This window comes from Shewanella sp. 10N.286.52.A9, from assembly GCF_041468985.1.
In the GTDB taxonomy this organism is placed as follows: domain Bacteria; phylum Pseudomonadota; class Gammaproteobacteria; order Enterobacterales; family Shewanellaceae; genus Shewanella; species Shewanella japonica.
Map to the genome: position 1 here is coordinate 57,672 of NZ_JBFRJQ010000028.1, position 46,116 is coordinate 103,787.

A 46,116-nucleotide genomic window follows, 5' to 3' on the forward strand; every position below is an offset into this window, starting at 1 on the left:
AAGTCGGTTTCGTTTAGTGATGTTTGGTTGTTATTATGCGTTAACTGTTTGATACTAATTTTATTTATCTTATCTTTATCTATTCCTAGTACAGACACATCGACCATTTTGTGCGTTTTTTCAAGACTGTTAATTATTAAAAAAGCATTATTGCCATCAACATAAGCATCTAATTGGAAATCACTGTCGTTTGAGTAACTGTCGACCCTAGTGCCATTCACTTCTGACCAAAGTTGATAAAACTTAACCATGTCGGTATAAACATATTCATCGCCACTTTGACCTTCAATCTCCTTCTTTTGTCGCATTAAACGTGTGTAATAGGGAACAGTTTCGCTTTCTCGTCCCCATTCAGCTTTTACTGGAATGAAGGGAATGGCCATTTCAATTTTATCTGCACGTTCTAAAAATGACATTAATTGGCTGTTGATGGCTCTTAAATGATACCAATCCCGTTCAGCTAACCATGGTTGATTAAATAGCCCATGTACTTGAGCACCATATTCTGAAACTAAAAATGGTTTTACTTCTCCTAATGTCAGGTACATGTAATGTTCAAGCATATCAAACGTCGCTTCAATGTTACTTCCAGAGCGTAATTCTTCACGATTTTGAAATGAAGGGAAGTCATAAAGATGAAGCGATATAAAATCCATATCGTCACCAGCCAAATCTATAAACGCTTTATCTCGTTGCTCCCAGCGAGCAAAATCTTGTTTATCAAAATCAGGAAAGGCAACGGTATATCCGCCTACGAGTACGTCACTATTAACTTGTTCATTGTCTATCTTTATTGACTTTATGGCTTTGGCAATGTTGATATGAAATTGAAATATCTGCGCAATATCACCGGGTTGTTCTGCTATATCCACTAATTCAAATAGAGGCTCATTCATAACTTCTACATATTTTGGCTTGGGTTGACCGTAGATATCTACGCCATCATTTTTATTAAAATACTTAGCAATATATTGGCCCATGTAATCACCTGTTGCCGTGCCAAAAGTCTCATCAGGTGTATCTTGTTGAGAAAATGCCCAGCCTTGACCTGTATCTTTTCCATCAGGCCAATAAGGGTGTTGTTGTGCCGCAATCACCATATTTTGATTACGGTGCTCGTGCTGTCTTTGGCTTTGTGCCCTTGCATCTAACGCCGTTTTATAACTCCAACGAATATTACCGCCAATATCAGTCATCGTATTTGCATTAGCATAACCAGATTGAACTGCCGATTCGTTAAGTAAACTTAATTGATAGCGCATACCGCCAGTATCTCGTCCAAAATAGACGTCATAACCCTCAATAAATTCGCTAATTAGGTCGCTTGATTCATTTACCCCAACGTTGTACCAATCGTTTTCTGTATGAGATGCATGGATAGTAATAAATTTTTCACGTTGAAACTGGCTAACATTATTAATGCTATGGATTGTATCTAAGTTAAACATGAGCTTTGTCGCTGAAGCCATTACGCTAGGCGTCGTCGTTACTGCAAATTCAGTAGTAAAGTCACCAACAGTGATTTGAGCTGTGAGAGTTGTATCGACTGTGTTGGCTGCAATCAACTGAACAGCAATTGAATCACCATCTGATACACTTTGGGTGGATTGAGTAAAGTCCTCATCATTGATTGAAATGAAGCCACCAATGACATCGACATCTACCGAGGTATTTATTCCTGAAATTTGGATAACCTCAGAAGCATTCTTGCTCGCTAATGGCGCATTTGTTATTGGCGTAAAATGAAATGGATCTGGAGTGCTGTCAGGAACAATGACATTGTTAATTATGGGATCATTTACTTCATTGTTATCTGAAGTTGAAGAACCGCAACCTAACAAAGTTATAAGTATAGCAATGATAATAATAGCGTTGAGACGTTGTTTATCGCCTAGATTATTCGAGGTCATATATGTTCACTTTTATTTATTTAACATAACAGGACACAATAACTTCGTAGACAACAAGGTGACGATTTACGGATCACCTTCAAACATATCTATCCTTAATTAAGATATCGCTAACCTAACATTGTTTAATGAATATTGTTAACAAAAATTATTAAGGTTAATTTTTACTATATGAGGCGTTGAATTAAATTGCTAGTGTAAGCAACTGTATTTTAATGCTAAAAATAGCAATTGATAACCAATTGGTTTATAAATGCAATTTAATTCACGGGTAAATACTGTAAAGAATCCCTAATCAATATAAAAACAAGCATCAAGATAGAGTTATTCATGTGATTCGATGTATTGTCAATAACTTATCTAAGTAAAAAATTGAAATTAATAACGTCTGATCTAAAGGTTCGAAAAGGCGAATATCAAGACTATTTTGAATTAACCATTGAGTTAATTAATGAGCTTGAAGCCAAAGTTTTGGAGTGTTTGTTGTTCAAGGGATTCGAATTCACCTAGGGAACAAGGATTAATCCTTGTTAGTTAATCGATGCTAGTTAATTGTTGGCTGTTAAGTTTAATGGTTGAGCGTTTCACGAAAAAACATTCATTTTAAAAAACATTCAATTTTAAAAAGGCAAAAGGGCAGTGAAAACTGCCCTTGATAATAGATAAGAAAAACTTGCTGATTTATTTAATATTAGCTTTTATTGCTTTAGATGCTCGACTAATGTCACCTTCACGTAAAGCCTGTAATATTCCTCTGTGCTCTTCAACACACTCAGAACTTGATGTAATACGTTTATAATTTAAACGCATACGCATTACATATGGATACCAAATATTCACCAAATCTTCGCCACCGGCTTTATAAATTAGGTAATTATGGAAGGAAATATCAACCTTAGTGACTTCTGTGAAATCTTCTCTATCAAACGCCGCCTGTAGTTCGTCTAGAATCGACTCTAATTGAACAACATCATCATCTGTTAATGGGTTTTGCTTGAGATTTTCAATCGCATAAACCTCTATATTTTGACGAAGATTTATCATTAATTTTTGCAGCTTAGGTTCTAATATACTGTTAACTGAAGCGCCGCAATTGTTCTTAGAAATTAACAAGCCTTCTTTGGTTAGCTGCAGGATAACATCACGGATTGGCCCACGAGAAAGCCCAAATCTTTTAGCAAGTTCTTGTTCATTTAATTTGGTATTCGGGGCCAAATCTCCCGAGATAATATCTGAACGTAATTGATCAGCAATTTGGTCTTTTACCGATAAGATTTTGGTAGGTTTAGCTGCAGCCATGATATATCCAATTTATTCATATTATTTAACATTCTAGACATTGAGCTATTTTTTTACAATTGTCAAATGTCATATTGTTAAAAATATACACTTTATTTTTTTATAAGTATCTGAATTTAAAGTGCAAGATTTATATCCTACTTTTAAAAAAGCAAAAAAATGCCCATTTACCATTATATTGTTAACAAATTACATGGCTAACTGACGGTAAAATGGGCAATCTGAAGACCTGTTCAGATGACAAACAACCTTACTAGGTTGGAGCAAAATGAAGTACTCACTGGGGAGAGAAATACTTCTATAAATTGAATCTGTTTATTTTTCCTTAAAACGTCGTTGATACATTGCTTTGTTGATTGCTTTTGCAGCTTCCACCATATAGGGATAAGGCGTATCAGTTACCGAAACGAAACCCACATTGTAGTTTTCGCCATCATAGGCACGTCCGGTAATAGGTGAGTCAATATATTGGAACCAATGAGCACCGACAAAATAAGGATTATCAATGACAGACTTCATGTAGTCTTTGTACATAACAGCTCTGTCTTGTTGGTCTGATGCGAGAATAAGCCCAGGATGATATAAACCTGAATCTTTAGCACCAATATGGAATTCACCAATTATGCTCGGCATATCAATTTCTTGTAAAAATGCCCAAGACTTTTTGGTTAAGCCTTCTTTATATGAGTTAAAGCTTATAACATCTACATGCTTAGCGGATGCATTAACGACTTCTCGTGGCATTCCCCAATCTGGAAAACGAGAGCCTAAATACAGATGATTTGGCATGTAATGCTTTACTGCTTTATTAACAGTGCTGAAATATTTGTCAGCATAGGCTGTTAGCAATAATCCATAATCATTGATTTGTTCAGAGTTGTTTATACTCGAATCAATACCACTATCAAATTCTGCCCAATCAGTAATCGATTTGTTCCAAGCCTGATTTAACTTTTTTATATCCACATACTTTTGTTTCATCAGACGAGTAAATTCAGCTTTGGTTGGTACTTCAGCACCGTTTTTAGTTAATGTATTGACAACAATGCCATAGCGGCTTTCTGTACTATCCGAACGGCCAAAGCTTTTTTCATTATCAACGAAAATACCAACGCACCATGGGTTGCCTTTTACTTCATCGTTTATGACCTTAGCGGTAGCATAGGCACGTTTTTCAAATTCAGGGTCAAATACATCTGGCATTGGCGCCCAAAAATCATCACCGCTAGAAACCGTTTTATAACTTCCAATGATCCAACCATTAGCAAAATAGGGGATTTTGTTGTTATCGTAATACCTAGGGTCGGTCCAATTCCCTAAGGACGTAAAGCCCCAATCTAGCATTCGATTTACTGTGGTATCTTCCCATGCCTGCATATAGCCTTCAGCTTGTTGACCGTATTTACGTTCTAAGTTTGCCGAATAAAAACTGAACGTTTCTCCATGCTTTAATGGACCAGAATGTGCGCTGCGACGATAACCAAAATGTTTACCTAAAGGGGCATCGTAGTCGGGCAACCAACTGAACATGTTTGTGCGTGTGTCAGATGCGATAAATCGACTCGCTATTGCCTCATCAGATACGCGGTTTAATTTTTGAGAATCCTCTGGTGTAACATTATCTTTAGGTGGTTGGACAATATACGCTTGCTTAAAGTCATATCCGGTTAATGTTGAGGAATTAGATAAACGGATAATATCAATGCCGGTGGCCAAATATAGATATCCATCAGGGTCAACTAATGACCATTTACCGTTCACTTTTTCTGTTCTAAAAAAGCCTGTCGCCGTTAACTTAGGACCTGATAACCATCCACCATAACGACTTCTATCTTCTGCGACTTTACCGGTAAATGTTTTAGCCTCGTCGACACGTTGTTGTTCTAACTCTAGATCATTATGAACTTTCCCAATAAAGTCCTGTTTTTTATTTTGTCCGTATTGATCAACGATATCAGTTAGAAAGAGGGGATCAAATTTTGGATTTTGCCTAATTTGTACTCGACTAATATCGATAGATTTGTCGTGCAGGTTGCTTTGAACACTTAAACTGATTTTGGCGATGCCAGCCGTATTGAGGTTCTTTTTCCCCCACATAGAGGTAAATTGATGTTCATTACTTTGCCAAGTATCAGGATTTGAACGTAAACCTGAGGTGAAGTTGAGTTCTACTTTATGATCGCTATCCATCACACCTAAGTCATGGCCAGCCATTTTTGCGTAATAGGTTTGAATGTTATCTCCAACAGGGACATTTACCGTTCGTGTATAAGTAAACCCATCAATATCACTGATATCAAGATACAACTGCACACTATGATTACTGGTATTAACGATATCAAAAGCTAAGTTAAAGTCATTCAAGTCACTCCAGTCCCATGCTTTTTCTGGAACAAAACTGACACCGCTATAATTATTATCTTTTGAGTTAAAAGCGACACGTAATTTGCCATCAGAGATACTCGTCTGAGCGGCAACAGGTTTAATTATGTTGTTACTTTGGATATTAAAGTTAATCAAATCCATCGCTTGTTTGCTGTTAACTACCAATGGCACACTTTCGGTTGGTGTCGTGTTTTGGCCTATATTTTGTGTGTCATGTTGACAAGCGATAGTGGACAAAATTGTTGTCGCTATGAAGCTATACCTAAGCGCATTTCGAGTATCTAGTTTTATATTCATCTTTTTCCCAAAGCATTTTGACTTAGCTAAACAGTTAATAATTATTGTTAACAATCTACATTGTTAATTTTTTATTAGCAATACGTTAATGCTGAAACAAGGTAAAAATCTAAAAATTTTGAATGTTGAATTAAGCAGGACTGTTATGGACTAACACTCTGTAGATTCTTAAGTAATTATAAAATATGACCTTTTAAGGTTATGGGGTAATTTGTTTACTTTGTTTTAGCAGAATAACTAAATTGATTTTGGTAAATTGTTAACAATAGTTGCTATCTATTTATTGTTAGTGCTAATGTAATGTTAATTGCATTGTTGGTCGCGAGATGAAGTTAAAGTCTGAAGAGCCAATAAGTGTGCTGTTAAATCATACCAAACATTTGGGTTACATTGCTCAGCACAAATATAAGTAGATAATTAAATAGATAGTGGATGTTAATATGATTATTAAAAGTCACAGTGTTTTATATTGTGCGCTGGTTGTGGCATTGGGCGGTTTTATTTTTGGCTTAGATGCAGCGTTGATATCTGGCACAGTGCGTTTTGTCACTACGGAATTTGATTTAACGGATCTTCAAATTGGAACTGTTGTCAGTGCACCAGGCTTCGGAGTCATATTTGCTTTGATGGTCACAGGGTTTATATGCGACAAGATAGGACGTAAAAAAACCTTAGTTATTATCTCATTTATCTACATTATTTCAGCGGTGCTATCAGTCATAGCCACCAGCTTTGAATCATTGGTTGTCGCTAGGTTTATTGGCGGGCTCGCATTTACCTCTTTATCCGTAGCTGCAATGTATATTGGTGAAATCGCACCATCGCATTTACGCGGTAAGTTAGTCTCTATAATTCAAATCAACATCGTAGTGGGTTTATCCATTGCTTACTTTGCAAACTTTGCCATATTAGAAATATCAGAAAGTGCTTACCCTTGGGTTTCATCATTGCATATCGACACCCATACATGGCGTTGGATGTTAGGTATCGAAATTTTACCCGCTATAGTGTGGTTTTTATTACTACTTAACATCCCGCAAAGTCCACGCTGGTTAATCATGAAGCGAAAAGAAGACAAAGCTAAATTGATCATTAATCAATTTAACAATACGACTCAGTGCGAAGATGAAGTCGCCCAGATCAAACAAAGCCTTAAAAGTCACAATGAAAAAGAATCTTTTTGGGTACTCTTTAAAAGTCTTTTTGATAGTAAAGTCCGGGGCGTGGTGATTCTTGGATTAACCATAGGTATTGTGCAACAAATCACTGGGATCAATGCGATTATGTTTTACGCACCCACAGTATTTGAACAGCTCGGAATAGGCACTGATGCTGCATTTTTTCAAGCTGTTGTAGTCGGACTCGTTAGTATTATCTTTACTGTGGTCGCTATTTTATTAATCGATAAGCTTGGTCGAAGACCCTTAGTTATTTGGGGACTTGCTACAGCCACCATAAGTTTATTTGCTTGTTACTGGGGCTTTAGTCAGGCTACTTATTCATTAACTGAACAATCATTAGTGTCTCTAGCAGATCAAGTGAACATTGAGCCTTTAACATCTATGTTAAACGTTGTTTTTCAAAGTGACGTTGAATTTAAGACAGCCTTGATTAGTGTGCTAGGTGAGTCGGATGCTAAGCAATATGAAAGTGTGCTGCTGCAAAGTGCTGCAACCATCAATGCTAACTTAATTATCGCGGGTATTATTGGCTTCATTGCAGCTTTTCATTTTTCAATTGGCCCAATAATGTGGGTGTTATTTTCTGAAATATTCCCAACACATATTCGCGGTGTTGCGATTCCTGTTTTTGCGTTTATCACAAGCTTCGTAAGTTATTTAGTGCAGCAGTTTTTCCCTTGGCAATTAAGTGTGTTTGGTGCTGATGAAATATTCTTGTTTTATGCTATTTGTGGTGCAATTGGATTTATTTTGTTGTTCAAAATCATGCCAGAGACGAAAAACAAAAGTATTGAAGAAATAGAAATTTTGCTTTCAGGCAAACACACTGGTAACAAAGATAATAGTATCCCACTCGCTAAAAGAGAGGCATGAACATGAAGTCTATGTTAGCCATTGGCGAGTGCATGATGGAACTATCTGAATATTCTACGTCATTGTTACACCGTGCTTTTGCTGGTGACACATACAATGCTTTGGTCTACGCCAAACAATATGAGCCAAAAATTGACTGTCAATTCTTTACTGTAATTGGTCATGATCAACCTAGTAAAGCAATGAGAGCTGCGTGGGATAAAAACGGTATTAACAGTCAATCGGCGTTAAGTATTGAGCAAGCAACAATTGGTATTTATGCCATCGCTACTGATAATCAAGGTGAACGCAGTTTCAGCTATTGGCGTAATCAGTCTGCAGCCACTCAGATGATGAAAGTGCTAACGACGGATAAATTATTAAACCGTATTGGTAAAGTTGATCTCGTGTTTTTTAGTGGTATTTCGTTAGGGATTCTCACTGATGAAGATAAACATTTACTGCTTAATCTCATACAGAAATTTCGCCAACACGGTGCATTAATTGCCTTTGATCCTAATTACCGCATCGCAATGTGGCAGTCTGTGGAACATGCAAAAACGTGGTTTGATTTAGCTTACCAGCACTGTGATATAGCCTTACCTGGTGTAGAAGAACATCAGGTTATTTATAACCATAACACCGCTACCGAAGTCGCTCTGTATTGCCAATCCTTAGCGGTATCAGAGATTATAGTAAAGAGTGGCCTTGATGGTACTTATATTTATGGCTCTAGTTCGTTAATAGACCATCAAGCATTTAATCCAGCCCCTCAACAAGTTGATTCAACAGCTGCAGGTGACTCATTTGCTGGTACGTATCTCTCCAGTAGATTAGCTGGCAACAGTATTTCTCTCGCACTTGCAGACGCTTGTTTTGTTGCTCGTGAAGTTGTGCAGCACAAAGGCGCTTTACTCCCTGGTGATGTTTATCAACAAATGATGACATCTAAAATCAATAATAATTGTGCATAAACGTTATTAGTGAATACGACTTTAAAAATTAATAGCCGCATTAACTAGAAAAACAAAAAGATATTTTAGGAACACGAATGAACCCTAATAAACCGTTGAGTCTTGCTAGTAAACGATCAATTGAAAGAGGATATGACCAAACAACGTCTGATTGGTTAGTTGAGTTTGATGTAACGCCTTTGAAAGGTGATTTTGCCTATGAAGAAGGTGTAATTAGACGGGATCCTTCATCTGTGATTAGTGTCGATGGAGTCTTGCATTGCTGGTATACCAAAGGTACCGGTGAAACGGTCGGTTTTGGTTCTGATAACGAAGACGACAAAGTGTTTCCTTGGGATTTAACGGAAGTCTGGCATGCAACGTCGACAGATGGTGAAACATGGAAAGAGCAAGGTGTAGCGATTGAACGAGGTCAAAGGGGCCAATATGATGATCGCGCTATTTTTACACCTGAAGTATTAGCTCACCAAGGTCGTTATTACCTTGTCTATCAAACTGTGACGACACCTTACACCAACAGACAATATGAAGAAATTGCATTGGCCAGTTCAGATAGCCCTTATGGCCCTTGGCATAAATCAGCTTCTCCTATCTTAAGTCCAAGTAAAGATGGGCAATGGCGAGGAGATGAAGATAATCGCTTTCATGTTACCAGCAAAGGGAGTTTTGACAGCCATAAAGTACATGATCCGTGTTTACTGTTTTTCGATAACAAGTTCTACCTTTATTACAAAGGTGAAACTATGGGTGAAGAAATGAATTTTGGCGGACGTGAAATTAAGCATGGTGTGGCAGTTGCAAACAATATTCAAGGACCGTATATCAAATCTGAGTTAAACCCAATTTCAAACAGTGGACACGAAGTGGTGGTTTGGAATTTTGAAGGTGGTATAGCGTCATTATTAACAACAGACGGACCAGAAAAAAATACCATACAGTTTGCCAAAGATGGCCAAAATTTTGAAATCAAAGCTCATATTAAAGGCGCACCTGAAGCTATTGGCTTGTATCGTGGCGGCTCTGAAACAGCTAAACCAGGTTTAGATTGGGGCTTATGTCATAAGTATGATCCAAGCTGGAATTGGAATTATATTTGTCGCTTTAGCATAAAACGACAAATCCTTGATGCAGGCACATTTCAAAACAGTAACTAAACACTATTTAATTACTAGGCCTAATTGTTGAAGGTTTAACTATCTAAGTCATTTCAGTGACAAATTAAAAATGAGGCGCTTATGGATAGGCGAAGTTTTATAAAGCTGTCAGCGTTAGCTGCAGGAAGCATGCTGTTTCCGACACAAGCAGCAAGAGCTGCTGCTAGTAGACGCTCATTAACAAAAACAACCCCCGTTGAATTATTGCCAAGCAATGTTCAACGCCCTTGGCTTGGAAAAGCGTTTTGGGGTAATCGTTTGCAAGATTGGCGCTTGAATGCGGGTAAAATTGAATGTATTCGCGGTGAGCGTGGTTTTGAAATGCGCACAGTGTCTATTTTAACTCGCCAACTCAACAACGCACCAAAGCCAGCACGTATCAAAGCTAAAGTCAGTAACTTAACGCCGACTAAAGCGGGTTTTTGTGGTTTTTTATTAGCGGCAGGTGCAGACCAACTTGATTACCGTGCTAGTGCGTTAATTCAACGCGCATCGGGTAAAAATGGCGGCTTTATGGCGGTCATTAATGACAAAGGTGAGCTAAGTTTTAGGGATTTTTCTGACACCAATAAGCCGCTCACTTTCGAAAAAGTGGTTAGAACTAATACAGTTAATATCGGCCAACTTCATGACCGTGAAATCATTTTAGATTGCCATATTGACCCAGTATCAAATAATAACTTTGATGTGCGTTTGATCGCCATAGACAGTAAAACCAACAAAGAATTAGGCTTTATTGTTCGTACTGGTGTACCTAGTTCTGAATTACTTGGCGGCGTGATGTTGTTGTCATCAATGCCATCTAAACAAAGCGGCGCTAGATGGGCGTTTGAAGATATTCAGTCCGGTGGTGACAAACTGTCTCAATTTGATGATAGAGGATTAGGGCCAGTTATTGGCTGTATGCATAGCCTGAATAAATCAGTATTAAAGCTAAGTGCACAATTTATGCCTGTTGCTGATAATGAATATCGCAAGGTTACACTTGAATATCGTCAATCATCAAACACCGAATGGCAATCTACTACTTCGCAAATTGAACCCGGTTATGTCATTCAATTTAGAGTAGACGGGTGGGATAATACACAAGAATATGATTACCGGGTTGTTAGTCATGATAAAGGTATCGCAGAGGTACTTTACCAAGGTCAAATATTAAAAGATCCTGGTCAGTCTAAGACGTTGTCGATTGCATTATATTCTTGTTTAGTTCCAACCAACTTGTCACTAGATATTGAACACTACAAAACGCGCTTGAAACAAGAAAAGCTATTAGGTCGTTTTGGTCCTGAAAACATTTTATTTCCGCATACTGAGTTAGTCGGTAATTGTGATAGTCATGAACCCGATATGTATGTGTTTTGTGGTGATCAATATTATGAAGCAACGCCCACGCAAGTATGGCGGGGAAGACCTGATTCTCATTTAGATATGTTGTATCGCTGGTACTTATGGTATTGGACATTTAGAGATTCAATACGAAATAAACCGTCGATATTGCTAGCCGATGACCATGATGTATTACAAGGCAATTTGTGGGGAGTCGGCGGTAGGGATCCTGTGGTACTAGAAGGAGACAAACGCACTGAAGAAGATGGCGGCTATATGGAAACCAAAGCACTGGTTAAAATGGTTTACCGTATGCAGCATGGTCATAATCCGGATGCGTTTGATCCTACGCCAATAGATCACGATATTCCGGTAACTTATGGTGCCTTTGTTTATGGTGGCGTGAGTTTTGCGCTGGTTGAAGATAGAAAGTTTAAATCAAGGCGTAATATTAATATCAATCCAGTACACACTCAGGGAGAGTTGTTAGGTCATCGTCAAGAGCAGTTTTTGCGTGCATGGGCCGATATGGACAAAGGCTTACCTAAAGTGTGTATTGCCTCCTCTATTTGGGGATCACCTCAAACTAAAAGCAACTTAGAGCCGCTTTTAGATTATGACTCAAACGGCTATCCACCTGATGGTAGAACCCGTGCAGTTAAGCTGATTAAAGACGCCGGTGCCGTGGTGATTTGTGGCGACCAACACTTACCAATGATGGCCAAACAAGGACTTGATACTTTTGATGATGGACCGCTATTTTTCGCCGGCCCTGCAGCAGCCGCATTCTGGCAGCGTTGGTTTGAAGGTTTCGGCAAACTTGATAACCCGATCAATAATGATCCTAATACAGGCAATTTTACCGACATATTTGGTAATAAAATGCGCGTATTGGCCGTGGCCAACCCGAAAGTAACTTATGATGACTTTAAGCAACAAACCAAAAATTCATGGAGTAACTTTTTGGCTGACCGATCATTGAAGAGCGAAGGCTATGGTATTGTGAAGGTTGACCACAAAGCCCAACAATTTGAATTTGAATGTTGGGAATGGAATACCGATCCAAACAAAGGCAAGCAATTTACTGGTTGGCCTTTTTTGCACAAATGGTCTTAAGCCATTTTCAAGCGACAATTCATAAAATGATATATGCCGGCTAAAGCCAAACACTAAGATTTACCGGCATATTTTTATCAAAAAATTAACATTTCACACCTATCAACTCATAAAATCACTCTTTTATCTTCCGTAGTTTGAACAAACATTCAATAACAAATACTGCATTTTTGTGGCGTATTTATCTAGATATTGACTCAATACAGTAGATAATGCTGTTGCGCTTTATTTCAAAATTATGACTATACCGCTAATTATTATTAGATAGATATTATCAATAAAATCAGCGACTAATAGATCAGTGTCAGTAATTTATTTCTCACGCAATACACGTTAATATATTGTAAAAAAACCGTTTAATATAAAATAAACCTTAATTATAAATGGCATTGTTTAGGAATATGATTAATTGAAGATTGTTAACAAAATTATGTTGACAGTTATTTTGTTGATCAGTAATGTCTATAAACAGAGTTGCAACATAATTTTAACTTTTGCGGCTCGATCAGGCAGAAACATAAACGCTCTTGGGGGAGTAGACATGCCATTTAAAAACAAAACTTATAAATACAGCTCAGTGTATCTGGCCTTGCTAACTGCGATGTCATTACAGGTATCAGCAGAAGAAGGGAATACTGACTCCACAGATGAAATGGAAGTAATCCAAGTAAAAGGATTAAAAGGGAGTTTAAAAAAATCCATTAACGATAAACGCTTTGCGGAAAATTTAACTGACTCAATCAATGCAGAAGATATTGGTAAATCAACGGATCAAAATATTGCTGATGCATTATCTCGTGTTACCGGTGTGACTGTTCAATCAGTTGATGGCGAAGGGTCGAGAATTACTGTTCGTGGTGCAAATTCACAACAAAATAATATTAGCTTAAATGGGGTACAGTTAGGTTCAACAGACTTTAGCCAAAGTGTCGATTTATCGCAGTATTCATCAGATATTTTATCGAAAATCGAGGTAGTAAAAACACCGAGTGCTGATCATGAAGAAGGCGCTTTAGGTGCAAACATTAATTTAATAACGAATAAGCCGTTAGATTTAAATTATGAAATCCGCAATTTGACTGTTGAAGGACGTTATAACGATTTACTGGAAGATGAAAATTATCGTTTATCTGGGACGATTTCAGAAAAATTCTTAGATGACACGTTTGGTCTTATATTTACCGCGGTATCCGAAACAAATTCATATCGTAAAGATCAGTATACTGCTGATAATTGGGTGTCTGAGTTTTCACACTTAGCAACCGATACCGACGGTAATCAAGTACAAGACGTTTGGGGTCTTACTAATAAAAATACCCGTTATGAGTTGTATAACAATGATGTAGACCGTATGAACTTTAACTTAGGTTTACAGTGGGCACCAACAAGCTCTACAGAATTTAATTTAAATACTAACTATACAAAGCAGGCTTTTGAAAGTTCAATGCATGGTGTACAGGTACGCAGCGGCCAGCAAGGTAACATGATAGAAGGGGTTGACCCAGGTTTAGGTGGCGGTCCGTCACAATGGACTGACCCGCAAGAAAATTGGCATACTATTGATACTAAAACCAATACATTCACTAAATACTTAAACCGCTTTGGTGATGGTGGCTTAAGCCAGTCTGAAAACAAGTATGAAGAAGAAAACAGTGTAGTCTCATTTGATGTGCGCCATGACATTACAGATAACTTCATTATGGAAGCCGGCTTAGGATATTCGAAATCAGAGCGTATTCCAGAAAACCAAGTTTATATTGCCTTACAAAACTACAGTAATATTAACCGTTGGTTAATTAAGAATGTACCTGCAACAGACATCGAGCCAGTAGGTTACGACTGTACTAACGGACCTTGTACTATTGTTGATGGCAATGGCTTAATTGACTTTGGTGCTAACAATGAATTTGGTGACCCATTAAATGTTTGGGATAATTACTCAACAACAGGCTTTAATGCGGATGAATTAAATGCCCAGCATTTAACCTTCTTGAATCGTTCTGTTATTGCAGTTGAAGACACCCAAAAATCAGCATTTGTTGATTTTGACTGGGTGTTAGATGCTGGGCCTATCACCAGCGTTGAATTTGGCGCTAAATATACAGAACGCGAAAAATATGTTGATGATCAACAAAATGCATTTAACAGTGTTGGTGAAGGTGTCGTAATTAACAACCCTTATACAGGCGCAACAGTCGTATTAAATGATGGTTTAAACTCACTGAGTGGTGACTTGTTTGCTACAGATGACGGTTTCCCTGTTGACGACTTTATGTCAAGTAATGGATACGCCCGTGACTCTGTGACAGATGGTTGGTCAACATTTTCAGCGTTTAAAGCATTTGATTTAGCCTTAGGCTCTCCTTTAATCGGTTTTACACCAGATGATTCAAATACTCGCTCAGCTGAACTTGAAAATTTTGCTACCTATTTAAAAGCAAACTTTGACTTATTTGAAGGCCGATTGTCAGGTGATCTTGGTGTACGTTATGTAAAAACAGAAGTATCAACAGCAGGCTCGTCAGGGGTACAGTTTGCTTTTGACCCCGGTAACGCTGGTCGCTTAATGGATCCTTTTAAATTAGCAGAGCTACGTGACTCTAGTTTACCTGAATGTAGTGGCATCCCATTTTATGGTACAGACTGGAATGCTGAAGCGCGTTGGGGACGAGTTGATGGACAAGGTTATGATACCGTTGGAACAAATGATCTAACAGATGATGTTTTAATTGCTGATCAAGGCCCATGTTTCGACCCAAATACTGTGCGTGGCAATCCTAACGAGACTGATTGGTGGTTGTGGCGTCACAGTGATGTCTCTACTGAAAAATTCTATGTATATGGTGATCGTCAGTTTGATGAGAATGGTCAATTAGTTGCTACAGAAGATCGAAGTCGTCGAACTTTTGATGTTACTGGTACTCATGACTATGACGTGTTTTTACCGAGTTTAAATCTAAATTACATGCTTTTAGACGATACGATTTTACGTTTTGCAGCATCTAAAACTATGTCTAGACCACAAATAGACTCATTACGTCCTGGTTTTAAAGTGAGTGAAACACAATGGGGTGGTTACAACCGTAATAATACAATCACATTAACCTCACCAAAGCTTGATCCACTTGAGTCAGTCAACTTAGATTTATCATATGAATGGTATTTCAATGAAACCAGTATGCTTTCAGCAGGATTATTCTACAAAGATATGACTAACTTTGAAGAATCAGAAACCGTTGTTACCTACATGGATGATTTACGTGATGTTGGTTTAACTGAAGGTGAGTCATATAATCCTGATGATCTTGTGTTAGTTGCAGGACAAGACAGTCTTGAACAATGTATGCCTAAGCGCTTCCAAGGCAGTGATGAATTCCGTGAAGACTGGATGTACTCTGGTGATTTAGAACAAATGTGTGCGCAATTTAAAACCACACGAATTAAAAATGGTAAAGGTGCGACGATTAAAGGCGTTGAATTACAATATATTCAAACCTTTGACATGCTGCCTGGTTGGTTATCTGGTTTAGGTGTTCAAACAAATTATACATACCAAGATAGTGAATATGACCAAGAGGTGTCATCGATTGATGATTCAGTGAAATTACCTGCTTTACAAGTCGCCTACACACCAGAGCACAGTTATAATGTCACCGCATTTTGGGAAAAGAATGGTCATCAACTTAGGTTGTCATACCGAGGTAATAGTGATCAATTAGCTAAACGTTCTTGGGAATCAGGTTCTTTATGGGAAGAAGGGCGTCAAACCCTAGATTTCTCAGCAAGTTATAAACTAAATGATTTTGTTACCTTTTCATTCCAAGCAGTGAATTTAACTGATGAAGGCATTCGCCAATACTATACAAGCCGATTCTTAAATGTGAATGGCAATGTGTTAGATGAGGGAAGCCCAATTAGTGGAGATGCAACAGATTCGCGTACCGTTTATCAATATCAAACGGGTCGTACATTCCGTTTAAATGCCCGAATGAATTTTTAATCGAATTCTTTATTCGAAAAAAGCCGCCTTTGGCGGCTTTTTTGTTTCTAAAATAGCACTTATCCGTTTAAACGAATAAGCAAAGCATAACATTCATCAGATACAAGGACTTATACTTTTGGTTAGCTACCCGTTTTTAATATTCCTGACTATACTCATATTTAAGAAAGGGATATTCGCATAACGGAGGGACGGTGACGAAGGAAATACGCTCTGTATTAATAGTTGATGACCAAGCTGTCATCCGAAAAATTTTCTCGAAAAGTCTTGGCCTATTAGGTCAATACACTATTGCAGAAGCTGCCGATGGATTAGAGGCCTTCGAATTAATAAAAGCAAATGATTTCGACCTGATATTTTGTGATTTAAATATGCCAGTGAAAGATGGCTTATACCTTTTACAAAGACTTATTGAGTTACAGTATGCTACCCCAATAGTATTATTTAGTGGAGAAGATCAAAGCTTACTTAACTCTGCTAAAGTGCTCGCAACCCATTATCACCTTAATATTCTAGGTATTGTCCCTAAACCAATCACCTCCGAAATGCTTCAGTCGTTTATTAAGCAAGCAGCATCAATAAACATGAAGCAGTACCAAACTCCATTGCCAGATATTACCGAGCATGATCTCAAGGATTATATTGTTAATGGACATGTAAAAGCGTTTTTTCAACCACAATATAATCTATTGACCAATGAAATATGTGGTTTTGAAGCATTAGCAAGAATTGTAGACAATGGTCAAATTATCTTGCCTTCACAGTTTATTAATAAAGCCGAAGAAACTGATTTAATCATGCCGTTGACTAAAGCCGTTATCAATGATGCGTTTCAGTATTTTTCAATGTTAAAACCTGAATATAAAAAACTAAACTTATCGATTAATTTATCTGGCAAGTTGTTAGATGATGAGACTATTCCACATTGGCTTGAAGAAACAGCGGCAACTCACGGCATAAACAATGACTCAATAACCTGCGAATTAACTGAAACAGCAATTCCTTCAAATCCGTCAGTGATGATTGTTGCCTTACTGCGCCTTAGAATGATGAAATTTAAATTATCTATAGATGATTTTGGTACTGGGTTCGCTTCACTTGAACAACTGCACATGTTGCCTTTTAACGAACTTAAAATTGATCGTTGCTTCGTTGCTGACATACTAAACAACGATAAATCTAAAGCCTTGTTTAGACGCAGTATTTCATTAGCAAAAGATTTGGATCTGTTAGCCGTGGCAGAGGGGGTTGAAGATTTTGAAACCAAGCAATTAATCATAAAGCTCGGATGTAAAGTTGCACAAGGTTTCTATTTTAGTCAACCGCTGGCCGCTCATGACATTGTTAATGAGATAAATGAAAGCGGTTTGAGCTTTGGGGTAAACTCGTTAGAGGAATCAAAACTTTGAAACTTTCTAAGCCTATTCCAACGATATTTTTTATATCTATATGCATCTTGTTTGTGGGTGTACTGGTCTTTTCAATTTCGATAAATAATTTGTTAAAAGAGCAGACTATTTCCTTCTATGAACGTGAAGCAAAATTACTGACAAGCTTAATAGAAAAGAGTCTTTATCAAAGTTATCTAGATGCTGAGTTTTTGCCATTATTCTTAGGTGAGATTGATCAAACGAGTTTCAATGCAAAGGTAACATCTGAACTGTTCCAACAAGAATTAAATAATCTAGCTAAAAGTCGCAATACATTGTCTAAAATTGCTGTACTTGATCTACAGGGTAAAATTCTTGTCGAAAACACAGAGAATTACAATTCAATTTCTATACCGCCAGCTAATTTAGACCAAGTCACCATCGCAAATTCCCAATGGTTTAAAGCCATTAAAAATCATAAAAATAATAGAAGTAATCAAGTTTATTTATTCGGTCCACAACGAAGCTTTATTGATAAGTATGAAAATAGATTTGATCTACTTATCGGCACACCTTTACTGAGCACTGAAGGAGAATTGATAGGCATTTGGGTCAATATCATCGACTTTTATGTGGTCGAAGAAGTATTTAAAAGTATCTATAACCAGCTTGCAGAAAAAGATCTTCATCACGTAGAACTGTCCTTAATTGATGCCAAAGGTGTATTGATAGTTGAATATGATCCAATTGGTTTTAAACAATCAAAATATGTACGTAACTTTGACCGTATCAGCAACATTAACCTTGTTAAAGAGGGTGTTATTGGTGCAGATAGAGCAATAGCCGGTTTTTCTGGTACTGAAATATCATCCCATGATCAAAGCGATGAGCAGCAAATAACAATTTATAATCACTTTGAGGGTTACAATGAATTACAAGGAATAGGTTGGTCCACACTCGTCAGAATTGATCATGATGAGGCCTTTTCCGCATCGGTTGTGATGATACAAAATGCCAGTATCTTTTTATTTTTCTTATTTATTGTCTTTTTCATACTAATGTATTCGGTATTTAAGAACTTATTGAATCCTTTGAACGAACTTTCTAATTTTGTCAGTGATTTAGCTACAGACTCTTCAACTAGTATTGATAGTAAATATATTTCAGCAGATTTACATGTCGCATTAAAAGAGCTTGAAAGTAAATTTATAGAAAGAACAAAGCTAATTAATAAAAATGTAGAACAACGAGAGTTACTCGAGTTACAACGTAGTGCGATTAATTCTACGTCAACAGGTATTGTCGTTACAGATGTTCGTTTACCCGATCAACCTATCATCTTTATTAATCGAGCTTTTACCCAAATTACTGGCTATAGACCCGAAGAGGTTTTAGGTAAAAACTGCCGTTTTTTACAAGGGGCTAAAACAGAAAAAGACAAAGTTAAACATCTGGCTCATGCTATTAATAAAGGAGTCTCATGCAATGTGGTTATTACTAATTACACCAAAACAGGTGAAACCTTTATTAATAATTTGTCTATAGGTCCTGTATACAATAAAAACAAAGAGTTAACTCATTTTATTGGCGTACAAAATGACATTACCGAAGACAAAAGAAAAGAAGAAGAAACAATGACAGAAATGTCATTAATACTAGAAGAGCGAACTAAAGAGTCGAAAGATTCAGCTGAAAGATTAAGAGCCGTTTTTGATGCGGCGCTAGACGGTACAATCGTATTAAATCAGAACGGTATCATTCAAGATGCTAATCGCTCTTTAGAATTAATATTCGGCCGAAACCGTAATGACTTACTCGATAAAAACATTAATATTCTATTAGCAGGTTTACAGCCAACACAATTAGAACAGGCAAACAATATTCCATTCAACTCATGGATAAAAGATTACATTGGCGAACCTAAAAAACTGTTTGGACTCCATAAAGCTGGGCACCAGATACCAATTGAAATGTCAGTTGGCGAAACAACATTAGATGCTAAAGCTATGTATGTCGCCATAATCAGAGATATTTCATTCCAAGAACAAATTAAGCAAAGAGAATTAGCATTACAAACAAAATTGTATGAACAAGAATTGATTTATAGAACGGCATTTAACCAAGCAGCCGTTGGTATCGGTCGTATTGGTGTAGATACTAAGTTTGTCGAAGTTAATACTAAAATGTGCGAAATATTAGGTTATGACGAAGATACACTGCTTACTAAAAGTATCAAAGATGTGACTTACAAAGATGATTTAGAGCAATCTTATCAATACATTAAGCAGTTATTAGCAGATGAAATAACGTATTTTAATACCGACAAACGCTATATAAGAAATGATGGTTCTTTTTTCTGGGCTAATTTATCTGTGTCATTAGTAAGAGATGCAGACAGTAACGAACCTAAATTCTTTATTGCTGTGGTGGAAGATATTACTGAGCGTCAACAGTCTGCAGAAGAGCTACATCGTGCTAATTCTGAACGTGATAAGTTATTGAGCGGTTTAAATTTAGCATCAGAGGCTGGCGGCGTTTGTAATTGGTCATTTGATATAAAAACAGGTCAGTTAAATTGGGATTCAAGAATGTACCGCTTATACGGAGTTGAAGACGGTAAGAGTATTGAATACAACGATTGGCGAGATAATGTGCACCCTGATGACGTAGAACAGGCTGAACAAGAAGTCAGCGATGCTATTTCTAACATAACATCATTAAAGACCGAATTTAGAATCATAAATCGGAAAGATAAAACCATTCATTGGCTGCAGTGTGCTGCAAACCTATCACTGGATGAAAATAATTTACCTGTGACGATGTACGGAATTAATGTCGATCTGACCCATGAAAAACAAGTTCAACAAAAATTAGAAAAAGAAACAGAGTCAGCGCGTCAGGCGAGTAAAGCTAAATCTCGTTTCTTAGCGACCATGAGCCACGAAATTAGAACACCGATGAATGGTGTTATTGGTATGATTGATCTGCTCAAAAATACGCCATTAAATGCAGACCAAAAACGAATGGCCACGACTATTCGTGATTCGTCTTTTTCACTGTTAGATATTATTAATGATATTTTGGATTTTTCTAAAATTGAATCGGGACAAATAGAGTTAGATATAAACCCATGTAACGTACTGTCTATTATAGAAAAAACTATCGATAGCCTTTGGATTAATGCTTCAAACAATAATGTAGAAATTTATATTTACCCGGATTTAACAATACCGAAAGAATTGTTATTTGACTCAGTTAGGTTGAGACAAATTATTTTAAATCTAACGGGCAACGCAGTTAAGTTTTCGAAAAGCCTTAATTCAAAAGGTGTAGTGGTTATCAGGACTCAATTAACTAATGAGAATCTTATTTTAGAAGTCATAGATAACGGTGTTGGAATATCACAGTCCCAACAAGAAACCTTATTTGTTCCATTCACACAGGCTGATACCTCAACGACGCGTAAATTTGGCGGAACGGGTTTGGGCCTAAGTATTACTAAGTCATTTACTGAACTAATGAATGGAAACATTGAAATTGATAGTGAAGTAGGTAAGGGAAGTAACTTTAAGGTCACTTTGCCCTTAATAGAAAAGCCAACGCAACTTGATAACGGCGCTTTTTCACAATTTGATTTTAAAAAGTTCAATGTTTTAGTATCGATAAGTAATGAAGAACGTAAACATGCGTGTTTGATAATTCTAAATCAATTGTGTTGTAGTCAAGTTTCAAGTGTTGAGTTCGATGAACTTGAAAGTCTAGCTCAGGATACCTCTAATGCTTTATTGATTACCGATAACATTAATGTATCTTTTACTGAAATAAGTCAGTCAATTAAAACGCTTATACTTAATGATGATCCTATTGCAACGAAGGGACATTTAGATCCTTATACTTATGTTTGTGCCGCTCATCCTTACAAACCTACAGAGTTTATATTCGGAATGGCGGTATTGTGCGGCCTTGAAAGCCCTGAATTAGATTGGTCAACTGAAAACCGTCAATCGTTTGAGAAAGTCATTACGCAAACGATTGAAGAAGCAGAACAAAGTAATAGCTTAATATTGGTTGCGGAAGATCAGCCTACAAATCGCCTCGTACTAGGTAAACAATTAGAAAGCCTGGGTTATGCATATGAAATGTCAAATGATGGTATTGAAGCTCTTGAAAAATGGCAGTCTGGTCGATTCAATTTATTGCTTACTGATTGTCATATGCCAAATATGGACGGCCTTGAATTGACTAGAACCATTAGAGAGCAAGAATTAAAACAAAATTGCTCGCCAATAACCATCATTGCAGTAACAGCAAACGCAATGGTGGGCGAATCTGAAAACTGTTTAGAAGCAGGTATGGATGACTATTTAGCTAAACCGATAGAAATAGAACTTCTTCAAGAAAAGCTAGCTCAATATTTACCGCTTACTGATATTCACCAACAGCCAGAAAGTATTTCACAATCAATGACAAATGGTGTTGAGACACACAATAATGCAATTGATTTTGAAAAATTAAAAGCGGTCATTGGAACGGATGATGAAAGTATCACTAATGAAATTTTAGCCATGTTTTGGACTAGCGTGAATGAAGACTATGAAGCACTGAAACAACATTGCGCCGAAAGAAATTCAGAAGTCATTCGAAGTAAAAGTCATGCAGCGAAAGGCGCATCAGTTTCTAGTGGCGCGATTGAGTTGAGTGATTTTTTTAAATGGATAGAAAAAAATAACACTGACTTTGATGGTATTGAAAGTAAGTATCCTGAAATAGATAAAGAACTCAGCGCAATTAATCAAATATTAAAACAAAGAAAAGTTGTATAACTGTGCCTTGTGTTAAACGATATGGTCGATAACTCATATAAGAAGGACAACCTATGGACAATTTGGTAAATGTCGTTGTGTTTTATCAATCTATAGAGATAAAAAAAGTGATACAAGAAATACTTAGGAATAAGTATCAAAAGATATTGTATTGCGAAATAAACACAAACCAAGACCAATTTATAAAATTTACCGAAGATAAGACCCGACCTTTACTGTTTATTTATGCATTTGAAGAGCCGAAAGAGGCGGTAGAATTTAATGAAATCATAGAAAAACTGAACGATTCAAAAAATTTATTCAATAAGGAGCATTTGTCTTTGTTAATTTGCTGTCGAGAGCATCGTGAAGCAGCATATTTTGAGTGTTCAAAAGGGCGGTTCTACAGTTACGAAACGTTTAAACCAATATATGATATGAACCGAATTCGACTTTCAATAGCCCAGATGTGCGATTTGCTTACAAGTCAGGATAAAGTGCACTTATACGAAGAAGACAAAAAAACGATTATTAATAAATTACAAAACGTCTCTATACAATTGCATGAAGTTGAAACTTCAATCAGCGATGAGAAGGGGATTCAACATGAATTGTTAAATGAGCTCATCGCTGAGATAGATAACCTCTGTAGTCTTGAACCTACTGATTCAATTGAAACAATGAATGGCCATGTATCAAAAATAAAACCTAAAGTTGAAAATTTCAAGGCACATAACCAAAGCTATTTCAAAGAGATAGGCAGCAAAGTGAAGGGCGCTACACCGAGTTTTAAAAAGAAAATGCCGTTAGTTCTTGTGGTTGATGATCAGAATGTGATGTTAAAAATCATTACCACGATTTTAAAACCAAAAGGGTTTGATGTAGAAGTCGCCACTAATGGAGCTGAGGCCATCAATAAACTAAAAAACTGCAAACCTGAACTAGTATTGCTCGATATCGACATGCCGGTTCTAAATGGCATAGATACCTTAAAAACGATGAACAAAATGAACATACTCGATAAACTGCCAGTTATTATGCTGACAAGTAATTCAGATAAAGAAAGTTTTATTGAATGCAGAGAACTTGGCGCTATAGATTACATTGTGAAACCAACTAATGCGGAAACCTTGTTGAAAAAAGTACTCGCTGTAATCTAATCATCATTTAATTTCAGGTATTTTAATGCCGATAAATAACGTTATCGGCATTAATCATTTGGGAATAAAGTTTTTATAATCAACGCCTTATTGAGTTTATATTGCAGATGAACTATGTCGCAAGAATTTCCCCCTGTATATCCGTTGTTTGATAAATCTGAATTTATATTAACTGGAAATAGTTATGTTAATCAGTATATTACTCAGGTTTCCTTAACCAAAGTTCCTGATGCTGGTTTAATTATTGAGCACTGTTCAGATTGGTTGTTTGAACAAAGACAATCAGAAAATAACTATAAAACCTATCGTAGCGAACTCACTACATTTCTACACTGGTGTTTTGATGTAGCCTCATTATCACCAATTCAACTCACTAGAAAAGATATCAGTCGTTATATTAGTTATTGTGAGAAACCACCTGAGCAGCTTATTGGCTACTTCAATGTTGCCCAATTTAAGCAAGATAAAGCATTGGATGAACGAGTGCCAAATGCGCAATGGCGCCCATTTGTAGGCAAAAAACAGTACGGTGAAAAACAACCTTATGTATTGAGTGACAATGCACTTAAAACAAAAATCGCTATTCTTTCTTCATTTTATGGATATTTAAATAGTGAAGAATACACAGAAAGAAACCCAGCTCAACTATGGCTTAAGCATAGCCGTTTTGCGATTAACCATAAATATGTAAAGAATGAAGATGATAACAATCATGCATTCACAAAGTTACAATGGTCTTATGTTGTCAGTACCGTGAACAATATGGCTGAGCACGAACCAGAAAAACATCAACGTAGCTTGTTTCTCATAAATCTGATGTATTGCTGTTATTTACGTATATCAGAAATTAGTGCCAGAGCAGGTTTTTCACCAATGATGTCGCAATTTAGACAAGACAGTCATACTAAGACTTGGTACTTCCATGTGCCTTTTTCTAAAAGTGGCAAAGCCAGAAATATTGCCGTCTCAAAAAGTTTATTAAAAAGTTTAACTCACTACCGAGCTTACTTAGGGTTAACAGACTTACCAAGTATCACTGAACAACATCCATTGTTTATTAGGCATAAAGCGGCAGCACATGGTCGAGAAGCTGGACAAATTGGCGCGAACCTAGGCATAAGACAAGTTCGAGACGAGCTGGATAAAATCATTGGCCTGGCTGCAGATAAAGCACTTGAAGATGGATTTGAACAAGATAGCTTATTAATGAGAAAACTAACTGCGCATAATATCCGCCATACTGGGATAACACATGATATTAATATAAACCAAAGGCCATTGTCGCACGTTCAAGCTGATGCGGGTCATGAAAGCATTGATACCACATCACAGTATTTACACACCACACAAATAGAAAGACACCAAAGTGCAGCAAACAAACCGTTAGATCACATCTAATTTTAACGCGTCGCTACGTAAAATCTGAAAAAGTTATCAAGGGCAATACCCATAGAATTTACACAGCGACGCGTGATATTTCATCAATTTTACAAAAATGGGTAAGGATACGCTCTATAAAGGTAGTGGGTTCGGTTACGTGATTGAGTATGTATATTGATAATTATCCTATTTAACATAATATACATTGTGCGAAGTTTCGTGTAAGTGATTGCTGATTGAGAATTTGTGTGGTCTTAAATGTGTATATCTTTAGATTAACTTGCCTATGACAGATATCGAATTTATCACCCAGTTGTTTTCCAAAGACACTCAGTTGTTTTCCAAAGACAATGATTCGTTCTTGAAACAATCATTGGTCTTGTTAGAACTTCGTCAGATTGTGACTTTAATTGAGACTTTATAAATAATGACTTTAAACAATACTCGTGAGATGTAAAAGTGATCTCATGAAGCATCTCATTGGAGACATTCATGCTTGATTGTTTTAGCTAAATCAGCGCGTATATTCAATGGCTGTTGTCTTGAACACAGTTATGCCACCTTCAGATATTTTATGGCCAGTATTCATATTTGCAGAATAGCCTGCAGATTAAAAGACAACTCAGAAGTCAAAGCTATTGCCAGGTATGCATAGCTAATAAAATGAAAGTTATAAGCAAGATATACTTATCAATTACAGAGTTATTGCTAATCTATTGTTAGGAGATTTCTTGATACCAACCTGAACAACGAAACTAAGTAACCTATTGAATAAACGAATCCTTTAAGCTTAATTAGCTCTAACACGCTTAAACTCAAGTAAGGTCGGCTATGTCAATCCTGTCAGTTTCAAGCTGACTTTCTTGTTCAATCAGATCCATAAATTGACTGGCGTTAGTACAATTAACCCTTTTTTTGCATGATAATAAACACAGTTGCCATAGCTTTTGTTTTGTTTGTTGATCCAAACTTTTAAAGTCTGCTACACATAAATGTCCGCTTTGAATAAGTAGAGCCATTTTTTCTAATGGGATAGATATGTTTAAATTAGCCATAATGTTAATCTCTAATTGAACCTAGACTAATTATAGCTTAATGATAATGATTATCAATAGCGTTTATTCTTTTTTAAATACAGATTGAAATAGTCCCTCCTATATAAGTCAAGCTAACAACTAACACATTAACCGGAGTTGTCGGCTAAGAAGTCAAACCAAGTAGATTGAGTTTGACCTTGATATGAATAGCTGACAAATGCTCGCCATACCATGTAATCACTGCTGCATGAACCATAAATACCAGTGCCAGTGTAATTAACTTCATCAACAGATTGAAGATTAATAGGGATGACTCCCATAAACATATCTCGCCCTTCAATTCGCATCTGAACATCTGAAACAGGCGCAGAAAAGTGTAATTTAATCTGTAATGGTTTTTCACTTGGCGCAAAAACCGGGTTAATCATAAGCCCCACTACGAGATCATTAACATCTTGATTACAAACTTCACGATGAAACTGACATAAAGTCTGATCGATCGATTGTATGACTTTATGTTCTGCATGCGTTTGTGAATCGCATCCCACTAAATTAGTAATAAAAAATAACAAGAAAACGGCTTTTGTTAAAAGCTGCACAAATAATAACCTCATGACTCATTTTGATAACATTATCTTTAGGAAATTGATCTGGATCAAGTTTACTCATGGCCAGTGAGTATCTTTTTTGACGCAGCTCAAGTATCATTGCATTGCCTCGTGATAGATATTAAAAACATGAGGTAATACCTTGACATAGCGGTAAAAACCAACTTCAAAACAGTTTGTTTTTTCGTCAAGTGTCACCTGAACAGGTAAAGCACCGTCTTTACTATAATTAAAAGTAAAAGTAATAAGCCGTGGAAGCATTATGATGAATCATTCCCAGCCTACAGGCGCTGATTACAACTACACTATTGTTCGCCAATTTGCATTAACCACTGTTTTGTGGGGAATCGTTGGTATGGCAGTAGGTGTATTGATTGCGGCCCAGTTAATCTGGCCTCAACTAAACTTCGAAACACCATGGTTAACGTATAGTCGTCTTAGACCGCTTCATACGAATGCCGTGATTTTCGCGTTTGGTACTTCAGCCCTATTCGCAACATCCTACTATATCGTACAACGCACCTGTCAAACCCGTTTATTTGCACCTAAATTAGCTGCATTTACATTCTGGGGATGGCAAGCCATTATTCTCTCAGCTGCAATCACGCTACCAATGGGTTTTACCTCTGGTAAAGAATATGCAGAACTTGAGTGGCCTATTGATATTGCAATCACCGTTGTGTGGGTAGCATATGCAGTAGTGTTCTTTGGCACAATCATTAAACGAACGACGTCGCACATTTATGTTGCAAACTGGTTCTTTGGTGCTTTCATTATCACGGTAGCAGTACTTCACATTGTGAATTCAATGGCAGTACCTGTCAGCTTATTCAAATCGTATTCTATGTACTCTGGCGCAGTCGATGCCATGGTGCAATGGTGGTATGGCCATAATGCGGTAGGTTTCCTACTGACTGCTGGTTTCTTGGGTATGATGTATTACTTTGTTCCTAAGCAAGCTGGACGTCCTGTTTACTCATACAGACTGTCTATTGTTCACTTCTGGGCATTGATTGCACTGTATATTTGGGCAGGTCCTCACCACTTACATTACACAGCTTTACCTGATTGGACACAAACATTAGGCATGGTGATGTCGCTGATTTTATTCGCTCCTTCTTGGGGTGGCATGATCAACGGTATTATGACCTTATCAGGCGCTTGGCATAAGCTACGTACCGATCCTGTGTTACGTTTCTTAGTTGTTTCATTATCTTTCTATGGTATGTCTACCTTCGAAGGACCAATGATGGCAATTAAAACTGTAAACGCCCTTTCCCATTACACAGACTGGACTGTAGGTCACGTGCATTCAGGTGCGTTAGGCTGGGTTGCGATGGTGTCTATTGGTTCTTTATATCACCTTATCCCGGTATTGTTCGGTCACGGCCGTATGTACAGCACTAACCTTGTTAATGTTCATTTCTGGTTAGCAACAATTGGTACTGTGTTATACATCGTAGCAATGTGGATTTCTGGTGTTATGCAAGGTCTTATGTGGCGTGCTGTTAACTCTGATGGAACATTAACTTATAGTTTCGTTGAGAGTTTAGAAGCCTCTTACCCATTCTACTTTGTACGCTTTATTGGTGGTGTGTTCTTCTTAACTGGTATGTTCATTATGGCGTACAACGTTATGCGTACAGTGAATGCCCCTAAAGATTCTTTACCAGCATTAGCTGAAGAAAAAGCATAAGGAGCAGAACGATGAAATTTAATCATGAAATAATCGAGAAAAACATCGGTCTGCTAGGTATCTTTACCGTTATTGCTATCAGTTTTGGTGGTTTGGTACAGATTACTCCGCTTTTATTTGCTAAAGATACGACTGAACCAGTTGAAGGGTTAAAGCCGTATAATGCTTTAGAAATTGAAGGTCGCGACATTTATGTTCGTGAAGGCTGCTATAACTGTCACAGTCAAATGATCCGCCCTTTACGTGCTGAAACTGAACGTTATGGTCACTACTCTGTAGCTGGCGAATCTGTATGGGATCACCCGTTCCAATGGGGTTCTAAACGAACAGGTCCAGATTTAGCTCGTGTTGGTGGACGTTACAGTGACAAATGGCATGAAGTGCATTTAATCAATCCACGTGATGTTGTACCACAGTCAAATATGCCAGCTTACCCATGGTTAGCTGACAACCGACTAGATGGCAAACTCACTGGTAATAAGATGCAAATCTTAAGTAATTTCCACCCGGATCATAATTTGTATACCGAAGAAGAAATTGCTGGCGCACAAGCGGCTGTTGAAGGCAAAACTGAATTAGAAGCGTTAATCGCTTATCTTCAGTCTTTAGGCCACGCGCTTAAATAAGGAGGCAATTATGGATTATGGAACGTTACAAGGCATTCTAACCATTATTGTTATGGTCGTTTTTGCCGGCATATTTTACTGGGCCTATAGCTCAAAAAGTAAAGCTGGCTTTGATGAAGCCGCAAACTTAATTTTTTCAGAAGAAGAAATTGCAAAACAAACTCAACATTCAGGAGATAATAAGTAATGAGTATCTTTTGGAATGTTTGGATTATTTTCCCAACACTGTTAGTTATTGCAGGTTGTTTCTTACTTCTTCGTGCTTGTTCAAAGAACAAAACAGGTATTGAAGAAGGTGAATCAATGGGGCATAAGTTTGATGGTATTGAAGAACTCAATAACCCACTCCCTAAGTGGTGGGCTTATATGTTCTACATCAGTATTGTATTTGGCTTAATTTACTTGGCTTTATATCCTGGTCTTGGTAGTTACCAGGGGTTATTTGGTTGGACAAGCTCTAATCAAAGTGTTGGTTATGAAGAAGGTATTAAAGTTGATTCAAAAAAGGCTGTTGAACTTGCTAAAAGTGAAAACCGTCTTTCACAATACGACCGTGAAGTTGCCGCTGCAGATGAAAAATACGGCCCTATCTTTGCTGCATACTTAGCGACTCCTTTAGAAGAGTTAGTTAAAGATGAAGAAGCTCTAAAGGTTGGTGGACGTTTATTCCTGCAAAACTGTGCTCAGTGTCATGGCTCTGATGCTAGAGGTAGCATTGGCTTCCCTAACTTAACTGATAATAATTGGTTATACGGTGGTGAGTTAGCTACGATCAAAACATCTATTATGAACGGACGTAACGGTATGATGCCGCCTAAAGGTGGATTACCAATTGAAGACAGCGAAATTCAAGGTTTAGCTGAATATGTCTTCAAACTTTCTGGCCGTGATCATGACGCTACACTTGCTGCGCAAGGTCAGGCATCATTCATGAAAGGTTGTTTTGCCTGTCACGGTATGGATGGAACTGGTAATAAGTTCATGGGTGCACCAAACTTAACTGACGATGCTTGGTTATATGGAAGCAGCCGTTTACAAGTAATGCAATCTATTGCTAATGGCCGTTCAGGTGTAATGCCTGCATGGAATGATATTCTAGGCGAAGAAAAAGTCCATGTGATTTCTGCTTACGTTTATAGCTTATCAAACAAATAGTTACAGCTTGATAACATAAAGGCTTCGTGAAAACGAAGCCTTTTTTTTAAGTGATTATTAAGGCTTTTCGAGTTAAAATAAACACATAATAATTCTTATTTTTAGGACCGTTTTATGTCTGCCCCTCTCCCTTGGTATAAGCATTTTTGGCCATGGTTCATCATTGTACTTTTACTAGTCGTTGTACTTAAAAGTATGGTTGCAATGAGTATTGCCATCGACAATGCAGATTCGCTAGTTTCAGATGATTATTACAAAGAAGGCAAAGCCATCAATATGGATTTGCGTAAAATAAAGCAGGCTAAAAATCTTGGTATGCAATACTTGGTAGAAGTTGATGATCACGAATTAAAAATTTCTCAACATGGCGGGCCAGCATATACAGCAGCACTTAAAGTAAGCTTTATCCACCCCACTATTGAAGAAAAAGATTTTAATATCAATGCTACAGCTGATGGCGAAGGTAATTACCGAATTGGTTTATCTAATGCTATATCTGGACCGTGGAATGTTCGACTAGAAGGCTTCGATGCAAGTTGGAGAATTCAGCAACGAATTGAAATTACAGACGATGTTGAATATTGGTTGAACTAATTTAAATGCAGAATTGTTTTCATTGCAACGAGCCCGTAATCACAAAAGACGAGTTTACAACGGTTATCGACAATCAGCCACGTCAGATGTGTTGCCCAGGTTGTCAGGCTGTTTCTCAAGCGATTATTGATTCAGGTTTAAGCAGTTATTATCAGTATCGAAGCGAACCAGGAAGTCGTCAAAATGCCTTGGTTCCAACTGAATTATTACAATATTCAGCGTATGATTTGCCAGAAATTCAGCAGGATTTGGTTCATGCGGTCGAAAACAATAGTACCCTATCATTATCAATAGACGGTATTACATGTGCAGCTTGTGCTTGGTTAATTGAACATAAATTAAAGCAGCTCAATGGCATCATCAGTATCTCAGTAAACTCCACCACCCAACGTGCTTTAGTCTCATGGGATAATCAATGCGTCAAACTCAGTGAAATCCTCGCTGAGATAAGTCGTATCGGTTACCAAGCTGCCCCGTATCAAGTTGATGAACAAGAAAAACAAAGTAAGAAAGAAGGAAAAAAGTTCCTGTTAAGACTGGGACTCGCTGGCTTTGCGACGATGCAGGTCATGATGTTTGCACTGGCACTTTATTCGGATTATTTTGTAACCTACGATACTGAAATGCGAGATTATTTTCGCTGGGTCAGTATGACATTAGCCGCTCCCGTTGTGTTTTACTCAGCTCAACCTTTTTATTTTAGTGCAGTAAGAAGTTTACTTGGCGCTCGAGTCAACATGGATTTATCTGTTTCGATTGCCATTATTGGTGCTTATATTGCGAGTTGTATTGCCACAATTAATGGAACAGGTGAAGTCTATTTTGAATCAGTTTCTATGTTCACTTTCTTTTTGTTACTTGGAAGATACTTTGAACAAAAAGCCAAGCAGACAGCATCAGAAAGTTCGAGTAATTTACATAAACTCATACCGCTAACAGCGCACCGAATTACCGTCGATGAAAATGGTACTGACAGTATTGAAGAAATACCAGCTAAAAGGCTCAATATTGGCGATAAAATATTGATAAAACCTGGCGATGTTGTAGCTGCTGATGGCGTCATTATTTCTGGCAAGTCCGGCGTCAATGAAGCGATGCTAACGGGAGAGCAACTGCCTGTCTTAAAAGTCACTGATGACTGTGTGTTTGCTGGCACTATCAATATCGACCAGCCCATCACAATTACTGTTACGGCACTGGGTCAAGACCAGCTAGTTGCTGAAATAATACGGCTGCAAGAAATCGCATCAAACAACAAGCCTAAAATTGCGTTAATGGTCGATAAATCCGCAAGTTACTTTTCAACATCCATTATTGCTATTGCTGCTTTAACCTATGTTTTTTGGCATTTTATTTCACCAGAAGATGCGTTTTGGGTCATGTTGTCAGTGTTGGTCGCTACATGTCCTTGTGCCCTAGCCTTAGCAACACCAACAGCAATAACATGTTCGACAGCGATTTTGACTAAACTTGGGATAATCATTCGTAAACCTGGTGTATTTGAAAAACTTCCTTTAATTGAACATGTTGTTTTTGATAAAACTGGAACATTAACTTGTGGTTCAGTGTCAATTAACCATATTGTCGTCACCGATAACATAGATGAGTTAACTGCTAGCCGCTATGCAGCAGCAATGGAAGTCGGTTCATTGCACCCAATTGCCAAAGCATTCGCAAATATCGAGCTTGATGGGATTACAGCTCTAAATATTACTAACCATGTTGGTTTGGGGCTTTCTGCTGTTATTAATGATTCAACCGTGAAGTTAGGCAACGCACAATTCGTTGGCGTTGATGCAAGCTTATGTCACGGCCAGCTACTCTGGCTATCAGTAGATGATTTAATATGTGCATGTTTTGTTCTCCAAGATGCGATAAGAGAAAACAGTTATAGCGCTGTGAATGGATTAATTAGCGCAAATGTAGACGTCAGTATTGCGAGTGGTGATACTTCAGAGCATGTATTAGCTATTGCGAAAAAACTTAACATTAAAAATAGCTATGCGGGATTAAGTCCAAAAGATAAACTGGACTTAGTCAACAAGTTACAACAAAAGCAAAACGTCGCTATGTTTGGTGATGGAATCAATGACGCACCGGTTCTTGCTGGGGCAAACTTATCTGTTGCAATGGGAAGTGGTAGTGCTATTGCTAAAAATAGCGCAGATGTCATTCTTCTTGGCGATCAATTATCTAAATTTAGCCAAGCAATAACCGTGGCTAAAAAAACTAATCAAATCATAAAGCAAAATTTAATTTGGGCGTTTGCCTATAATATAATTATTTTACCGCTTGCGGTAACAGGTCATGTTGTTCCCTATATTGCCGCTTTAGGGATGTCATTAAGCTCTATTATTGTTGTTTCAAATAGCCTTCGTTTGCTAAGGATAAAACCATGAGCATCATTTATGTATTAATTCCAATAGCAATGTTATTTGTTGCCGTCGCTGTTGCTGTATTTTTTTGGGCTGTAAAATCTGAACAGTTTGATGATCTCGATAGACAAAGTGTTTCAATTTTATTTGATGAAGACGATGCAACTCAAACACTTAAGAAAAATACCGAACAACAAAATAGTCATCAAGAAACTGATTCTGCATCTGAATCTTCAACAGCGATAAAATCAACAAAAGCAACCGAGTCTACACAAGGTGATTGAGTACAATGTTTGGGGAGCATTTCTAGTAGGGCTAATGGGAGCTGCGCATTGTTTCGGCATGTGTGGTGGCTTAATTGGTGCCTTTGCGAGTAATTTACCTAATACTAGCGGTAATAGACTCGCAAACCAGTTAAGCTTTTTAATTAGCTACAATGCAGGTCGAATTATAAGTTATGGATTAGCTGGTGCGTTAGCTGGCGCCAGTACTGCAGCTTTAGGCTATATGTTTGATGTTGACAGTTACTTGATCGCCCTACGATTATTTGCTGGCATTATGATGATAGCAACAGGTTTGTATATCGCTCAATTTTGGTTTGGCATTGTACAGATAGAAAAACTCGGCCAAGGGTTATGGCGTGTGCTTAAGCCGATAGCTAATCGATTATTGCCAATTAAGAATCGATATCAAGCTGTTATTGCTGGCATGATTTGGGGATGGCTTCCCTGTGGCTTAGTTTATAGCACATTAACTTGGTCAGTGGCGTCAGGGGATGCTTTAACTGGTGCATTAATTATGTTGGCATTCGGTGCGGGTACTCTACCTGCTTTATTAAGTGCCGGCGTTGCTGCAAAAACATTATCGACTTGGGTTCAAAAGAAGAACGTAAGGCGCTTAAGTGGGATCCTTATTGTAGTATTTGGATTACAGACTATTTATATCGCAATCATGCAGCTAAACTAGCTCAAGTAATGTTATTAGTTTAACATGGTGATGTAGTAATTAATTGAGAATATATATGCCTACAGATCAAACAAAACAACTTCGCGCATCAACAGGTGGTTGTGCCATTCATTGTCATGATTGCAGTATGGAGTCGCTTTGTATTCCTTTTACGCTAGATAACAACGAGCTAGATAAGCTCGATGAGATTATTGAGCGTAAAAAGCCCGTTCAGAAAGGCGATCAAATTTTCAAATCTGGTGATCCTCTTAAATCTCTTTTTGCAATCCGTTCAGGCACAATTAAAAGTTTCACGATCACTGAACAAGGTGATGAACAAATTACTGGCTTTCACCTTGCAGGTGATGTTATTGGATTTGATGGTATTCATTCTCAAACTCATCAAAGTTTCGCACAAGCCCTTGAAACTGCAATGGTATGTGAAATCCCTTTTGAAACGCTCGATACTTTATCTGGCACGATGCCAAAGTTAAGACAGCAAATCATGCGCCTAATGAGTAATGAAATTATGGGCGATCAGGAAATGATTTTATTACTTTCTAAGAAGAATGCAGAAGAACGTTTAGCAGCCTTTATTAACAATCTAGCTAATCGATTTGGTAGCCGCGGCTTCTCGCCACATGAGTTTAGATTAACCATGACACGTGGTGATATTGGTAATTATTTAGGGTTAACTGTCGAAACAATCAGCCGTTTATTAGGTCGTTTTCAAAAGTCTGGCTTAATTGAGGTTAAAGGTAAATACATTACAATTATTGATCATGTCGCATTAAGTCAACTTGCTGGTAATGCACGGATTGCCACCTAATAAATTTTCCGTTTTATGATCTGACGCAACGACTTAAAACGCAATAACAGTGATAGTGATATAAAACAGCTTGGAGGTTTTATGAAGGATTATAATAAGATATTAGTTGTCATTAACCCAATGACCGACCATCAACCTGCATTGGCTCGAGCCGTTGAACTAGCTTCAAAATCCAATGCCACTATTACTGCTTTCCTTACGATATTTGATTTTTCTTATGAAATGACCTCGATTCTTTCTAGTCAAGAAAGAGAAGCAATGCGTCAAGGTGTGATAGATCAAAGAGAAAGTTGGTTAGCTGAAGCTATTACTCCGTATGCCCAAACAGACTTAAATATTGACACCAAAGTTGTTTGGCATAACCGCCCTTTTGAAAGCGTTATTAAATTTGCCATAGAACAAAATTATGATTTGCTTGTTAAAAGCACTCATGAACATGACAAGCTAAAATCAATTATCTTCACTCCAACGGATTGGCATTTATTACGTAAAGCACCTATCCCAGTTTTAATGGTCAAAGAACATGATTGGCCTGTTGCTGGTAAGATTTTATGTGCAGTAAATGTAGCAACTGAAGATGAAGAACATTCTACATTAAACACAAAAATCATTGAAAACGCACTTAACCTAGCAGCTAAGTTCTCTGCACAAATTCACTTAGTTAATGGATACCCTGGTACTCCAGTCAATTTAGCTATTGAGTTACCAGAATTTGATGCAGTTAGTTATAACGATACCGTTAGAATGCAGCACGAGCAACGCATTCAATATTTAGCCAATAGCTTTAATATTCCGCTTGAAAATTGCCACGTTGAAGAAGGTTTACCAGAAGACGTAATACCTGAACTTTCACAACAATTAGATGCTGAGCTGGTTATTTTAGGCACCGTTGGTCGTACTGGTTTTTCAGCAGCATTGATTGGTAATACAGCTGAACATGTAATTGATAGCATTAATTGTGATTTACTCGCTGTAAAACCTGACGGTTATAAATCACCTCTCGAAGACTAAAGGCTTTACCATAAGCCAGAATGCTGGAATAATACGCGCCCTGAAACGATAGTTACTGGGCGCTTTTTAATGTCAGAATTGCAACAACAAGAAAAACAATTGGCAGAACGCCAATCTAAATTACAAAAAAAATTACGTCATGAAGTTGGACGTGCCATCGGCGATTACCAAATGATCGAACATGGTGACGTAGTAATGTGTTGTCTGTCTGGCGGTAAAGACAGTTATGCAATGCTAGATATCTTATTAAACCTTCAAAAACGAGCGCCAATTAAGTTCGATATTGTTGCGGTTAATTTAGATCAGAAACAGCCTGGTTTCCCTGAAGATATCTTGCCAGCTTATCTTGATACTCTTGATGTCGCGTACCACATTTTAGAAAAAGATACCTATTCAATCGTAAAAGATAAAATCCCTGAAGGTAAAACGACCTGCTCATTATGTTCTCGTTTGCGCCGTGGCACACTTTATGGCTTTGCACAAAAAATTGGAGCGACTAAGATAGCTTTGGGCCATCACCGCGACGATATTATCGAAACATTATTTTTGAATATGTTTTTTGGTGGAAAAATGAAAGCTATGCCGCCAAAGTTATTATCTGATGACGGCGCTAACATGGTTATACGCCCATTAGCCTACTGTAAAGAAAAAGACATTGCTGAATATGCGGAATTAAAACAATTCCCTATCATTCCATGTAACTTATGCGGTTCTCAAGAAAATCTTAAACGCGGTGCAGTTAAAGATATGCTTAACCAGTGGGACAGAGATTACCCTGGACGTATTGAAACCATTTTTACAGCTATGCAAAATACTTCTCCATCTCAAGGCGTTGATAGAAATGTGTTTGATTTCTTATCACTACAACGTGATGCAGATGCGCCACTTTCAGGTGATGTCGCTGAATCAGATTTACCCGCTTTTGATTTTTTAGATACGACCAATAATGGTCACATTAATCTAGATGAAGCAGCTAAGATTGATATTGTAACGACTTATAAACCGTAAAAACATACATTACGTCCCACAATAAAAAGCCCTCGAATGAGGGCTTTTTTGTCTTTGCTTGATTCAAACGCAAACTGTTAATTTACGTATGGGCTTAAAATTATCGGCTGTTTTGAAAAAGAGAGCTGCTTTATAGTTTCAATTTCTGCAGAGGTAAGCTGTAATTTATCGCTAACAATGCTGACTTTACCATCTATGTTCGTCTCTACAGGTAAGTCAGTTGAAGCAAATGAAAACGTTAATCCAGTAATCGGTTTACGAAAATACTTCATAGGAAATCCTTGTTGACCATCGAGCAAGGCATCCATGTCATTTTTTACAGCAACTAATTCGTCTTGATTATAAACAGATTGTACCTTCTTAGCTCTTACTTGCATGGCAACACCACATTGACTCGCGTCACCTGATACTTGCAAATTTATTAAGCCTCTATCTGATTTCAATTGGGCATCAAAGGGTAAGTAAAGACGCTGCTGTTTGTCATAAGTTAATGGGTATTGATGTTTCTCAGTGGTGATATTCCCTGAGATAATTTTACAATTTTCTTTCCTTGGGACACTAAATACAACTTCAACTAGCTGGTAGTTATTTTTGTTAACTTGCTTGAGCCGTTCGTAAAACCCTGCATAAGGAATTGATACTGAATCTGCTAAAACTGCTAAAACTGCTGGTGATAATAAAAATAGCGCTAAACAAGAAGCTAATTTTCTTATTTTTTTCATTTATAGTCCTGCTAAATAAGCTTTGTTATGACGAAGCATTTCTAATAGCTCGTCTATATAGGCATCTTTTCTTTCTGAGTAGTGTAATAATCCGTAAACGAGATCTTCCGCTGCTGGCTCTTTTCCTTGGCTTCGAAGATCCGCTCGAATAGAACGTAATAATCGATATGCTGAATTAGTGTTTAAATTCAGCATGTATGCAGCAATGGAGTCCTCAGGCGTTTCAAATGAGGCAACCTCATGATTCATCCCTGCTTTTCTAGATAAAGGAACTAATCCACAGCCTTTTGAAAAGCACCACTGGCCAAAATAATTATTACCTTCTTTGGCGAAACGAGAACTTCCCCAACCGGTTTCATTGGCGGCTTGTATAAGTACCATTCTTGCAGGTACTGTATCAACTCGCTCTAATAAAGGAGTTAATGTAACGAGATCAAACTTTTTAACTGTATATTTATATTTTTGAGTTAATTTTTCTAAATTAAAAATCTCTGCGTTAGTTAATGGCTGCTCGTTAGCAAGGTTTGCTAAAACCACCTTCAGAAAATTTCGTTCTTTTTCTATCAGCGCATTTTGATGGTTAACCGCTGGAGACATATAATCGAAAAAGGTAGACTTTTTGGTAGGTATATCTGCGATTGCTGTAAAGTCAGGTACAGTGTCTTCATCGACTTGATTTTGTTCGATCTCAGGTGTTTCAACCAGAATGTTCTCAATTGTAGGAACTAACCACACTCTGATTAGCATTATGCTGATGATTACAAACCCTAAACCAAGGGTAAACTTTCCAATTCTACCGGTTCTCAAAAAAAATCCTTAAAAAATAATTTGGTTAATTATACCGAGAAACAAGATTAATAGCAGCGAAGTATTTATGCTAATATTAATGATGATTCTATTTTTGCATCTTGTGATAGCTTAAATAAATCAATCAGTACAATAGCTTAAAAAATCATCATTACTGTATGAAAGGAATCAATATGATGAAACATGAATTAAATAGTGTCGATAGTATCGTGGCTATTGGAGGAGGACATGGCTTAGGTCGAGTGTTATCTTCACTCTCTTTCCTTGGTCCTAAGTTAACAGGTATTGTAACGACTACCGATAATGGTGGTTCAACCGGGCGGATCCGACAAGATGAAACAACCATTGCATGGGGCGATTTAAGAAACTGCCTTTCGCAACTTGCACATAGGCCAGCCATTGGCACAATGCTGTTTGATCATCGATTTAATGGAGATAATGAGTTAAACGGTCATAATCTCGGGAATATTATTTTATATGCACTAGAGCAGCTATGTGTTCGTCCTCTTGAAGCAATCAAACTAATTAGAACCATTTTAAAAATTGAAACTCGTGTCATTCCTATGTCTGAATCACCAACTCACCTAAGTGCGCTTAATGCGCAAGGTGAAACCGTTTTTGGTGAAATGAATGTTGACGATATGAAAGAGATACCAAGTAAACTGACTTTAGCTCCTAACGTTGCTGCAACTTGTGAAGCACTACAAGCAATCAATAAAGCTGACATTATCATCATTGCTCCAGGCAGTTTTTTAACTAGTGTAATGCCACCCTTACTTATCCCAAGTATTGCTAATGCGATTAAAGACTCACCTGCAAAAGTGATTCTAATCGACAATTTAACGTCAGAGCCTTCGTGTGCATCGTCTTTAACATTGGATGACAAAATAGAATGGATCAATCAATCAGTATCGACAAATAGAATTAATAAAATTATTAGAAACTCTGATGCTATTGATATTGGTGAATTAGTAAGTTATTTCCCTTTAGTCAGTGACCATCATTTAGGTTTGCATCACAAAGAAGCATTAGCAGAAGCGATAGCAACGGTCGTTAGCCAGAAAGCTTAATGTAATGTTTAAAGTTATAGAAAAGCCCTTAAACAATGTCTAAGGGCTTTTACATATTTAGCTAATAATTTAAGACTGTTTTGCTCAACTAATTTAACTTACAAGAAAAACAATCTCTAAACTAAAAATAGGTTAATGTACTTATAAAACCTGAGCTATTGCTTTACAAATTACAGGAATATTTTGTTTAGTCATACCCGCAACACTGATGCGTCCAGAACCAACAATATATACTCCAAATTCGTCTTTTAAACGATTAACTTGTTCTTTGCTTAAACCTGAAAAGCTAAACATACCATTTTGACGAGAGATAAAGCTAAAGTCTTGTTTCACACCTTCGCTTTTTAACGTTTCTACAAATAGAACTCGCATTTCTGCAATACGTTGGCGCATTTCAGCCAACTCTACTTCCCACTCTTGGCGTAAAGTCTCATCAGAAAGTATGGTACTTACAATTAAACCACCGTGCGCCGGGGGATTAGAATAAGTAGCACGAATTGTTTTTTTAATCTGACTAAAACTTTTTTGTGCTGTTTCTTCATTTGCAGCAACGACAGTAATAGCACCAATACGTTCGTTATATAAACCAAAGTTTTTAGAGAAAGAGTTAGCGACTAATAGTTCTGGCACTTTAGCAGCAACAATCCGTAAGCCTTGCGCATCTTCTTCGATACCAGCGCCAAAGCCCTGGTAGGCAAAATCAAATAAAGGGACTAATTCTTTGTCAACACACAATTGACCTACTGTCTCCCATTGAGATGAACTTAAATCAATCCCAGTAGGGTTATGACAGCAACCATGAAGCAAAATAAGATCACCAGGTTGAGCAGCTTGCAAATCAGTTATCATTGCATCGAAATCCATATCGTGGGTTTTTGCTTTGTAATAACCGTACTCTTTTATTGTTAAACCAGCTGTTTGGAAAATATTTTGATGGTTTGCCCAGGTAGGATTACTGACCCATAATGTTTTTGAATCAGTGTTACGAACTAAAAATTCAGCGGCTACACGTAATGAACCCGTTCCGCCTGGTGCTTGAGCTGTGTATGCTCGTTTAGCCTTAATAATGTCATTTTTAGCACCAAATAATAATGTTTGAACTGCTGTGTTGTATAGCTCTACACCTTCAATGCCAAGATAGTTTTTTGTTTTCTCAGCGTCTAATAAAATGGCTTCAGCTTTTTTAACTGTTTTAAGTACCGGGGTTTGTCCGGCTTCATCTTTATAAATACCAACACCAAGATTAACTTTATCGGCACGTGGATCTTTTTTAAATGCGTCTGTTAAACCTAAAATGGGATCTGCTGGAGCTTGAGGGATTTGAGAAAATATCATTACTTCTTTCCTACTTATAAAGTGAACCACAATTTTTAGTATTTATACCATTGTATTGGCATTGGAAATAGTGACATTTAATCAACTAATCAGAAATTGTTCACACTTTAAGGATTTATCATTTTTTATCAGTATAAAATAAATAAAATACAATAAAGATTCTGTTCTCTTAGAAAACTTCAGTAGATATCTCATATTAAATAGACATTCATGCGAGACTTGGTGAGTTTTTCAATTTCGCTAGCGTACGTGTTTTAAGATGCGGGTAGAATCGTTTTTTTGCTGAGTATAATGAGTTTTTATATTGATGTTTACTCACACTGTATTTAATTTAATGCTACCCTTCTGATCCTGCATTCACTAACTTCGCAACAATCTTCAACCTATCAAGTTTCCCCCTTTTAACTCGTATGATTAACAAATATCCGCATATGCATTTGTTACTTTAAACCTAGAAGGATTTGAATCTCCAAAAGCTAGAATTACACGTGCGCCTTAATACTAAGTCGTATGCAATGATGGCATCTGAGGTCAACTTGAATTAGCACGCCCTATTTTAAAAGGACGAGAGGATTTATCTTTCGCCAAACCACGATTTACAGGCACAAAAAAAACCGACTAATGTCGAGGCTTTTTGCACCATACTTACGTATGTAAATAATGGTACCCGAGGCCAAACTTGAACTGGTACGCCCTATCTTATAACGACGAGGGATTTATCTTTCGCCAAAGCACGATTTACAGGCACAAAAAAGCCCCGACTAATGTCGAGGCTTTTTGCACCATACTTACGTATGTAAATGATGGTACCCGAGGCCAGACTTGAACTGGCACGCCTATTAAGCGAGGGATTTTAAATCCCTTGTGTCTACCGATTCCACCACTCGGGCAAAAGTGTTGTTTTAACTGTATCTAAATCAATACAATTAAACAAAATTTGTGGAGGCGCGACCCGGAGTCGAACCGAGGTCGACGGATTTGCAATCCGCAGCATAGCCATTCTGCCATCGCGCCGAAACTTGTTATTGAATTGGAGCGACATATCAGGTTCGAACTGATGACCTATACCTTGGCAAGGTATCGCTCTACCAACTGAGCTAATGTCGCCTTTCAATGCAAGTAATCAATAAGGAGTTAATCTCCGTTGTTGATTTCGAAATGGATTTTACCGTTTTACGCATGACTGTCAATGCAGATTTTTTAAATAATAGCAGTTTTGAATTTGTTTGATGTTTAAATCTACGTATTGAGTGAATAATTAACAATACGAATAAAACTCAAACAATAAAAAAGCACTTCAATTGAAGTGCTTTTTTCAAAGTGTCTTTTAGATAATTAAAGACAGATTAAAAATCTTAAGCTTCTGGTAAAGATAACGTCGTTAATCCAAGCATTTTTTGCATAACACCAACAACCTGGCAGCTATAACCAAATTCGTTGTCATACCAAACATATAATATCGCACGTTTGCCATCAGCAATTGTCGCTTGTGAATCAACAACACCTGCATAGCGAGAACCGACTAAATCACTCGAAACAATTTCAGTTGAGTCGGTGTAATCTACTTGGTTTTTAAGATCTGAAGTTAACGCAATATCCTTAAGATATTCATTTAATTCTTCGCGATTAGTCTCACCATTTAAATTAACACTGATAATTGCCATTGAGACATTTGGTGTAGGAACGCGAATAGCGTTGCCTGTTAATTTACCTTCCATAACGGGTAATGCTTTTGCAACAGCTTTTGCTGCACCCGTTTCAGTAATAACCATGTTTAATGGTGCACTGCGGCCTCGACGGTCAGCACTATGGTAATTATCAATTAGGTTTTGGTCATTGGTATAAGAGTGAATCGTTTCTACGTGACCGTTTTCAATACCATACTTATCGTTAACAGCTTTCAATACTGGTGTAATAGCATTAGTAGTACAGCTTGCTGCTGAAACAATCATGTCTTCAGGTAAAATATCGTTTTCGTTAACACCGTAAACAATATTTTTAATCGCGCCTTTAGCAGGTGCAGTTAACAATACTTTGCTTGCGCCCTTGCTCTTAAGGTGAAGACCTAAACCAGCTTCGTCTTTCCAAATACCTGTATTATCAACTACTAGCGCATTATTAATGCCATATTGTGTGTAGTCGACTTGATCAGGTGAATTGGCATAGATGATTTGAATGTACGTACCATTGGCAATGATAGCATTGTTCTCTTCATCAACTTCAACAGAACCGTTGAACGGCCCATGAACTGAATCACGACGTAATAAGCTCGCGCGCTTTTCTAAATCGCCTTTTTTACCACCACGTAAAACAATGGCTCGTAAACAAAGTTTATTACTCTTACCTGTTTTTTCGATCATTAATCGTGCTAATAAACGACCGATACGTCCAAAGCCATATAAAACTACGTCTTTTGATTCAACATCATCGCCAAAATTAAGACCTGCTTCCAGCTCACGAGTCATGTAAGCTTGAATTTGAGAAGCGTCTTTATTATCACGCCAGTAATTAATCGCTAGTTTACCGATATCAACTTTACAGTGTTTTACTGACAACTTACTTAATGCTTCAACAAACGGAAAGCTTTCACGTAGACGTAATTTTTCACCAATATGGCGACGAACAAGTCGATGCGCTTTAATAATTTCAATTGTAGATGCGTTTAGTAGAGGTTTACCATACACTAAGACTTCAACGCCTTGATTGCGGTATAGTTTTCCTAATAAAGGCTGCATTGCTTCAGCCATTTCGAAACGTTCTTGCCAACTTTGTAGGTGTTTATCAGCGCTCATTAAAAAGATCCTTTATCTCATATTTCAGCTTTTTGTCGCAGAAAGAATTGAGTAACGAAAAGAAAAGACCAATAATCATTATTTGGTAGGGTTAACCCCTTTTGGTCGGCGACATTGTAATGAAATTTATGCGTTTTCGCCAGTAAGAAATTTTTAGTAAACCTGTAATTTTATTAGATAATTTCCTGTTTTGGAGCTAGTTTTGAACAAAAGTTTAGTAATAATTACATCATTTTCAATTTTTGCTGCTTTATTCGGCTTATTTGGTTGTGATGTTGGCCGAAATAGTGGCAGCATTTGTAAAAAAAATCCTGAACTTTGTGCCGATTTACACAAGGATAGTTGGTGTTTAGTAGAAAAAGGAGACTTAATCCGTAGTCGTTATCAATTAAAGATCACTGAAAATCCGTCGGGTAAGCAACTATATGATCAATTAATTAAACTTGAATCTTATAGCAACTGCATTGAACTCGCAGCCGGCGTTAAACATATAATAAACACACATCGAACAGAAGACAGAGAACGTGCTTATGCTGTTAGCACTCAAAACTTAGCCCAATTACAAGAGTACACCAAAGACAATCCCGATATTTACCTTGCATATTATCGTTGGACTAAATTTAATGACTTCCCCTCTCGCGATATTGTTATTAAAGCCGAACAAGCCGGTGAGCTCACTGAAACCTTTATGCTCGCTCAAGTTGCCTCTCACTATATAAAAACAGATATCGCCAGAGCCAAATTACTTTATTTGCATTTACTCTCCCATGTTAAGGCGAGCAATATTGATTCAGATTGGCTCCTCGCTCTCGCAACCATATATAGAAGAGAACAAAATGTACAAAACGAGTATTTGTTAACTAAGGCTAATACTTTAATAAGTGATAACACTGCCTCAGAAGAAAAATTATTAGCGTTAATAGCAAACAATTCAGACTTAGCGGTGCAACTCGATGCAGAAGCGAAAGAACTAGTAAAGGACATCAAGCAAGGAAAGTTTGCAAGCAGTAAGATAAAACATCGTTTTGAATAACCAAATGTAAAATTATTAGCTACACTAAAACACAAATCATTTACAGCACTCGCTGTATTGGACTTTCATAAAAAAGCTCAAAACCGCTTTTATTTTGAATTCTGTAAATAAAATACAGACATATTCACGATAAATGTCGCTTTTTGGGCTTTTTTACTTGACGAAATGCTCTAATTTGGTAATTTTACTACCATACGATTTACGTAACAGATTTATAATCACTTGAGGGATATGCGATGACTATCCGTGTTGCAATTAACGGCTATGGCCGTATCGGTAGAAATGTTTTACGTGCGCTTTATGAAAGCGAAAAGGATTATCCAATCGAAATCGTTGCTTTAAACGATTTGGGTGATGCTTCAATTAATGCTCACCTTACTAAATACGACTCAGTTCATGGCCGTTTCAATGCTAAAGTTGATCACGATGACGAAGCTATTTATGTCAACGGCGACAAAATCTTAACTTTCCAAGAACGTGACCCTTCTAAATTACCATGGGCAGAATTAAACGTTGATGTTGTTTATGAATGTACAGGTATTTTCACATCTAAAGACGCTGTTAAACCTCATTTAGATGCGGGTGCTAAAAAGGTCATCATTTCTGCACCAGGTAAACAAGTGGACGCTACCGTTGTTTATGGTGTTAATAATGAAGTATTAACTTCAGATATGACAGTTATCTCAAACGCTTCTTGTACAACCAACTGTCTAGCACCTTTTGCTAAGCCATTAAACGATTCTATCGGTATTGAGTCTGGTTTAATGACTACTATTCATGCATACACAAACGATCAACGTTTATCAGATGTTTATCACACTGACTTACGTCGTGCTCGTGCCGCTGCAATGTCGATGATCCCAACTCAAACTGGTGCGGCAGCCGCTGTTGGACTTGTTGTTCCTGAACTACAAGGTAAATTTGACGGTTTAGCCGTTCGTGTACCTACAGTAAACGTGTCATTAGTTGACCTAACGTTTGTTGCAGGTAGAGATACTAGCGTGGAAGAGATTAACGAGATCATCACTAAAGCTGCTCAAGTTGCACCATTGAGTGAAGTGCTTGCTGTCAATGAAGAACCATTAGTCTCTATTGACTTCAATCACAACCCTTACTCATCTAACTTCGATGCAACACAAACTCGTGTTAATGGTCGTTTAGTTAAAGTAATGGCTTGGTACGATAACGAATGGGGTTTCAGTAACCGCATGCTAGATAATACTGTCGCATTAATGAATGCTAAGTAATTGTCTAGTCCTAAAAT

The 46,116-nt window shown here is 37.4% G+C and carries 31 protein-coding genes and 3 tRNA genes (1 of these 34 cut by a window edge); 23 read left to right on the forward strand and 11 right to left on the reverse strand.

The genetic code is table 11. The features are described 5' to 3' along the window. From AB4128_RS17855 to AB4128_RS17865, 3 genes are all read right to left on the reverse strand, one after another. Positions 1 to 1,910 carry the 5' portion of a hypothetical protein gene (locus AB4128_RS17855; RefSeq protein WP_372038494.1) on the reverse strand. It extends 490 nt beyond the left edge of the window, so only the first 1,910 of its 2,400 coding nucleotides appear in the window; its start codon is at positions 1,908 to 1,910; its stop codon lies beyond the left edge, outside the window. A 681-nt stretch (positions 1,911 to 2,591) separates the two neighbouring features. Next, entirely contained in the window at positions 2,592 to 3,209 is a 618-nt protein-coding gene (locus AB4128_RS17860) for a GntR family transcriptional regulator (RefSeq protein WP_065108069.1), read from the reverse strand. 315 nt (positions 3,210 to 3,524) lie between these two features. After that, a complete protein-coding gene (locus AB4128_RS17865) occupies positions 3,525 to 5,891 on the reverse strand; it encodes a beta-galactosidase (RefSeq protein ID WP_372038495.1) in 2,367 nt (788 codons plus the stop codon). Between the two features lie 440 nt (positions 5,892 to 6,331). On the opposite strand from AB4128_RS17865, the gene AB4128_RS17870 reads away from it, so the two are divergent. The 9 genes from AB4128_RS17870 to AB4128_RS17910 all read left to right on the forward strand — a co-directional run bounded on the left by AB4128_RS17870 (position 6,332) and on the right by AB4128_RS17910 (position 25,227). Continuing rightward, the gene (locus tag AB4128_RS17870; protein WP_372038496.1) at positions 6,332 to 7,945 is read left to right on the forward strand and encodes a sugar porter family MFS transporter; all 1,614 of its coding nucleotides are present in this window, start codon (positions 6,332 to 6,334) and stop codon (positions 7,943 to 7,945) included. 2 nt (positions 7,946 to 7,947) lie between these two features. After that, positions 7,948 to 8,898, forward strand: a complete 951-nt coding sequence (locus tag AB4128_RS17875; RefSeq protein ID WP_372038497.1) for a sugar kinase — start codon at positions 7,948 to 7,950, stop codon at positions 8,896 to 8,898. 77 nt (positions 8,899 to 8,975) lie between these two features. Beyond that, a complete protein-coding gene (locus tag AB4128_RS17880; protein WP_372038498.1) occupies positions 8,976 to 10,052 on the forward strand; it encodes a glycoside hydrolase family 117 protein in 1,077 nt (358 codons plus the stop codon). Between the two features lie 81 nt (positions 10,053 to 10,133). After that, complete coding sequence (locus AB4128_RS17885) at positions 10,134 to 12,497, forward strand: alkaline phosphatase D family protein (RefSeq protein WP_372038500.1); 2,364 nt, start codon at positions 10,134 to 10,136, stop codon at positions 12,495 to 12,497. A gap of 541 nt (positions 12,498 to 13,038) precedes the next feature. Then, positions 13,039 to 16,497 carry a TonB-dependent receptor gene (locus AB4128_RS17890; RefSeq protein WP_372038501.1) on the forward strand — a complete coding sequence of 1,153 codons (3,459 nt, stop codon included), beginning with the start codon at positions 13,039 to 13,041 and terminating at the stop codon, positions 16,495 to 16,497. A 194-nt stretch (positions 16,498 to 16,691) separates the two neighbouring features. Then, a complete protein-coding gene (locus AB4128_RS17895; protein WP_372038502.1) occupies positions 16,692 to 17,906 on the forward strand; it encodes an EAL domain-containing protein in 1,215 nt (404 codons plus the stop codon). Beyond that, the gene (locus AB4128_RS17900) at positions 17,903 to 22,690 is read left to right on the forward strand and encodes a PAS domain S-box protein (RefSeq protein WP_372038503.1); all 4,788 of its coding nucleotides are present in this window, start codon (positions 17,903 to 17,905) and stop codon (positions 22,688 to 22,690) included. Before AB4128_RS17895 ends, AB4128_RS17900 begins: the two co-directional genes overlap by 4 nt. Positions 22,691 to 22,743: 53 nt before the next feature. Next, the gene (locus AB4128_RS17905; RefSeq protein ID WP_372038504.1) at positions 22,744 to 23,829 is read left to right on the forward strand and encodes a PleD family two-component system response regulator; all 1,086 of its coding nucleotides are present in this window, start codon (positions 22,744 to 22,746) and stop codon (positions 23,827 to 23,829) included. A gap of 114 nt (positions 23,830 to 23,943) precedes the next feature. Next, complete coding sequence (locus AB4128_RS17910; RefSeq protein WP_372038505.1) at positions 23,944 to 25,227, forward strand: tyrosine-type recombinase/integrase; 1,284 nt, start codon at positions 23,944 to 23,946, stop codon at positions 25,225 to 25,227. Positions 25,228 to 26,392: 1,165 nt separating this feature from the next. On the opposite strand, the gene AB4128_RS17915 is transcribed toward AB4128_RS17910, so the two are convergent. Further along, positions 26,393 to 26,845, reverse strand: a complete 453-nt coding sequence (locus AB4128_RS17915) for a hypothetical protein (protein ID WP_372038506.1) — start codon at positions 26,843 to 26,845, stop codon at positions 26,393 to 26,395. 271 nt (positions 26,846 to 27,116) lie between these two features. Here AB4128_RS17915 and ccoN point away from each other — a divergent pair, with 271 nt between their 5' ends. From ccoN to ttcA, 11 genes are all read left to right on the forward strand, one after another. Next, the gene (gene ccoN, locus AB4128_RS17920) at positions 27,117 to 28,550 is read left to right on the forward strand and encodes a cytochrome-c oxidase, cbb3-type subunit I (RefSeq protein WP_055024514.1); all 1,434 of its coding nucleotides are present in this window, start codon (positions 27,117 to 27,119) and stop codon (positions 28,548 to 28,550) included. Positions 28,551 to 28,561: 11 nt separating this feature from the next. After that, the gene (gene ccoO, locus AB4128_RS17925) at positions 28,562 to 29,176 is read left to right on the forward strand and encodes a cytochrome-c oxidase, cbb3-type subunit II (RefSeq protein WP_055024513.1); all 615 of its coding nucleotides are present in this window, start codon (positions 28,562 to 28,564) and stop codon (positions 29,174 to 29,176) included. 10 nt (positions 29,177 to 29,186) lie between these two features. Then, positions 29,187 to 29,363: a cbb3-type cytochrome c oxidase subunit 3 gene (locus tag AB4128_RS17930; RefSeq protein WP_055024512.1), complete on the forward strand. Its 177-nt coding sequence runs from the start codon at positions 29,187 to 29,189 to the stop codon at positions 29,361 to 29,363. After that, positions 29,363 to 30,331: a cytochrome-c oxidase, cbb3-type subunit III gene (gene ccoP, locus AB4128_RS17935; protein ID WP_055024511.1), complete on the forward strand. Its 969-nt coding sequence runs from the start codon at positions 29,363 to 29,365 to the stop codon at positions 30,329 to 30,331. The genes AB4128_RS17930 and ccoP overlap by 1 nt, the downstream gene beginning before the upstream one ends. A gap of 114 nt (positions 30,332 to 30,445) precedes the next feature. Next, complete coding sequence (locus AB4128_RS17940; RefSeq protein ID WP_055024510.1) at positions 30,446 to 30,925, forward strand: FixH family protein; 480 nt, start codon at positions 30,446 to 30,448, stop codon at positions 30,923 to 30,925. A 5-nt stretch (positions 30,926 to 30,930) separates the two neighbouring features. Beyond that, complete coding sequence (locus AB4128_RS17945) at positions 30,931 to 33,324, forward strand: heavy metal translocating P-type ATPase (protein ID WP_372038509.1); 2,394 nt, start codon at positions 30,931 to 30,933, stop codon at positions 33,322 to 33,324. Then, the gene (gene ccoS / locus AB4128_RS17950) at positions 33,321 to 33,584 is read left to right on the forward strand and encodes a cbb3-type cytochrome oxidase assembly protein CcoS (protein ID WP_372038512.1); all 264 of its coding nucleotides are present in this window, start codon (positions 33,321 to 33,323) and stop codon (positions 33,582 to 33,584) included. The genes AB4128_RS17945 and ccoS overlap by 4 nt, the downstream gene beginning before the upstream one ends. Beyond that, complete coding sequence (locus AB4128_RS17955; protein ID WP_065108086.1) at positions 33,577 to 34,266, forward strand: sulfite exporter TauE/SafE family protein; 690 nt, start codon at positions 33,577 to 33,579, stop codon at positions 34,264 to 34,266. The genes ccoS and AB4128_RS17955 overlap by 8 nt, the downstream gene beginning before the upstream one ends. Before the next feature lie 55 nt (positions 34,267 to 34,321). Then, a complete protein-coding gene (gene etrA, locus AB4128_RS17960; RefSeq protein ID WP_055024506.1) occupies positions 34,322 to 35,074 on the forward strand; it encodes an electron transport transcriptional regulator EtrA in 753 nt (250 codons plus the stop codon). An 81-nt stretch (positions 35,075 to 35,155) separates the two neighbouring features. Continuing rightward, positions 35,156 to 36,085: a universal stress protein UspE gene (gene uspE / locus AB4128_RS17965; RefSeq protein WP_372038514.1), complete on the forward strand. Its 930-nt coding sequence runs from the start codon at positions 35,156 to 35,158 to the stop codon at positions 36,083 to 36,085. A 69-nt stretch (positions 36,086 to 36,154) separates the two neighbouring features. After that, complete coding sequence (gene ttcA / locus AB4128_RS17970) at positions 36,155 to 37,093, forward strand: tRNA 2-thiocytidine(32) synthetase TtcA (RefSeq protein WP_372038516.1); 939 nt, start codon at positions 36,155 to 36,157, stop codon at positions 37,091 to 37,093. A gap of 77 nt (positions 37,094 to 37,170) precedes the next feature. Here the strand turns inward: ttcA and AB4128_RS17975 are convergent, their stop codons facing one another. Together AB4128_RS17975 and AB4128_RS17980 are read right to left on the reverse strand one after the other, a co-directional pair. Next, positions 37,171 to 37,815: a DUF2987 domain-containing protein gene (locus AB4128_RS17975; RefSeq protein WP_372038518.1), complete on the reverse strand. Its 645-nt coding sequence runs from the start codon at positions 37,813 to 37,815 to the stop codon at positions 37,171 to 37,173. Continuing rightward, entirely contained in the window at positions 37,816 to 38,622 is an 807-nt protein-coding gene (locus AB4128_RS17980; protein WP_372038519.1) for a glucosaminidase domain-containing protein, read from the reverse strand. A 173-nt stretch (positions 38,623 to 38,795) separates the two neighbouring features. Here AB4128_RS17980 and yvcK point away from each other — a divergent pair, with 173 nt between their 5' ends. Then, the gene (yvcK, locus tag AB4128_RS17985) at positions 38,796 to 39,692 is read left to right on the forward strand and encodes a uridine diphosphate-N-acetylglucosamine-binding protein YvcK (protein ID WP_372038521.1); all 897 of its coding nucleotides are present in this window, start codon (positions 38,796 to 38,798) and stop codon (positions 39,690 to 39,692) included. A 141-nt stretch (positions 39,693 to 39,833) separates the two neighbouring features. On the opposite strand, the gene AB4128_RS17990 is transcribed toward yvcK, so the two are convergent. From AB4128_RS17990 to AB4128_RS18010, 5 genes are all read right to left on the reverse strand, one after another. Continuing rightward, a complete protein-coding gene (locus tag AB4128_RS17990; RefSeq protein ID WP_372038523.1) occupies positions 39,834 to 41,027 on the reverse strand; it encodes an amino acid aminotransferase in 1,194 nt (397 codons plus the stop codon). Between the two features lie 804 nt (positions 41,028 to 41,831). Next, positions 41,832 to 41,917, reverse strand: a tRNA-Leu gene (locus AB4128_RS17995). 50 nt (positions 41,918 to 41,967) lie between these two features. Continuing rightward, positions 41,968 to 42,041 (reverse strand) — tRNA-Cys (locus AB4128_RS18000). Positions 42,042 to 42,058: 17 nt separating this feature from the next. Further along, a tRNA-Gly gene (locus AB4128_RS18005) sits at positions 42,059 to 42,134 on the reverse strand. Positions 42,135 to 42,382: 248 nt separating this feature from the next. Then, the gene (locus AB4128_RS18010) at positions 42,383 to 43,819 is read right to left on the reverse strand and encodes a glyceraldehyde-3-phosphate dehydrogenase (protein ID WP_372038524.1); all 1,437 of its coding nucleotides are present in this window, start codon (positions 43,817 to 43,819) and stop codon (positions 42,383 to 42,385) included. Positions 43,820 to 44,021: 202 nt separating this feature from the next. On the opposite strand from AB4128_RS18010, the gene AB4128_RS18015 reads away from it, so the two are divergent. Next, positions 44,022 to 44,852 carry a DUF2989 domain-containing protein gene (locus AB4128_RS18015; protein ID WP_372038525.1) on the forward strand — a complete coding sequence of 277 codons (831 nt, stop codon included), beginning with the start codon at positions 44,022 to 44,024 and terminating at the stop codon, positions 44,850 to 44,852. A gap of 236 nt (positions 44,853 to 45,088) precedes the next feature. Beyond that, positions 45,089 to 46,099 (forward strand): type I glyceraldehyde-3-phosphate dehydrogenase, encoded by a 1,011-nt coding sequence (gene gap / locus AB4128_RS18020; protein ID WP_055023940.1) that lies wholly within the window; start codon positions 45,089 to 45,091, stop codon positions 46,097 to 46,099. Positions 46,100 to 46,116 lie beyond the last annotated feature (17 nt).

Coding starts and splice junctions, on each gene's coding strand:
- AB4128_RS17860 (WP_065108069.1), bottom strand. CDS start 3,209: ATGGCTGCAGCTAAACCTACCAAAATCTTATCGGTAAAAGACCAAATT.
- AB4128_RS17865 (WP_372038495.1), bottom strand. CDS start 5,891: ATGAATATAAAACTAGATACTCGAAATGCGCTTAGGTATAGCTTCATA.
- AB4128_RS17870 (WP_372038496.1), top strand. CDS start 6,332: ATGATTATTAAAAGTCACAGTGTTTTATATTGTGCGCTGGTTGTGGCA.
- AB4128_RS17875 (WP_372038497.1), top strand. CDS start 7,948: ATGAAGTCTATGTTAGCCATTGGCGAGTGCATGATGGAACTATCTGAA.
- AB4128_RS17880 (WP_372038498.1), top strand. CDS start 8,976: ATGAACCCTAATAAACCGTTGAGTCTTGCTAGTAAACGATCAATTGAA.
- AB4128_RS17885 (WP_372038500.1), top strand. CDS start 10,134: ATGGATAGGCGAAGTTTTATAAAGCTGTCAGCGTTAGCTGCAGGAAGC.
- AB4128_RS17890 (WP_372038501.1), top strand. CDS start 13,039: ATGCCATTTAAAAACAAAACTTATAAATACAGCTCAGTGTATCTGGCC.
- AB4128_RS17905 (WP_372038504.1), top strand. CDS start 22,744: ATGGACAATTTGGTAAATGTCGTTGTGTTTTATCAATCTATAGAGATA.
- AB4128_RS17910 (WP_372038505.1), top strand. CDS start 23,944: ATGTCGCAAGAATTTCCCCCTGTATATCCGTTGTTTGATAAATCTGAA.
- ccoN (WP_055024514.1), top strand. CDS start 27,117: ATGATGAATCATTCCCAGCCTACAGGCGCTGATTACAACTACACTATT.
- ccoO (WP_055024513.1), top strand. CDS start 28,562: ATGAAATTTAATCATGAAATAATCGAGAAAAACATCGGTCTGCTAGGT.
- AB4128_RS17930 (WP_055024512.1), top strand. CDS start 29,187: ATGGATTATGGAACGTTACAAGGCATTCTAACCATTATTGTTATGGTC.
- ccoP (WP_055024511.1), top strand. CDS start 29,363: ATGAGTATCTTTTGGAATGTTTGGATTATTTTCCCAACACTGTTAGTT.
- AB4128_RS17940 (WP_055024510.1), top strand. CDS start 30,446: ATGTCTGCCCCTCTCCCTTGGTATAAGCATTTTTGGCCATGGTTCATC.
- AB4128_RS17945 (WP_372038509.1), top strand. CDS start 30,931: ATGCAGAATTGTTTTCATTGCAACGAGCCCGTAATCACAAAAGACGAG.
- ccoS (WP_372038512.1), top strand. CDS start 33,321: ATGAGCATCATTTATGTATTAATTCCAATAGCAATGTTATTTGTTGCC.
- etrA (WP_055024506.1), top strand. CDS start 34,322: ATGCCTACAGATCAAACAAAACAACTTCGCGCATCAACAGGTGGTTGT.
- uspE (WP_372038514.1), top strand. CDS start 35,156: ATGAAGGATTATAATAAGATATTAGTTGTCATTAACCCAATGACCGAC.
- ttcA (WP_372038516.1), top strand. CDS start 36,155: ATGTCAGAATTGCAACAACAAGAAAAACAATTGGCAGAACGCCAATCT.
- AB4128_RS17975 (WP_372038518.1), bottom strand. CDS start 37,815: ATGAAAAAAATAAGAAAATTAGCTTCTTGTTTAGCGCTATTTTTATTA.
- yvcK (WP_372038521.1), top strand. CDS start 38,796: ATGATGAAACATGAATTAAATAGTGTCGATAGTATCGTGGCTATTGGA.
- AB4128_RS17990 (WP_372038523.1), bottom strand. CDS start 41,027: ATGATATTTTCTCAAATCCCTCAAGCTCCAGCAGATCCCATTTTAGGT.
- AB4128_RS18010 (WP_372038524.1), bottom strand. CDS start 43,819: ATGAGCGCTGATAAACACCTACAAAGTTGGCAAGAACGTTTCGAAATG.
- gap (WP_055023940.1), top strand. CDS start 45,089: ATGACTATCCGTGTTGCAATTAACGGCTATGGCCGTATCGGTAGAAAT.